This is a genomic window from Myceligenerans indicum (assembly GCF_016742955.1).
Taxonomy (GTDB): domain Bacteria; phylum Actinomycetota; class Actinomycetes; order Actinomycetales; family Cellulomonadaceae; genus Myceligenerans; species Myceligenerans indicum.
Genome location: NZ_JABBYC010000004.1, coordinates 113,936 through 171,606, shown reverse-complemented (window position 1 = coordinate 171,606; position 57,671 = coordinate 113,936). Strand labels below are relative to the sequence as shown.

The following is a 57,671-nucleotide window of genomic DNA, read 5'->3' as shown; positions in this document are numbered from 1 at the left end:
GCTCGGCGTAGAAGAGGGCCAGGGAACGCCGGGCGTCGGCGAGGTCCTTGGGCGCGAGCTTCTCGCGGCAGAACTGCCGCACCGGCTCCAGCACCACGTAGCGTCGCTGCGGGCCGGACACCGACACGGCCACGAGGGACCTGCTGACCAGCCGGGAGATCACGTTGACGACCTCGTCGCCGGCGGGGTCGACGACGCGGCAGCACGCCAGACCGGCGGCCGCCTCCCAGCTCCCGGCCTGCGTGGCGAGCCGGGCCAGGACCTCCTGCTCGCGCTCGGTGAGCATCCGCCAGCTCCACTCGATCGCGGCCCACATGCTCCGCTGCCGTTCCGGCAGGTGACTGAGCTCGACCCGGAGCAGCCACATCTCGTCGTCGAGCCAGCGGACCAGCTCCTCCGCGGCGACGGACCGCAGCCGCGGGGCCACGAGCTCGATCGCCAGGGGGATCCCGTCGAGCCGTCGGCAGATCTCCAGGAGCGCCTCCGGGGCCGTCGAACGGGGGTCGAAGGCGGGGTCGCTGTCCTGCGCACGGTCCACCAGGAGCCGGACGGCGGGCCATGCCAGCAGGTCGTCCTCCGCGGCGTCGGGCATGGCCAACGGGTCCACCGGACGGACCAGTTCACCGGACACGCCGAGCGGCTCCCGGCTGGTGGCGAGGATGCGGACCTGCGGGGTGTGCTCGACCAGCACCTGCGCGAGCTGGGCGCACGCGTCCCGGACCTGCTCGCAGTTGTCCAGCACCAGGAGCAGGTGGGAGTCGAACAGGGCGCCCGCGAGCCATTCGAGCGGCGGCGCACCGCGTTGCGGCTCGCCCAGTCCGAGAAGGCCTGCCAGGTGTCCGGTGATCCGCCGCACGGGGTCGCCGTCCGCGCCGTCGATGTGCGAGAGGTCCGCGAGCCACACCCCGTCCGGGTGGTCGCGCACCGCCCTCCCGGACGCCTCCACCGCCAGCCGCGTCTTTCCCACACCTCCCGGGCCGGTGAGCGTGACCAGGCGCCGGGCGCGCATCCCCGCGTGCACCCGGGACGCGTCCGCGTCCCGTCCCACCAGGGCGGTCATGTGTCGTGGCAGGTTGGTCCGGGCGGCCTGCCGCAGTGCCGGCCCGCGCTGCTGCCGGCCCGCGCCGACGCCGGCGTCCTGGCGCAGGATCGCCTCGTGCGTCCGGGTCATCTCGGCGCCCGGTTCGAGCCCGAGCTCGTCGCGGAGCCGCCCCGCCTGACGCCGGAACAGCTCCAGGGCCTCGGACTGCCTGCCGCACACGTGGAGCGCACCCATCAGCGAGACCGTGAGCCGCTCCCGCTCCGGATACCGGCTCACCAGCGCGGGGGCCTCGGCCACCACCCGCTGCGGCGTGCCGGCCGCCAGCCAGGCGTCCAGCAGCTCCTCGGTGCCCTGCAGGCGCTGTGACTCCAGGCGCAGGATCAGCGCGTCGTACCCGCTTCCGGCCCAGCGGTACCGGTGCTCGTAGGAGCCGTCCCACAGCGCGAGCACGTCCTCGAGCGCGCGTGCGCGCGCGGCGGCGTCGTTCAGTGCGTAGGCGCTCTCCAGGCCCTCGTCGAACCGGTCCAGATCGACGGTTCCCGGCTCGGGATCCAGCACGTAGCCGCCGTGGTCCCCGACGACGAGGTCACCCGCTCCGGGTTCCGCCTGGGACAACGCCTTGCGCAGCTGTGACACCTTGCTCTGCAGCACGCGCAGGGGTCGCTGCGGCTCGTCCGCCTGCCACAGCTCCTGCACCAGGTCGGGTGCCGAGACCCGACGGCGCCGCGCGGACAGCAGTGCGACGAGCAACGCCCTGACCTTGGTTCCCGGGACGGCGACCTCGACGCCGGCGGCCGTGGTCACGCGCAGGGCGCCAAGCAGGTGGAAGTTCACCAGCCACCTCCGGACCGGACCGATCGAAGGCTCCGTCGTCCGAAACCATTCCGTAACAGACCCTCCGCAGCCTAGTGCACGTACCACCCGTTCGTTCTTCGAAGGAGTCCCGCATGGGCCGCAATCCCCGTCCCCGGATGGAGATCCCCCCGGAACTCGCAGCCGGCCGGCGTGAATGGCTGGGGCTGCTGGTCCTGGGCCTCGCCAACCTGGTGCTCTCGCTCGACCTCAGCATCCTCTACCTGGCACTTCCCACGATCTCGGCCAGCCTCGGCGCGAGCCAGGTCGAGGCCTTGTGGATGATCGACATCTACGGGTTCGTGATCGCGGGGCTGCTCATCACGATGGGCTCGCTCGGTGACCGGATCGGGCGGCGCAAGCTGCTCATGATCGGCGCGGTGATCTTCGCCGTCGGATCCGTGGCCGCCGCCATGTCCACCTCCGTCGCCATGCTGATCGGCGCCCGCGCCGCCATGGGTGTCGGAGCGGCGACGGTGATGCCCTCCGGCATGGCCATCATCGCCACGATGTTCCGGCACCCGGCCCAGCGCGGGATGGCGATCTCCACCTGGATGAGCACGTTCATGCTCGGCATGATCATCGGCCCGCCGCTCGGTGGCCTGCTCCTGAGGCTCTTCCCCTGGGGCTCGGTGTTCCTGCTCGGGGTCCCGGTCGCGGTCCTGCTCCTGGTGGTCGGTCCGCGGCTGCTGCCCGAGCAGCGCACTCCCGGATCGCGGGCCATGGACGTGCCCAGCGTCCTCCTCGCCCTGACCTCGGTCCTGGCCATCGCCTTCTCGGTGAAGGAGCTCGCGGCGAACGGCACCGACGGCACCCGGATCGCCATCGGGGTGACCGGTGTCGCCCTCGCGGGGCTCTTCGTCCTGCGCCAGCGGCGGCTCGAGCAGCCGATCATCGACCTGAAGCTGTTCGCCATCCCCGCCTTCGTCCTCTCCCTCTTCCTGGGCCTCATGGGCGGTGCCGTGCAGGGCGGCAGCTCGTACCTGATCAACGTGTTCGTGCAGCTCGTGCACGACCGGACGCCCCTGCAGGCCAGCCTGGTGCTGCTGCCGGCACTGGCGGCGATGATCGTCGGGCTCATGCTCGGTCCCGGCATCGCCAGCCGCGTACCGCCCGGCCGGGTCATCGCTTTCGGGCTGCCCATCGCCGCCGTCGGCTACGTCGTCATCACCCAGATCGGGCCGGACACCGGCCTTCCCGTGCTCGTGGCCGGGTACGCGACCGTCCTGTTCGGCGTCGGGATCCCCATGGGGCTCGGCACCGCGATCGGTCTGGGGGCCGTGGGGCCGCAGCGGGCGGCCGCCGCCTCCTCCCTCACGCAGACGGCCAACGAGCTCGGCGTCGCCTTCGGCATCGCCGGCCTGGGGAGCATCGGCCACCTCGTCTACCGCACGCAGCTCGCCGCGCAGGCGCCCCCGGGTGTCCCGGACGACGCGCTGGCCGGCGCCCAGTCCGGCATCGAGGCGGGGATCGAGACGGCGGCCGGGCTGCCGGCACCGCTGGACGAGCAGTTCCGCGCCGTCGTCGACACCGCGTTCACCGACGGCCTCAACATCGTGGCCGTCACCGCAACCGTCATCATGATCTGCCTGGCCGTCGCCGCGGGGATCATGCTGCGCAACCTCGCCCCGCTGCCGCCTCCCGGGCAGCCGCCGGCGGGTGCCGAAGCCGGGGCCGGCGCCGTCGGGCGAGGGGCCGACGACGCCGGTGCCCCCCAGGGCGGCGACTCCGTCCCGGATGCGGCCGCACTGCCGGCCGATGCGGGCAAGTAGCCGGCCCTGGCACGGCGGAGGGGGACGAGCAGGTCGCTCGTCCCCCTCCGTCTCGTCCGTTCGGCCGGCCGGCCGAGCGTCGGTCCGGGCCCGCGTCAGACCGGGCCCGCGTCAGACCGGGCCCGCGTCAGACCGGGCCCGCGTCAGTCCGAGCCGGGCTCCAGCACGACGGGAAGTGCCCGGTGCCCGTTCATGATGAACGTCGGCAGGGGCTGCAACGGTTCGTCCGTGGAGGCCAGCCGCATGCGCGGGAAGCGGTCGAACAGCCGCGACAGTCCCTCCGTGGCGACGGCACGCGCGATCCCCGCCCCGAGGCAGTAGTGAGGACCGTGCCCGAAGGACAGGTGCTCCTTGCTCTCCCGGCGGACGTCGAACTCGCACGCCGTGGCTCCGTTGAGCGCCGGATCCCGCCCCACCGCGCTGTAGTTGACCAGCAGGGCGTCGCCCTTCGGGATGACCACGCCGTCCACCTCGATGTCCTCGACCGCGTACCGCAGCGGGAGATGAGCCAGGGGCGACTCCACCCGCAGCGTCTCGTCGATGACGTCGGCCCAGGTCGCCTCGCCCGCCCGCACCGCCTCGAGCTGGTCCGGGTGGCTGAGCAGCGCCGAGATCGCGTTGTCGAAGAAGTTGATGGTCGTCTCCGAGCCCGCTCCGAGGATCGCGAAGACCGTGTCCATCAGCTCCAGCTCGGTCAACCGCGACCCGTCCTCGTCACGCGAGGCGAGCAGGTCGCTGGTGATGTCCGCGGCCGGGTTGCGGCGCTTCTCGGAGATCAGCTCCGTCATGGCGCCCCGCCAGCCCTGCAGGACGCCGGCCGCCTGCTCCGGAGTCACGGTGGTGTCGACCATCATGTCGATCACCTTGGCCGTCTCCGCCCGGGCCTCCTCCGACATGCCGATCATGTCGGCCACCAGCCGGGCCGGCAGCGGATAGGCGAACGTCTCCCGGAGGTCCACGACGGCGCCCGGCGGCGTCGCCGCGAGTCCGTCGAGCAGCTCGGTGACCAGCTCGCTGATGCGCGGGCGCATGGACTCCGTGCGCCGGCTCGTGAACGCGTTGGCCACCAGCCGGCGCAGGCGGCGATGATCGCTACCGAACGAGGTCACCATGTTGTCCATCGCGATCCAGCTGATGAGCTCCCAGTCCGGCGGGATCTTCCCGTCGCGGAAGGCCGCCCAGTGGTTGCGGGCGCTCTTGGTGACGCGACGGTCGGTGAGCACCTGCTGGATGGCGTCGTGCGAGTTCAGCGACCAGACGACGACACCGCCGGGCAGCTCCACCTGGGTGGGTCCCTGCTCACGCAGCGTGGCGGCCTCGGCGTGGATGTCGGTGCCGACCGGGTCGAGGGTGTACGGACAGGCGGTTGCGGTCATGACATTCCCATCGGGTTCGGCGCGAGGACGCGCTCGGCGATCTCGTCGGAGGCCAGCGTTCCGGGAGGGTCGACCAGCCCGGTGACGCGCATGAACGCGCGCGTCACGACCGGGTCGTGGGCCGCCGCCTCCTGCACCTGGGCGATGAAGGCGTTGGCCTCCTGGACCTCGGCGGGCAGCTCCGTCCCGAGGAAGGCGAAGTCGCCTCCGGTCGATGCCGCCCACGGGCCGTCCAGCAGCTCCGCGGCCCGGGCGAAGTACTCCTCGCCGGAGATCTCGCCCTCGCTCGCAAGCCGGCCGATCAGCTCGGACTCCAGGGCCGCGACGGTCATGCCCTGCCCGTAGACGGGGTTGAAGCTGCACATGGCGTCCCCGACGATCAGCAGGTGGGCCGGGAAGTCGCTCATCCGGTCGAAGCGGCGCCGGATGCTCTTCGGGAACCGGAACTGCACGGGATCGTCGACCGGACGCCCCGCGGCCATCACCTCGTGCACGTCGGGCACCTCCATGGAGCGCGCCCACGCCATGAAGCCGGCCTCGTCCGTGGTCGGATGATCGCCCATCACGCCCGTCAGGGAGACCAGTGAGCCTCCGTCCTGGACCCGCGAGAAGAAGGCGCCGCGCGGGAACTGCGGGCACGAGACCGGGTTGATCGACATGTCGCCCCGCAGCACCGACTCGTCGTCGAACTCGTAGTGCCGGCTGGTGTAGGACAGGTCGATCTTGACCGTCTCCTCCTCGGGACGGTCGTAGCCGGCGTCGTGCAGCCACCGGGCGACGGGTGACCCGCGTCCCAGGGCGTCCACGACGACGTCGGCCTGCACCATCGTGCACCGGTCCGTGCCACGGGGAGCCACCATGGCGCCCAGCACCGTCCGCCCGGCGTCGTCGAAGGCGAGCGACGACACCTCCTCGCCCTCGCGGAGCGTCACGTTGGGCACTGCCCGGACCCTCTCGCGGATGAGGTGCTCCAGGACCGGCCGGTCCGCCGAGACGCAGGTGAGCCCGGTGGTGGCCGGGGCCAGGCGCTTCCCGTTGAAGAACCAGCGCAGCTCGCCGAGATCCGCGGTCGGGACTCCCGCCGCCCGCGCCTCCTCGGTGAACCCGGGGAAGTAGTCCTCGAGCGACTGCTGGCCGCGGGCCAGCAGCCCGTGCACGTGGCTGCCCTGGGGCACGCCCTTGCGGACACCACGCACGCCCACGACGTCGTCCCGCTCCACGATCACGACCTCCTCGACGTGGTCGGCGAGCGCGCGGGCGGCGAGCAGGCCGGCGATGCTGCCGCCCAGGACGAGTGCCCGGCGGCTCATGGCGTGTCCCTCGGCGTGTTCTGGTAGGCGGCGAGCTGCCAGTCGCCGTCGACCCGCACCACCGTCCAGATGGCGCGTACCGCCCTGGCGTCGCTGACCTCCGACTCGCCGTGGCCGAGCACCCCGCCCTGGGTGTGCAGCACCACGACGGTGTCGCTGAGCACGGCGACGTTGAACGGCGTGCCGGTGACCTGCGTGCCGCGATAGGGGCCCTGGAACGCGCCGCTCATGAACCGGGCGATCTCACCACGCCCCTTCACGCACTGTCCCGGGAGGACCATGATCCCGTCCTCGGTGAAGATCTCGGCGAACCGCTCTCCGTCCTGGGCGGCCCACGCCGCCATGATGCGCTGGGGAACCTCCGTGACGGCGGCGATGTCCTCGGGGCTGGGTGCCGCCGTACCCGGCAGCTGATCAACCTGCATCGTGACCTCTCCTCTCGGTGGACCGATTGGCTCCACCCTGGCGGCCGCCGCCCGCCGCATCGTCTTCCCCCGTGCGGTCCGCCGCCGCCGCCGGCCCATCACGCCGTGACCGCCCGAGGAGCGCACGATCGAAGGCTCACCGGCGCCGCCGGCATGCCAACGTCGGGGACGTCGTCGTCCCGTTCTCGAAGGAGATCCGCCATGACCGATGTCGCCACGCCCCAGAGCCCCGCCGTCAGCCAGGAGCTGCGGGAGGTCATCCGGGCCCACACCGCCTGGCAGGAGGAGAACCGCCGTACGCATCCCGAGGTCCTCGAGGCGCTCCACGCCGGCGGGCACTTCGGGATGCGGGTGCCCACCCGCCACGGCGGCAGCGAGCTGAGCTACGGCGACGCCCTGGAGCGGGTCACCGCCCTGTCCCGGGTCGACGGAGCCACCGGCTGGGTCGTGGCGGTCTCGGCCATCACCTCCTGGATGGTCTCCACGCTGCCGGACGACGTGCAGGACGAGGTGTTCGCCCAGGGCCCGGTCCAGACGTGCGGGACCCTCAGCCCCGGCGGACAGGTCACGGAGGACGGTGACGACTACCTGCTCGACGGCCGGTGGCAGTTCATCAGCGGGGCGCCGAGCAGTGCGTGGCAGATGGTCATCGCCGTGGCGGGAACCCCGCAGGGCCCCCTGCCCGTGCTGGGTGCGGTGCCGATCGGCGACCTCGAACTCGTGGACGACTGGGACACCTCCGGGCTGCGGGGCAGCGGCAGCTTCACCACCCTCGCCCGCGGTGTCCGCGTCCCCCGGCGGAACTTCGTCCCCCTGCCGGCCATGCTCGCCGAGCAGTACGCCTCCGAGGCCAACGCCGCCACCCCGGTCTTCACCACTCCCCTCGTCCCGACCGCCGCCGCCCTGTCGGTGGGGGTCGCCGTCGGGCTGGCCGAGGCAGGGCTGGCCGCGTTCCTGGACCGCCTGCCGGGCCGCAAGATCACCTACACCGCCTACGACGACCAGGCCGAGGCACCGGTCACGCACCTGGCTCTGGGCGAGAGCGCGATGCTCGTCGACGAGAGCCGCTACCAGGCCCGGCGCCTCGCCGGCATGCTCGACGACGGCGGCTCCTGGGACGCCGGCGCCCGCGTCGTCGCGCGGGCCTGCCTGGGACGGGCCTGCGAGCTGGCGCACCACGGCGCCGACCTGCTCAACGCCAACAGCGGCGGCTCGTCGATCTACGCGGGGGTCCCGATCCAGCGCATCGCCCGGGACCTGCACGCCATGCGTATGCACGCCCTGATCCATCCGGCGACGAACCGGGAGCTGCACGGCCGCGTCCTGGCAGGTCTCGCGCCGCACACGCAGTATCTCTGAGGCCACCTCCCGCCAGGCTGAAAATACCCGTACACCAGGCCGGACAGGCCTTCTGGTTGCTATCGTCCCCGGCAGACGACCACCGCGACCCGCCGGCCACCGAGCACCGATCGCACCAGGCCGGAGCTTGGAGGAGCAATGCCCGGTGACCAGCTGTTCGACACCATCCGCGTCGAGCGGAGCCGCGTCAACAACCTGCGCGACGTCAGCGTGGAGATCCGCAAGCGCGCCATCACCGTCATCACCGGCGTGTCCGGATCCGGAAAGTCCTCGCTGGCGTTCGGCACGATCACGGCCGAGTCGCAGCGGCTCATGAACGACACCTACCCGGCGCACGTGCAGTCCGCGCTACCGCGGTACGCGCAACCGGACGTCGACGGGATCCACGGGCTCACCGCGTCGATGGTCGTGGACCAGAACCCGGTGCCCGCCGACAGCAGGTCGACCGTCGCGAGCGCCACCGACGTCTACGGCCTGCTCCGTCTCCTGTTCGCACGTACCTGCACGCCTCCCCTGGACGACCCTCGCGCGCTCTCCTACTCCGACCCGCGCGGCCGCTGCGAGCACTGCGAGGGCCAGGGCGAGGCCGTCGACATCGACGAGACCAAGCTGCTCGACGAGACGCGGTCCCTCAACGGAGGCGCCATCACGTTCCCGGCCTTCTCCGTGGGGTCGGCCAACTGGAACTTCTTCGCCAGCTCCGGCTTCTTCGACAACGACCTGCCCGTGGAGCGGTACACCGCCTCGAAGCGGGAGCTCCTGCTGCGCGGCGAGCGGAAGCGGATCGCCGTGCAGAACGGCTCCCGCACCGGGACGTTCACCTACGAGGGGCTGGTCCCCAAGTTCCGGCGGCTCTTCGTCGACAAGAAGCGCCGCGGCGTCCCCGCGGAGACGCAGGCCGCCCTGGACGCGATCATGACGCGCACCACCTGCCGCGAGTGCGGCGGCAGCCGGCTCAGTGCCCAGGCGCGGTCCTACACCGTGGCGGGGCGCACCATCGTCGACTGCATGACGGGGACGGTCGACGAGCTCGCCGCCTTCCTCACGGACGTCGAGGCCACCGAGAAGGGCCGGCGTGTCCGCCCCCTGGTCTCCGCCCTGCGGGGGCGGCTGGAGAACATCTCCCTCCTGGGCCTGACCTACATCGGTCTGGACCGCCGGACCCAGACCCTCTCGGGCGGCGAGTCCCAGCGGCTGAAGCTGGTGCGGCACCTGAGCTCCTCGCTCAGCGACCTCACCTACGTCTTCGACGAACCCACCAGCGGCCTCCACGCCCACGACGTCACGCGGCTGCTGGAGCTCTTCCGGTCGCTGCGCGACCGGGGCAACACCGTGCTGGTCGTCGAGCACGACCGCGCCGTCATCGAGGCGGCCGACGACGTCATCGACCTCGGCCCGGGCGCCGGCGACGCCGGGGGCAGGGTCGTCTACCAGGGATCCCTGGACGGCCTCCGGGACGCGGGGACGGCGACCGCCGACTACCTGGCCACCGGGCTGACCGTGGCGGAGCCCACGGAGACCGACACCCGCACCGTTGCCTTCACCGGCGCGCACAACGTCCCCGAGGGGGACGTCGAGCTGCCCGTCACGGGCCTGACCGTGGTGACCGGCGTCGCCGGAAGCGGCAAGTCGACCCTGGTGATGGACTGCCTGGCGCCGCACCTGAGCAAGCCGGTGATCGTGGACCAGAGCGTCCCGCGCGGGCACCGCCGTTCCAGCGTCGCCACCTATCTGGGCGTCGCGGAGGACATCCGGAAGTACTTCGCGCAGGCCACCGGCTCCAGCCCGGCCCTGTTCAGCGCGAACTCCCGGGGTGCCTGCCCCGAGTGCGAGGGGCTCGGCGCGATCTTCCTCGACCTGGCCCACCTGGATCCGGTCAGCTACACCTGCCCGGCGTGCGAGGGGCACCGGTTCGCGCCCCAGGTGCTGGAGAAGCGGGTCGACGGGCGCAACATCAGCGACGTCCTGCAGTCCTCGGTCGCCGCGGCGCAGGACCTCTTCGGCCCGGGCCGGATCCGCAAGCGCCTGACCACGCTGGCGGAGGTCGGCCTGGACTACCTCACGCTGGGGCAGCCGGTCGTCAGCCTCTCCGGGGGCGAACGGCAGCGGCTCAAGGTCGCGATGCGGACGGCCACCGGCGCGAGGACCTACATCCTGGACGAGCCGACCACCGGCCTGCACGGCACGGACGTCCCGCGCGTGCTCGCCGCCCTGCGCCACCTCGTGGACCAGGGGAACAACGTGATCGTGATCGAGCACGACCTGAGCGTCGCGCTGCAGGCCGACTGGGTGATCGACGTCGGCCCGGACGCCGGGGTCGGCGGCGGGCAGATCCTCTTCGCCGGTCCGCCGTCACTCCTGCTGGACCGCGACACCCATACCGCACGCCACCTGCGTCTCGCGCTGAAGGAGAAGTCCTCGTGACCGTCGACCCCGTCATCTCCACCCGGCCGGCATCCCCGTACGTGGGCTGGCGCAGGACGATCGGTGTCGAGGAGTTCCCGCTCGTCGCCGACAAGATCCCCACCACGCTGGAATGGCTGGCCGGGCAGGGGATCGCGGTCACCGGCACGCCGTTCTTCCGCTATCACGTCGTCAGCGCCCCCGACCGGCTCGACGTCTCCTGCTGCGTCCCGGTCGCCGGCCCGCCCCCGGTGGAGCCCGGCATGGTCGCGGACGTGCTCCCGGCCGGCCGGTACGCGGCCATCCGCCACGTGGGGCATCCCGACGAGCTGGTTCGGCTCACGGAGGACCTGATCGCGTGGGGGACCCGGACCGGCAGGGCCTGGGACGTCTCGCCCGACGGCTCCCGTGATGTCTGGGCCGGCCGGGTCGAGACCTATCTGTCGCCTCCCCACCTGCCCTTCGACCAGTGGGAGGCGGAGGTCGCCATCCGGCTCGCCGACTGAGAGGAACCACCGTGAGGATCCTGTTCATCGCTCCACCGGCACTGCGCTCGCACCTGTATCTCCAGGTACCGCTCGTCTGGGCTCTCCGAGGGGAGGGCCACGAGGTCGCCGTGGCGGTCCATCCCGACCTGGCCGACGCCCGGGCCGACGTCGGGCTCGCCGGGCCCACGGTCGGCATCGACATGCTCGAGACGCTGGGCCGGATCGACGCGAACGAGCCCGCGCACACCCGGACCGACGGCCCGGCCCCGCACCAGCGCGACTACGCGGCCGCCGACCCCGGTGCCGAGCTCGAGTACCTGAACACCCACTTCCTCTCCCAGCTCTGCGAGCCGCGGCTGCTCGCGGACCTGGTCGACTTCGGCCGCGCCTGGCGCCCCGACCTCATCGTGTGGGACCAGCTCTGCTACGCCGGGGGCGCTCTGGCGTCGATCCTGGGTGTCCCGCACGTCCGGCTGCTGTTCGGCACCGACGGGATCGGCCAGCTCGTCCAGGCGGCCGGCACCGGCTACGACCCGGTCCACGCCTGGCTCGACCCGCTCATCGAACGGCACGGCGGCCGGCCCGCCGCGGACCGCGCCACCGGCATGCTGGGCATCGACACGATGCCGCCGTGGACGTGGCGGCCCGAGGGCGACTACCTGCGCATGCGGCACCTGGCCTACAACGGCCCGAGCACCTGGACGCCGGAGCTGTTCCGGCAGCGGGAGCGCCCCCTCGTCCTGATCACGCTCGGCCTGTCGCACGAGCAGGCGGGGGTGGCGCACGCGTCGTCGACGGCGCTGCTCGACGGCGTCGCGGACCTCGACGCCGACGTCGTCGCCACGGTGGCCGACGACGGCCGCACCGCCGTCCCGGCGAACGTGACCCTGACGCGGTTCGTCCCGCTGGGCGCGGCGCTGCCGCACTGTGCCGCGCTCGTGCACCAGGGCGGCAGCGGCACGTTCGCCGCCGCCTACGAGGCAGGCACCCCGCAGCTCGTCGTCCCGAGCACCTACTGGAGCGACCGCTGGTTCGGGCCTGTCACCCAGACCCGCGGCCTCGTCGACGAGGGCGCCGGGGAGTTCGTGGCCGACTCCGACCACCTCGACGCCGACCGGCTGCACCAGGCGCTGCAACGGGTGCTGAAGGACACCGGCTACGCGGACAACGCGGCACGGCTGCGCGCGGACTACCAGGCCGTCCCGTCCCCCAACGCCACCGCGGCACGGCTGACCGAGATCGTCCGCGGGTGACGCCGCCCGGACCCGAGTGATCCCGCCGCCCCGCCCCGAGGCCCCGCGGGGCGGGGCGGCGGGAGGGACGGCGGGACCGGGCGTCCGGGCCGGCGACGCGACGGGACGGGACGGGACGGCCCGCGAGGGCGGCCGTCCGGTCCCGCCGGCGGAATCAGACGAAGGGGCGGGAGCTCAGGGCGTCCTCGATCTCCGCGTACTCGCGGAACAAGGTGCTGACCAGCTTCCAGTCGCCCTTGTTCCCGGCCTGGAGCGACTCCCCCATCAGACGGCCCTGGGTGAACTTCTGCTCCGCGAGCTCGCGGGCCCCGCCCTCGCGGAAGAACTGGGCGTAGTCCAGGCACCGGCGTGCCTGGGACGGCAGCAGGAAGATCGTCATGAACGACTGGCTCCGCGGTGTCAGCCGGTCCGCCTCCAGGTCATCGGCGTAGTCCTGGATCACCTCGGCGCCGTTGGGCGTGGACGTGCGGATCTCCTCGAACCAGTTCATCGCCCCCTCGAAGACCTCGCCGCCGGTGACGGACCGGCCGGTCCGGGCCTGCGTCCACAGGTGGAACGGCGGACCGGGGCACGGCAGGTCCTCGCCGCGCCATCCGTCGAGGAAGTGCTCCACGGAGACGGTCGCGAACGGGTAGCCCATCGGGTCGTGGACCCGGACAACGTCGCCGTCTACCGCGTACGCGACCAGGTAGTGGTCGGCACCCGTCGCGTGCTGGTGATAGGGGAAGTAGCGCAGCGCCCCCATGTCCATGGGCCCCACCAGGACGGGTCCGTGCTCCAGGCCGCGCCGGAGCACGTCGAGCGGTTCGGCCGCGTTCTCCCTCTCCACCTGGTGGCCCAGCAGCGAGAAGGCCTTGTCCAGCCGACTCGGGTCCGGCACGAGCGACAGGTACAGCTTCTCGCACTCCGGCTCGCTGAGCCGGTGCGCGCCCAGCAGCGCGATCCCGCTGAGCACCTCCAGCCGGCCGGACGACGCCTCGATGCCGTGTGCCGACAGGAACATCGAGGCGGCGTCGGCGTAGCAGTAGTTGATGAAGCCGTTGTAGGCCATGATGCCCGGGTTGGACATGGTTCTCCTCCTTCGCGCCGAGATGCTTGGAGCGTAGGTGTGGCCGTACCGCCGGCGGGAGGGCCGGGCACCCATGCCGCACGTTTCGACAACGCGGCGACGCGGCAGGCACCGGCAGCGCACCGGGGAAGAAGAGATCTCGCCGCCGTCCTCCGAGACTGGCGGTTGTGACCACCCATGACGTGTCCGGGGCCGACCCCGCCGTGACGGACCCCATCGTGACCGACGGCATCGTGACCGACGGCATCATGACCGACGGCATCGTGACCGACGGCATCGAGGCGGCCGTCGGCGAGTCCTGGGCCGAGGTGCTCGACATCGCACCCGGGACCCCGGGAACGTTCCTCTCGCTCGGCGGGCACTCGATCGCCGCCAACCGGCTCCGGACGCGCCTGGCCCGCCTCGGCCTGACGGTCACCCTCACCGACCTGTTCGACGACCCCAGCCTCGACGACCTCCTGCACACGCTCAGAGCGCGCGCCGACGCCGCCACCGACGACCCGGACGAGGGCAGCCGATGACCACCTTTCCCTTCACCTTCGAGCAGAACTTCCTGCGCGGCCAGCACGAGACCGACGGGAGCACCGCCGGATTCGGACAGCGCCCGATCTCCAGCGGCGCGCTGCGCGTACGCGGCCCGCTCGACCCGTCCCGCCTCGACGCCGCGATCCAGGACGCCGTCGGCCTCCATCCCCAGGCACGCGCGGCGGTCCGTCCCGAGGGACAGGAGATCCGCGCGTCGGCCACGGTCCGGGTCGAGGAGCTCGGGCTCGTCGCGGACGCCGACACGGTGCACGACGACACGATGCCCGACGACACGATGCCCGACGACGCGGCGGACGGCCGCGACCGCGCGGCCGAGGAGTTCGTCGCCGCCTGCGAGTCGCACCCCTTCTCCGAGCGGGACTTCCCGCCCCTGCGCGCCTACCTGGGCCGGTTCGACGACGACGACGCCGTGCTGGTGCTGGTCGGCTTCCTGCCTCTGATCGACGTGTGGTCGATCGAGCTGCTGCTGCGCGACATCACCCGCCTGTACGCGGGCGAGACCGTCGCCCCGCCCCCCTCGTACGCCGACTACGCGGCGCAGCAGAGCACGGCCTCGACCGGTTCCACCTGGGCGGACCGGCTCGCCGGAGCCGAGGCCCACGTCCTGGAGTCCGACCATCCGGCGGCCGAGCACCCCAGCGGGACGACACGCGTGGACCGGTTCCCGGTCGACGCCACGATCTCCGGCGGGATCCAGCGGCTCGCCGAGGAGAGCAGGTCGTCCGCCTACATGGTCCTGCTGGCCGCCCACGCGGTGGAGCTCGCGCGCACGACCGGCCGCCGCCGGGGGCTGGTCTGGATGCTGACCGCCGGACCGGGGCGGCGCGACGACAAGTGGACCGACACGGTCGGCTACTTCGCGAACATGTGCCCGCTCCCGGTCGGCCTCGACGGCTGCGACACCTTCCGCGACGCGGTCTCGGCGGTCCGGGCGGCGGCGCTGGAGTCCCTGACCCACGAGATCCCCTTCGTGGAGCTGCTGACGATCGCCGGCCCGCAGCTCGCGAAGCTCGAGCGCCCGGGGATGGTGGTGCCGGGGTTCGCGATGTTCCAGAGCCCGGCCGGCGCCCAGCTGGCCGAGGCGGGAGAGGTCCGCTTCGACGCCGTCCACCGGGTCCGCTCCCAGGACGCCGGGCCGGGCATCCCGGACGACGCCATCCTGTGGACCATCGAGCGCGGCTCCGACGGCACCGTCTACTACGCCCTCAGCTCGAGCGCGGACCGCTGGGAGGCGCCCTCCGTCCGTGCCATGGCCGAGGGGTTCGCCCGTTCCCTCAGCGCCCTGGTCACGGCACCCGATCAGCCCATCGACCTGTGATCGTTCCGGGAGGACACCATGCGCACCACCGTGAGATCCGACTACACCATGGTCGAGGGCCTGACCGACGAGGAGTACGGCCAGTGGCTCGACGCCTGGCAGGGCGCGTTCGGGTCGCCGCCCAGCGGTGACCCGGGGCTGGTCAGCTACTTCCGGGGCACGCATCCCCCGGAGCGCTGCCTGCTGATCAGCGACGATCGCGGGCCCGTGGCCACGAACACCTCGATGAACCGCGACTTCGTGCTTCCCGGCGGGGCCACCGTCCCGCTCGCGGGCTGCACCGGCGGCTCGTGCCACCAGACGCTGCGGCGCACGGGCCTGATGCGGGCGACCCTGGACCGCCTGCACGACCGGGCGGTGGAGGAGGACGTGCCGCTGGCGGCGGGAGGCGTCTCCGAGTGGCCCATCTACCGGCGGTTCGGCTACGGCCCCGCGACCTGGTACGACAGCGTTGAGATCGACATCCACCGCACCGGGTTCCGCGACGACGCGCCGGGCGACGCGGGCAGCCTCACGCGGCTGTCCGGACCGGAGGCCCGGGCCACGGCGATGTCCGTCTACGCGCAGGCGGCGTCGAGCACACCCGGCGAGGTCATTCCTCCCGACGCGGCGTGGGACCGGCTCCTGCTCGACCCGGAGGACGCCGGGCCCGAGTCGATGATGGCGCTCGGCATGCCGGGCGGCCCCCTGCACTGCGTGGGGATCGAGGGCCGCGCCTTCCTGTCCTACCGGCTGCTCCAGGACTGGACGGACCAGCAGGCGCCGCGCTACACGGCGCTCGTGGTCGACCTCGCCGCCACCGACACCGAGGCGGAGGCCTCGGTGTGGCGCTACCTGTTCTCCCTCGACATGGTCGCCGAGGTCCACGCGTGGCGGCTGCCGCAGGACAGCCCGCTGCGCTGGTGGGTCAAGGACGCGCGGTGGATCCGGACCGTGCCGAAGGACGGGCTCTGGCTGCGGCCGCTGGACGTGCCGCGCCTGCTCGAGGCACGCCTCTGGCAGGGCTCGCACCCGGGGATGTCGATCAAGATCCACGACCCGCAGGGCTACACCACGGGCACCTACCGGATGGAGGTCGTCGACGGGAAGGCCCGGTGCGACCGGACGCCGGGGGCGGAACCCGACCTCGTGATGGAGGTGGGCACCCTCGGGTCGATCTACCTCGGCGGCACGAGCGCCACCGGATGGGCCCGCGCCGGAGCGATCCGCTGCGCGACCCCTGAACTGGCCGTCCAGTGGGACATGCTCGCGACCCCGCCGCGTGCCCCCTTCATCAGCTACTGGTTCTGAGATGGGGGCCCGCATGCTCCGGGCGGTCGGCCCGGCCGCCGACGACCCGGTCCAGGCCGCGGCCGCCCTGGCCCGGACCGCTACCGGCGACTACGTCCTCATCGAGGGGCCGGACGGGATCCGGTTCGCCGAGGAGCCGGTCGCCACCGTCACCGCCACCCGTGAGGGCATCACCCTCACCGCGGCGCCGTCCCTGCTGCCCCAGGGGCAGCGCCACTGGGAAGGGTTCGATCTGGCCCGGCTCCCCGAGGTGTTCGGGACGGTGCCCGTCGACGGGCCCAACTGGTACGGCTGGTGCGGGTTCGCGGCCGCCCTGCCCTCGTCCGCGCGGGACGGCGAGACGCTGGTGCACGCCGCGACCCATCGCCGCGAGATCCATCTGACCACGGACAGCACGACCTTCCTGGGGCTCGGCCCCGATGATCTGGTCGCCGCCACGGAGAGGTTCAAGCAGACCGAGCCGGAGGAGCCCACCGGGACTGCCGCACCGGTGGACGTGCTCGGCGGCCGGGGTGCCTACGAGGCGACGGTCAAGCAGGCGCTGACCCGCATCTCAGGCACCGCGCTGCGCAAGGTCATCGTGTCCCGCAGGGTCGACCTGCCGTTCCGCGCCGACGTCCCGCGGACCTATCTGGCCGGCCGGCGCGTCAACACCCCGGCCCGCTCCTTCTGCCTGCGGACCGGGGAGCTGGAGGCGGCGGGGTTCCCCCCGGAGACCGTGGTGGAGGTGGACAGCGACGGAACGGTGCGCATCATGCCCCTGGCCGGAACCCGTGCGCTGACCGGTGACGCGGAACGGGACGAGGCCCTGCGCCGGGAGCTGCTCACCGACCCGAAGGAGGTCTACGAGCACGCCGTCTCCGTGCAGTCGGCACTCGACGACCTGTCGGCCGTGTGCCCGCCCGGGGACGTGGAGGTGCGTGAGTTCATGGCGGTCAAGCGCCGCGGGTCCGTGCAGCACCTCGGGTCGGTGGTGCGCGGACGGCTCGCCGCCGGCAGGACGCCGTGGGACGCCTTCAAGAGCGCCTTCCCCGCGGTGACGGCGAGCGGGATCCCGCGAGATCTCTCGCTCCGGACGATCGTCGAGCTCGAGGCGTCCTCCCGTGACCTGTACTCCGGCGCCGTCTTCGCGCAGCGGGAGGACGGCGGCCTCGACGCCGCCCTGGTCCTGCGCTCGGTGTACTCGGCGGGTGGCGGCTCCTGGATCCGCGCGGGCGCCGGCATCGTCCCCCAGTCCGATCCGCGCCGCGAGTTCGTCGAGACCTGCGAGAAGCTCGCGTCCGTGTCCACGTCCGTCGTGCCTGCGTGAAGGGTCCGCCATGCTGAACCTGGACATCGTGAAGTGGCCCGACGACGTCGCGGGTGCGTACCGCGCGGCGGGGCTGTGGCGCGGCGGCAACCTCGCCGACGCCGTCGACGACCACGCGGCCACGCGACCCGACGCCGTCGCGGTACGCGGTCCTGACACCGACCTGACCCATGTCGACCTGACCTACGGCGACCTGGTCGACCACGCCCGCACGACCGGCGCGAACCTGGTTGCCGCAGGCCTCCGGGCGGGTGACCGGGTGCTGGTCCAGGTGGCGAACACCTGGAGGTTCGTCCCGCTGCTCCTGGCCTGCCTGCGCCGCGGCGTCGTCCCGGTCATGTGCCTGACCGGGCACCGAGAACGTGAGCTGACGCACCTGGCCGACCTGACGCGGGCGCGCGCGATCCTGGTCACCGCCGACGTCCGCGGCGTCGACCACCTGGCCCTGGCGCGACGTGTCGTGGCGGGGTCCTGCCTGGAACAGGCGCTCGACATCGACGACGTCGTGCCCCGGGCCGGGTCCTCCGCCAGAGCGGTGACGGAGGGCGGTGCCGGACACGGTCCCGGTGGGGAGGACCCCGCGGTCCTCCTGCTGTCGGGCGGCACCGGCGGCCTGCCCAAGGCCATCTGCCGCACCCACGACGACTACGGGTACAACGCCCGCACGGCGGCCGGCGTCTGCGGGGTGTCCCGGTCCACCGTCTACCTGGCGGTCCTGCCGCTGGGCCACAACTTCCCGCTGGCCTGCCCCGGGATCCTGGGGGTCCTGGGCGCCGGGGGCACCGTCGTCGTCTCCCCCTCCCCGCGGCCGGAGGTGTGCTTTGAGCTGGTCCGGCGGTACGGGGTGACGATGACGGCGCTCGTCCCGACGGTCGCTCAGCGCTGGCTGGACCACGTGGGGCAGGATCCCGCGTCCCGCGGCGACCTGGACTCGCTCCGGCTGCTGCAGGTGGGCGGGTCGCGGCTGGCCGACAGCGTCGCGCGCCGCATCGGGCCCGAGCTCGGCTGCGCCCTGCAGCAGGTGTTCGGCATGGCGGAGGGGCTGATCAACATGACGCGCCTCGACGACCCGGACGACGTCGTGACCCGTACCCAGGGCCGCCCGATGAGCGGCCACGACGAGCTCCGGATCCTCGACGAGGACGGCGCGGCCGTCGCCGACGGCGCCCCCGGCCTCCTGCTCACCCGGGGCCCCTACACGCCCCGGGGCTACGTGAACGCCGCCGCGTACAACCGCGAGGCGTTCACGCCCGACGGCTGGTTCCGCACCGGGGACGTCGTCCGGCGCCGGCGCGACGGGAACCTCGTGGTCGAGGGCCGGGACAAGGACATCATCAACCGGGGCGGCGAGAAGATCTCCGCGGAGGACGTGGAGGATCTCGCCTACCGGTGCCCCGCGGTGCTGCACGCCGCCGCCGTCGCCGTCCCGGACGCGTCGCTCGGGGAGCGCGTCTGCCTCGCCGTCGTGCCCCGCGAGGGCAGGACTGTGACACTGGAGGACATCCACACCGAGATGCGCGCGGCAGGCGCCGCACGCACCAAGTATCCGGACAAACTCCACGTGGTCGATGCCTTTCCCCTGACCGGGGTGGGCAAGATCGACAAGAAGGCGCTGCGCCTTCGGTTCGCTCCCACGCGTGAAGAAGAGAGGTCGACACCATGAGCCACCCCCTGCCCGGCAACCTGGCGGCACCCGCGGTACGCGCCCTCACGGGCGAGGGCATCGCCACTCTCGAGGACGTGGCCGAGCGCGGCCTGGACGCGATCGGGGACCTCCACGGGGTCGGCCCCAACGCGATCTCGACGCTGCGCACGGCGCTGAGCGACGCCGGCCTGTCGTCCTGAGCGGTCCCCCGGGCAGGGGCACCTCGTCACAGGACCACGCACCCGGTGGTGAGGACCGCCAGCATGGTGCGCATCTGGACCGAGACGGTGTAGCTCCCCATGGTGAGCATCTGCGCCTGCGCGGGGGTGACCCACATGTAGCCGGCCGGCAGCGGTCGTCCCATCACCTCGTCCGGTACCCGCGCGATCGTGTACCGGGAGGTCGCGCCCAGGAACCTGCCCCCCTCCTCGGAGTGCAGGGTGCTGTAGACGATCTCGGCCTGCGACGACAGGGCGAGCTCCTGCAGCTCCTGGGACAGCGGCGAGTCCCGGCCGACGTGGGTCACGGAGGGGTAGGCCTCGAAGCCCGCCCGCGACCCCGCCTCGTGCCGCGCCTGGATGAGCAGGTGCGGCTCACCCTGGTGCTCCGCGACGAGGAGGATCTCCTCCCGGGTCGAGGTGTACTCGACCAGAGGCTGCGACCAGCCCACCACCTCCCGGTTGCCGCCGGAGACCTGCACCCCGACCACCCGGAAGTCGGCCGACGTGCGGATGACGCCCCGGTCGCCGCGGTACGGCACCTGGTCCAGGCCCACGAGCCGGGCCTCGGCCAGGTCCGTGGCGCGCAGACTGGTCAGCCACGACTGCACCTCCGCGTCGGTGTGCCGGGACGGCCCCACCGGGAGGGTGGGCAGGTGGGCGAGCACGCACCGGCTGTCCATGTTCAGCACGTGGTCCTGCCACATGCAGTCACGCAGCTCGGTCCGGGTCAGCCACCGGTGGCTCTCGGACTCCGGGACGTCCTGGTCGACGGACACCAGCATGTTCCGGTTGTGCTTGTGGAAGAACACCGCGCTGTGCTCCCCCTGCAGGGAGTCGGCCAGCACCTGGCCGCTGGGAGCGGGAAGGAACCAGTCCAGGTAGGCGGTCGCCCCTCCCCCGTGGGCCCGGTCGTAGTTGCTGCGCGTCGCCTGCACCGTCGGCGAGACCTGGACCTGGCCGGGGTTGCCCGGTTCGATCTTGGCCTGCATCAGGTAGTGCATCACCCCGCCGATGCGCCGGGTGATGATGCCCAGCACGCCGACGTCGCGCTGCAGGAGGATCGGGCCGCCGTCGATCACCTGCCGGCTGTCCACGTCGATCGTCTCCAGGCCCCGTACCGAGAAGAAGCGGCCGGTCTGGTGCACGAGGTTGCCCAGGTCGTCGAAGTGCCAGCCCGGCATCCCGTCGAGCAGGGTGCGCCGGATCTGCAGGCCGTGATCGGCGCGGTACTGCGCCAGCCAGGTCAGGACGCTCGCCGGGGCCTGCCGGCCCCGAGCGGCGACCGGTGAGCCTGCGACACTCACGATGCCGCCAGCTGCGGCGCCTTCCGCAGGTCACGGGCGAAGCTCCGCAGGTCCGCCGCGAGGGCCTGCGGGCACTCGAGCGCCGGGAAGTGGCCCCCGTGCTCGTGGTCGCGCCACTGCACGATGTTGCCGAGGTACCGGGAGGCGAGCGCCGGGATGGGCAGCATGATGTCGTGCGGGAACACGGACACCGCGGCTCGCGCCGGGTGCGGGCCCGGGACGTTCCCGCTGGTCAGCTCACGCATCGCGGGGGCGCCCTCGTAGTAGAAGTTGGCGGACGTCGCGGCGGTGTTCGTGAACCAGTACACCGACGCCACCGTGAGGATGTCGTCCCACGAGAGCGCCCCGCTCTCGATCGATGCGGGATCGGTCCACTCCAGGTACCGCTCCAGCAGCCAGGCCAGCAGGCCCACGGGCGAGTCGGACAGGCCGTAGGACAGGGTCAGCGGCCGGGTGGCCATCACCTGCATGTAGGCGCTGCGCCGGGTGCTGAACTCCTCGAGCGCGGCCAGCCTCTCCCGGTCGAGACGGTCGAACCCGCCCAGGTCCTCGTCCGCGGTCGGGAACGTCATCAGCATCGTCAGGTGGATCCCCAGCACGCGCTCCGGCGCGATCATCGCGAGCACCTGCGTGATCGGCGACCCGGCGTCGCCGCCGTGCGCCACGTACTGCTCGTAGCCGAGCCGGCTCATGAGCTCCGACCATGCCGTGGCGATCTTCGGCACGTCCCAGCCGCCGCTGTCACCCGTCGTCGAGAAGCCGAAGCCGGGCAGGCTGGGAACGACGACGTGGAAGGCGTCGCCCGGGTCGCCGCCGTGGGCGGCCGGATCGGTCAGGTGGGGGACGAGCCGTTCGAACTCGGCCACCGACCCGGGCCAGCCGTGGGTGAGCAGCAGCGGCGTGGCATCCGGATGCGGTGACCGCACGTGCTGGAAGTGGATCTGAGCGCCCTGGATCTCCTCCACGTGGTTGGGCAGCGCGTTCAGCCGCCGCTCGGTGGCCCGCCAGTCGTAGTCCTCCGCCCAGTAGCGGGCCATGTCCCGCAGGAGCGTGAGGTCCACGCCCCTGCCCGGGGCCACGTGGGCCCCCTCCCGCGGCCAGCGGGTGGCGCGGATCCGGTCGCGCAGGCCGGTCAGGTCTTCCTCGGGCACGGTGATCTCGTACGGCTTCATGGGTGCCTCCGTGTGGTGTGGTCCGGACGGGTCAGGCGATGACAGCGAGCGCGTCACGCACCGCGGCGATCGTGCGGTCCTGGTCATCGCGGGTGAGCGTCGCGTACATGGGCAGGGAGAAGACCTCGTCGGCCAGCCGCTCGGTCACGGGCAGGTCGCCGGCGCGGTAGCCGAGCTTGCCGAAACCACGCATGGTGTGGATCGGCCACGGATAGCTCACGTTCAGGCGTATCCCCTGGTCGGCCAGAAGCTTCAGCAGGTGGTCCCGCCGCGGGTGCCGCGCCACGAACAGGTAGTAGACGTGCTCGTTGCCGGGCCCGACCGCGGGCAGGGTCAGGCCCGTGTCGCCGAGCCCCTCGTGGTACCGCTGGGCGATCCGGCGCCGCGCCGCGATGTCCTCGTCCAGCCGGCGCAGCTTCACCCTCAGGATCTCCGCCTGGACCTCGTCGAGCCGGGCGTTGTGCCCGGGCGTCTTCTCGACGTAGTACCGCTCCTCCATGCCGTAGTAGCGCAGCCGGCGCAGCGTCCGCTCCGTCCCGACGTCCTGCGTCGTCACGGCACCACCGTCGCCGTAGGCTCCCAGCACCTTGGTGGGATAGAAGGAGAAGGCCGCCGCCTCCCCCGTCGCACCGGCCCGGCCGGCCGGCCCCGTGGCCCCGTGCGCCTGGGCGCAGTCCTCCACCACCGGCAGCGTCCCGGTCACCTGGCGCAGCCGCGAGACGTCGACGCACTGCCCGTACAGATGAACCGGCAGCACGCACCTGGTGCGCGGCGTGATGAGGTCCTCCACCGTGTCGACGTCCATGAGGTAGGTGTCCTCACGGACGTCGGCGAAGACCGGGACCGCGCCGATCTCGTCGATGGCCACGGCCGTCGGGGCGGCCGTGTTGGACACGGTGATGACCTCGTCACCGGGCCGCACCCCCACCGCCTGCAGGGCGAGCTTGATGGCGTTCGTCCCGTTGTCCACCCCGACGCAGTGCCCGACGCCGTGGTACGCGGCGAACTCCTCCTCGAAGCCGCGGACCGCGTCCCCGAGGACCAGCCGCCCCGACGAGAACACGCGGTCCACCGCCGCCAGGATCTCGTCGCGGTCACGCTCGTACTCGGCGAGATACCCCCACACGCCGATGGTCCTGCTCGCGCTGTCGCCCGGTGTACTCATGCCCGTGCTCCCTTCTCGGCGTAGGGCAGGAACAGCCTCCGCGTGGCCTCGTCCCGGAAGCGCAGGCCCCGCGTGTCCCGTGCGGACATCGCCGTGGGCGGCGACGGCCACGGCAACCCCAGATCCGGGTCGAGCGGGTCGACGGCGACCTCGCGTTCCGGGACGTACGGGTTGGAGAGCAGATAACAGATCACGGTGTCGTCGGCGAGCGCCATGTACGCGTGCCCGACACCGGGCGGGAAGTAGATCCCGGTGGTGCCGTCACCGACCAGCTCGACCGTCTCGTACCTGCCGAAGGCGGGGGAGCCCGGCCGCAGGTCCACCAGGACGTCGAGCGCCTCACCGCCCATGCAGAACACGATCTTCTCCGAACCCGCCGCGCCGCTGGTGAAGTGCAGCCCGCGCAGCACGCCGGCCCGCGAGCGCCCGTGGAACAGCTGCTCGATCCGGAACATCGGCCGGCCCGCCGCCGCCTCGAAGGCCTGGGTGTCCAGCAGCTGCGTGCTGGACCCGCGCGAGTCGGGGTCGGGGGTCGCCCGCAGGATCAGCGCGCCCGGGATGGAGGTCTCCTGCGCGATCATGCGTGGCACCCGCACGCCCGCTCGTCGGCCGTGTCGCAGGCCCCGTCATAGGAGTCGTGCGGACGCAGCCAGCCCATCGGGTCCTCCGGGTCCGTCTCCTGACGGCCCAGCGGAGTGATGTCCAGGTAGTTGTACGTGCCGTTGAGGATGTCGCTCCCGCGACGGAACGTGGAGTAGGCGTACAGGACCCGGCCCTCGTCGCGCAGGAACGCGCTGATTCCGGGCGCCTCCGGCTCCCCGCCGTCGTCGAGCACCTGATGCAGGTCGTCGTAGAAGTCGGAGTCCGCGCACGAGTACCAGGGGAGGGACCACCCCATGGCGTCCCGGTAGGCCAGACCGTCGGCCAGGTCCTCCGGGCTGACGACGACGATCTCGGTGTCCCTCGCCCGGAAGTGGGCCAGGTGCCCGATGTTGTCCACCCAGAAGGAGCAGATCGGGCACCACTCGGTCGGCGAGAACTTCGCCATGAAGTGGTACACGATCAGCTGCCGCCGACCGGCGAAGAGGTCCTCCAGGCCGACCGGGCCCTCGGGGCCCCGCAGCGTGTACGTCTTGGAGACCTCCGTCATCGGCAGTTCCCTGCGCCGGGCGCTCAGCCGGTCACGCGCCCGGGTGAACTCCTTCTCCTCGTCGAGGAACGCCCGCCGCGCCGTCCACCAGGTCTCGCGGTCCACCGTCGGGATCACGGCGCCACCTCCTCCAGCTCGACGCCGGCCCCGGACACGGCCGTGGCCAGCTCACCGCCGCGCAGCAGGTCACGCACGGCCTCCACGTCACCGCTCATGACCCGGTCCCGGTCGATGAAGGGGCTGCGCTCGCGGATCGCCTCGTAGGCGGCGCGGCCGGCGGTGCCGAGGCGTTCGCGGGTTCCGCCGAGGTCCACCGCCTGGGCCGCGGAGATCGCCTCGACGGCGAGGATGTAGTCGGTGTTGTCCATGATCCGGCGGCAGTTGCGGGCCGCGATGAGCCCCATGCTGACCACGTCCTGGTTGTCGCCGTTGCTGGGCACGCTCTGGGTGCTCGCGGTGCCGATCGTGCGGTTCTCGGCCACCAGTGCGGTGGCCGCGTACTGGGTTCCGGCCAGGCCGCTGTTCAGTCCTGGGTCGCCCGCGACGAGGAATTCCGGCAGGCCGCTGAGGTTGCGGTTGAGGAGCCGGTTGGTCCGCCGCTCCGACAGCACGCCCAGCTGGGTCAGCGACAGCCCGGTGAAGTCCATGGCGAAGGCGACCGGCTGGCCGTGGAAGTTGGCGCCGTGGAAGATCTCCTCGTCGTCGAAGACCAGAGGGTTGTCGTTGGCCGAGTTCAGCTCGATGCCCAGCGTGCGGTAGGCGTTGGCCAGGGTGTCGCGGACCGCGCCCACGACCTGTGGGACCGCCCGCAGGCTGTAGGCCTTCTGGAGGTAGACGCCGGTGCGGCTGACGCTGCCGCCGGAGAAGTCGCGCGAGTCGGCCGCCTCTCGGCGCAGCGACTCGTGGGACACGGCGGCCCCGCTGCCGTGCAGCAGGTTCCGCATCGTCCTGGCGGACGCGATCTGGCCGGGGGGGGGGCGGGCGATCTCGTGCCCGGGGGCCTCGAACGCCCCGGTCGACCCCTCCAGGGCCTCGATCGCCAGGGCGGCGATGATCTCGGCGTGCCAGACCTGAGTCCGTGCCCGGTGGAGCAGGATCGAGCCGACGCCGGTCATCGCCGAGGTGCCGTTGATGAGGGCGAGGCCTTCCTTGTAGCGCAGGTCGAAGTCGGGGTCGATGCCGCGCTCGACGAGGACCTCGCGGGTGGGGCGGACCCGGCCGTCGTCCAGCACGTGCCCCTCGCCGATCAGCGCGCTGGCCACGTGCGACAAGGGTGCGAGATCGCCGCTCGCGCCGAGGGAACCGAACTCGGGGATCGCCGGGGTGACGTGCCGTTCGAGGTAGGTCACCAGGCGCTCCAGGACCGCGGGCCGGACCGCGGAATGCCCCTTGGCCAGGGCGTTCGCCCGGGCGAGCATGATCGCTCGCGCCTCCGGCTCGGAGAAGTGGGGGCCGCAGCCGGCGGTGTGGCTGCGCACCAGGTTGTGCTGGAGGTTGCGCTCCTGGGCCGGGTCCACGTGCATGTAGATCATCTCGCCGTAGCCGGTGGTGACGCCGTACACCGGCTCCCCCGACGCGATCCGGTCCTCGAACTCCCGGCGCCGGCGCTCGAGCACCTCGGTGACCTCTGCGGGGACACGGCATGCGACGTCCTCGTGCGCGACCCTGCTGACCTCCTCCGGTGTGAGGGAGTGACCGTCCAGGCGGACCTCGGGTGTCGCGGTGACTGCCGGGGAGGCGAGAGCGTCCCGGCCTTGCAGTAGTGACATCGTGTCAACCTTTCCTCCGCGGCTACGCGGCAACGTGTCCCGTCGGACGAACTGGATCGGAGGTAGCCCGGTGCCGAGGCGTGCACGGCACCGGGCGCGAAGGTCCGCCGCCGTGGGTGACCCGGCGTCGTGGACCACGAAGGCGAGCAGGCGGGTGACGAGACCGGAGTCGTCCCTGACGGGAAGGACGCAGGCCGCCCTGACCCCGGGGGCCTCCTCGATGACGGCCTCGATGCCGCCAAGCTCGGTGCGTCGGCCGGCCGCCTTGACCTGGTCGTCGGCCCGTCCGGCGAAGTACAGGTCGCCGCCGGCCCGGCGGACCAGGTCGCCGGTGTGGACCAGGCCGTCGTCGGAGGTCCACGGCGCGCCGGTCAGGTCGGTTCCCGCGAACGGCGTCGCGATCGCGAGCTGGACGGCGTCGGGCCGGCCGTCGGGCCGGTCGTCGGGCCGGTCGTCGGGCCCAGCGCCGGACACGGCGCCGGAACCGGCGCCGCTGTCAGGCGCGAGCCGGAGCCGGCGCCCGGGAATGGCGGTGCCGATGGGCACCTCGCCGTCGTGCCCGTCGGGAACCCGGTACCAGGTGGCCAGGATGGTCTCCGACGGGCCGTACAGGTTGTACAGCTCCGCGCCCGGGGCGGCGCGGCGGATGCGCGGGACGAGCGCCGGCGGGATCCTCTCGCCGGCCAGGACCACCGTGCCGAGTCCGGTGAGCTCGCCGTCGCCCGCGGCGCGCACGAGCTGGCGCAGGTAGGAGGGAACGGTCTGGAACCAGGTGATCGACCGGTCGGACAGCCAGCCCAGCAGCGCCTCGGGATCCCCCCGGGTACCGGGATCGGGGATGTGCGCCGTGGCACCCGACAGCAGCGCCACCAGCAGTTCGACGACCGCGGCGTCATAGCCCGGTGCTGCCCACTGCGCGACCCGGTCGCCCGGACCGACACGCATCTCGCCGATCATCCAGCGCGCGAGCTGCGCCAGCGCGTGATGGCTGTGCACGATCGTCTTGGGTGCGCCGCTCGTGCCAGAGGTGAAGCACAACGAGGCCGGGGCGGCAAGGTCCCCGGCGGCCGGGCGAGCGTCCCCGGCGCGGGGCGCCGCGGCGTCGTCGGCTCCCAGCACGAGAGCGGCCGGTACCGGAGGGACCGCACCGTCCCCGCGGTGCGGACCACGGGGGCTGCCGGCGACGACGGTGACGGCCGGACCCACCCGCGCCAGCTCCGCACGGAGCGCCGTGCCGGGCTCACCCGGGCCCAGCGCCGCGACCATCGCCCCCGCCCGCCAGCTCCCCAGGGTGAGGGCGACGTGGTCGGCCCCGTTGTCGAGCTGGCTCACCACGCACGGGTTCGCCCCCGCCTGCGCCACCGGGGACCGCAGCGCGGCGGCCCGGGCGAGCGCGGCCTCGTGCAGCTCACGGTAGGTGTGCGAGCCCTGGGCGTCGGTGACCGCGACGGCGCCGGGACGTTCCCTGGCCACGGCCGTGAACGCTGACCAGAGGTCGAGGTGGGAGCAGGCCGGCACGTCGGGGCCGCACCCCGCTCGTGCGGTGTGACCTGTCGCAAGGACCGAGTGCATGGCGTTCCTCCTCCCTGGGGATGCGTGGAGGCCGACACCGGTGGGTGCTGCCTCCGCTCGACATCCTTCAGGTACAGGTCCGCCGTCCTCTTCTCCTTGCTTGCCGACGCCCCGGGAAGCGCATGACGAGAACACCTCCGCCCAGCCTCCCCTGACCCCACCGCAAACGCGCAGGTCAGAGGCGCTCGACGGAGTCGCAGGGCGCGTCCGGCCCTTGGAGGGCATAGCCGAAAGTGCGCCCATGAGGACGTTCCGGCGACGCGCGCGGTCGCTCTAGCTTCGTGGCCTCAGGACGCCTCGACTCCAGCCGAGTCACACCGGACGACGGAGGACTTCAATGCTGACCGATCAGGCACTCGCACTCACTCCGAACACCCCGTTCCTGACCAGGATCGACGACCTGGACATCGGGGAGCGCCACCTCAGCCCGGCCCAGCCCAGCCATGTGGTCGAGGCGGTCGAACGAGCCAAGGCACTGATGCACGACCGGTTCGCGGACGCCCTCACCGTGGACGACATGGCGGAGGCCGCCCTGTTCAGCAAGTACCACTTCACCCGCCTGTTCCGGGACGTCACCGGTGTCTCGCCCGGACGCTACCTCGCCGCCGTGCGCATGGCACACGCCAAGCACCTGCTGCGCACGACGGACATGAAGGTCGTGGACATCACCGTCGGCATCGGCTACTCCAGCGTCGGGACGTTCAGCTCGCGGTTCCGCCTCCACGTGGGGATCTCCCCGACGCAGTACCGGACCCAGGCACGTGGCGAGCAGCCGGCTCCCCTGCTCGAGGCCGCATGAGACCGGACGGCCGGGCCGCGGGGTCCGGCGCGGCGTCCGGGACCCGTCCCGGGCCGGAGGAGGAGCACGCCGGCTTCGTCCGGCGGCTCTTCGCCCAGCAGGAGGGGCACTGGCCCACGGATCCACGAGCCCTGGAGGAGCTGGCGGCCTCCCGCATCGGCGCGACCGCGGCCGCCTACGTGGCCGGATCGGCCGGTGCCGGGGCCACGGAGGCCGCCAACCGGGCGGCGCTCGACCGGTGGCGCCTCGTGCCCCGGATCCTGACCGGTTCGACCGTCCGGTCCCTGGCCGTCGACCTCCTCGGCACCCGGATGCCGGCGCCCGTGCTGGCCGCCCCCGTCGGCGTGCAGGGCATCGTGCACCCCGACGGGGAGCGAGCGACGGCACGGGCCTGCGCCGAGCTCGGCGTACCCATGGTGACCTCCACCATGAGCTCGACGCCGATCGAGGAGGTGGCGGCCGCCTCCGGGGACGGCCCGCGGTGGTTCCAGCTCTACTGGCCCAACAGCGACGAGATCGCCCGCAGCTTCCTCTCGCGCGCACGGGCCACGGGGCACACGGTCCTGGTGGTGACCGTGGACACCATGTCGCTCGGCTGGCGCCCGCCGATCCTGGACCAGTCCTTCCTCCCGATGCTCGACGGCGTCGGCACCGCCATGTTCACCTCGGACCCGGTCTTCCGGGCCGGGCTCTCCGCCACCCCCGAGGAGGACCCGCGGCAGGCGGTGGAGGCGTGGGACCGGGAGCTCGGCACGGCGGGGAGGACCTGGGACGACCTGGCGCGGCTGCGCGAGTGGTGGTCCGGCCCCCTTCTGGTGAAGGGTGTGCTGCATCCCGAGGACGCGCGGCGCGTGGTGGACACCGGCCTCGACGGGATCATCGTGTCCAACCACGGCGGACGGCAGGTCGACGGCTCCGTGGCGGCGCTCGACGCCCTGGTGTCGGTCTCGCGCGAGATCGGCGACGACGTCCCGCTGCTGTTCGACTCCGGGATCCGCAACGGCGCGGACGTGATCAAGGCTCTGGCGCTCGGCGCCCGGGCCGTACTGGTCGGACGCCCGTACGTGCACGGGCTGGGAGTGGGCGGCGCGGCCGGCGTCCGCCACGTCCTCGAGGCACTCCTGGCGGACCTCGACGTCACCCTGGGGCTGCTGGGCCTCCACGACGTCGGCCAGGTGGGACCCGATCTGGTGGTCCCGGCGCCGTGAGGTCGCGCGGCCGGCTCACGCGCGCGGGGCGGGGCTGATCACGCAGCGCCCCGTGCAGCGTGAGACCGGGTCGTGAACGGTCAGGGTCACGTCCTCCGTGGCCGGGAGCCTGCCCGCGAGGCGCGACCAGGCCCCGGTCGCCGGAGGGTCCGGCGGCGCCTCCGCCCCGGCGCCGTCCTCCCGCGTGACCGAGGCCTCCAGCCGGCCCAGCGGCGGCCCCTCACCGCCCAGCACGAGGGTGACCGCACGGGTCGCCCAGGTGGTGGGGTCGTCCGGCCGGGTGATCGGCCGGTCCTGGTCGAGCAGGACGACGACGGCGCGGTCGCACCGCATCGCGGTGGCGTAGACGCCCGCCAGTTCGAGCGCTGCGAACCCGCTTGCCGCGCCCAGCTCGGTCACGGCGAAGACCCTGCGGGCTCCCGGCAGCACGGCGCTGAGCACGGGCCCCGGCCACGACGCCTCCGCGTCGGTGCCGGCGTGCGCCAGCACCACGAGCTCCGTGGTGCGCTCCGACCGCAGAGGATGGCCCGGAAGGGCACGCAGGGTCCGCACCATCTCGGCGAAGGTCGTGCGCAGGCCCGTCGCGCTCGGTGCAGGCAGGCCGAACCGCTCCCCCAGGGCGGAGTAGAACCGGTCGGTGTGTGCCCGGAACTGCCGGCGGGGGAACACCGCGTCGGCGCGGATCCCGGTCAGCGGCAACGGCAGCCTCACGACGCCTCCTCCGGCCGCCGGGATCCGGCGTGCTCGAAGAGTGCCGCCGTCAGGGTCGCGCCGAGGCCCGCGGCGACGAGCAGGTACCGGTCACCGGGCCGCAGCCGCTCACGGTTCTCGTGCCAGGCGATGAACGGGTCCGCGCCGAAACAGTGCCCCCGCGTGGCCTGCCCGCCCAGCCGGATCACGTCGCCCAGCCCCAGCCGGCGCCGGACCCGGAGCCAGGACATCCGGTTCACGTTGTGCCCGAACACGTGGTCCACCTCGCCGGCGGCCAGCCCGGCGTCCTCCAGCGCGTCACCGATGACGCCGGCCAGCGCCTCGACGTAGGCGACCGTGAACGCCCGCTCGGCCTCCACCGCCAGGAACGGCGCCTCATGGAAGCCGCCCAGCGTCCGGGTCGCCGTGGTCAGCATCCGGTCGCCGGCTCCCCGGCCGACCAGGACGGCTGCCGTCCCCTCACCCATCACCGCCGACCCCTCGATGATCTCGCCCTCACCACGGAACGTCTTCTCCCCGGCCAGCACCAGCGCCTGACCACCGGGGCCCGCATGCTCCAGCAGCAGCCCGGCGGCCTCGACCGCGAGCAGCGCGGAGGCGCACGCGTGCTGCGACAGGGCGAGCGGCACGGCCCCGTCCAGCCCCAGCATGGCGGCGACCCGGGCCGTGACCGCCTCGGGGTACGGCGCCGTGAACTGGACCGTCGGCGCATGGATGACGTAGCGGATGCTCCCCGGCGTCGTCCGGTCCAGGAGCGGCCTCGCCGCGTCCGCCAGCTGCTCCTCCAGCGGCCGGCCCGGTTCCCGGCGGACCTCGCCGAACCCGAAGAAGGTGCGGTAGTTCGCGCGCTCCCGCTCGGGAACGCCGTTCCTGAGCAGCACCTCCTCGACGGGCTCGGAGGCCGCTGGCAGGTACGCACCGACGTCCAGGATCGCCGTCGTCGATGCCGGCAGGGCGAGGGTGACCATACCGGGACGCTAGAGGGACCTGGCGGGCCCGAGCCTCTCCCCGCGTGCGGCAGGTGTTCGCGACGTCCCGAGCACTCTCTCACCTGTCAGGACACCGCCAGGGACGACCGACATCTGACGGCCGGCCGGTGCTACCAAGGGATCCCGAACAACCGAAGGAGCGCACTGATGAACGCTGCACATCGGTCGGTAGACGCGTTGTCCGTGGAGGTCCGCGCCTTCACGGACCTGATCGACGACGTCGCGGGCGCCGACTGGGACACTCCCACCCCGGCGCCCGGATGGTCGGTCCGCCACCAGGTCGCCCACCTGGTGAGCGTGTTCACGATCGCCGGGAAGGCGGCTCGGGACCCCGAGGGGTTCCGGGCGATGCTCGCGTCGCTGTCGTCGGACTTCGAGCAGAACGTGGCCCACGCGATGGCACCCCTGCTGGAGCTGTCGAACGACGAGCTGATCCGCAGGTGGAAGGCGACCTCCGCGGCGACGGTCGACGCCCTCGCCGCACTCCCCGACGACCAGATCGTGCCCTGGCTGGTCAACGACCTTCCGTCGGCGGTGCTGTGCATGGCAGGCACCACCGAGGCGTTCGCCCACGGGCAGGACGTCCGTGACGCCTTCGACCGCCGTCGAGAGCCCTCGCCCCACGTCCGCAGCATCTGCGAGTTCGCCTACCACACCCGCACCTTCGGGTACCCCGGGCAGGGCCGGGAGATCCCCGAGGACACCAGCCTGCGCTTCGAGCTGACCGGCCCGACCGGCGAGAGCTGGGAGATCGGCGACGCCGGCACCGCCAACGTGGTCCGCGGCTCCGCCTGGGACCTCGCGCTGCTCGTGACGCGCCGCCGGCATCCTGCCGACCTCGACCTCCAGGCAGGCAACGACCACGTGCGCGACTGGATGTCCGTCGCCCAGGCGTACCGGGGAAGCGGCGGTCCCGGACGGCAGCCGCTCGGCCAGAAGGTGCGCTCGTGACCACGACGGCCGTCCCCGCGGCCCCCGCACGGGCCGTCCCCCGGCGTCGGCGGTCGACACCGCTCCCCGTCCGGAGCATCGCGACCGTGCTCCCCGCCTGAGGCACGCGGACCCGACGAGCCCGGCCACCGGAATCCGGTGGCCGGGCTCGTCGCGGTCTCACACGTGGGACCGGATGTGCTCGCGCCAGTGCTCGTAGACCGGCGCCGCGACGTCACCCAGTCCGGCGAAGCCGTCCGCGAGATCCACGGCCTGGCGCAGATCGCCTCCCGTGAGCGCCTGCACGGCGCGCTCGCAGTGTTCGGGAACGCAGTCCGCGGCGGCCCGCGCCCGGGCCGCGAAGACCGCCCCGACCGCCAGCTCGTCCTCGTGCCCGCGGGCACGCCGCGGCAGGGAGGCGACGTCGTCCCCGCCCGCGAAGGTCGCCGCGAGCCCCACCCCGCTCCACAGGTCCCCCCGCCGGTCGGGTCCGAACGAGTTGACCAGGGTCTCCGCGCCGGCCGCCACGCCGCCCGCGATGAACCACAGCGCGCGGCCGATTCCCTGGTCCACCGCCCGCCCGAAGTAGCCGGTGGTGTCGTCCAGCCAGGGGTAGGGGACGGGCCGGTGCTGATCGACGACGTACCGGCGGGGCCGGAAGTAGGCGAGATCGAACCCGTAGCCGTCGACCACCAGCCAGGAGAGCGCCGGGTGGAAGGACGAGACCGGAAGGTCGGGAAGCGCGTCACGCCAGGCCCTGCGCGGCAGCTTGGTCAGCGCGAAGCCGATGCCGATGTAGTTGAGGAGCAGGTACTTGCTCCCCGGACCCGTCATCACCGTCGCGGCGCGGCGTTTCGGGCCCGGTGTCATCACGTCGAGGAGCGTCGCGGCCATGGTGGCGCCCTCGTAGGCGTACCCGCGGTGCTCCGGACTGACCAGCGCCAGGCGGGTGTGGATCTGCTCGGCCCGCCGGCTGCCCATCAGTTGCTCGAAGCCGAGCACCACGGCCTGCGGGACCTTGCCCAGGCGCTCGACCGTCGTTCCGCGGAACCGTCCGAACCGTGCCACCGGTGCCACGGTCTCGATATCGGGGGCGACGACACCACTCAGCGCCAGACGCCCCATTCGTCCCAACATCACATGCCTCCGTAGGTGGACTTCCTCGTCAGCGGTGCGGCGGCCGCAGGAGCGGGCGCGGAGAGGCCCCGGCCGGCACCCCGCGCTCACGCCTCAGATGAACCCGTGACGCGAGGCCACCGCGATGGCCTCGCCCCTCGTGCCGACGCCCATCTTCCGGTAGAGGTCGGCGAGCCGCCGGTACATCGCCCGCTCGGAGTACGCCTCCGCGGTGGCCAGGTCGACCACGGGCGTTCCCCGGGCCAGTCCCCTCAGCCACCTCACCTCCGCCTCGGACAGATCGCCCGAGCGGTGGTCCGGCCGCGCCCGATCGGCCAGCCGCCGCGCGACCGCCTGGCTGAGCACGACCCGCCCCGCCAGCGCGGCACGGATCGCCACGGCGATCTCCGACGACGGCCCCTGGCAGTCGATCACCCCGTGGTAGCCCGCGGAGAGTGCCGACACCTCGAACTCGGGTGTCGGGCCCGGCTGCGCCGCCAGCACCGCACAACCCGAGTCCGCGTAGCCGCTGATGTCCCGGACCGTCTCGGTCCCCCGGTGCACGAGTACGACGACTCCCCCCGGGCCGGGCCGGGCCGACCCGCCGGCGGCGATGCCGTGCTCCCGCAGCACCTGGCGGAGCCCCGACGTGATGACCGGGCACTCCCCCGCCACGCCCACCCCGGTCACGGGCTCCGGCCGGACGCCGGGGTCCCGGAGGGACGGGACCGTCCCGGCGGGAGGGCGAGCGGGAGCGTCCACCGGCGGCCGAAGGGTCAGCATCAGTCGGTGACCTCTGCGGTCACGAGGAACATGCGCGGCACGTTCGCCACCGCGGGCGCCGACGTCGCCGTCCACCTCCCGAAGTTCGCCTCCTGGTCACCGGGCTCGACGTAGCGCGCACCGGGCCATCCGCACTCCCGCATGAAGGCGACCGGGTCGTCGTTCCCCCAGAGCCACGGGCTGTTCGCCGCGGAGAGCCGGTCGAGGAACTCCCGCATGTAGGAGAGCCGGAAGATCCCCTCACCGATCATGTCGAAGACGATCATGCTGCCCGGAGCCGAGTGCTGCCGCACCGTGCGGAGCACCTGCCGGGCCACGTCCTCGGGAAGGTAGTACGAGACGCCCTCCGCGAACCAGATCGTGGGCCGCTCCGGGTCGAACCCGGCGTCGAGAAGCTTGCGTTCCCATCCCGCGGACAGCTCGGTCGGAACCGTGGTGCGAGAACAGCGCAGCCGGGGACCGCCGGCCCGGGCGCCGCCGCCGTCGCCGCCGTCGTCGCCGTCGCCGTCGCTGTCGGCCCGCGCGGTCACGATCGGGTCCTTGTACGCGAAGACGCTGGGCTGGTCCACCTCGAACACCCGGACGTCGTCGGGCCAGTCGAGCCGGAACGGCCGCACGTCCAGGCCGGCGCCGATCCCGACCACCTGCATTCCCGCCCTGACGTTGCCCAGCAGGACGTCGTCGAAGTACCTGGTCCGCACCGGCAGGTACGGGTTGCCCAGGTCCGAGGCGTAGCGGGGGTGGAAGTGGAAGAGGAGATCGGGCCCGTCGTCGCCCGCGAGGTGCTCGGCGAACGGGTCGGCGAACAGCCGGTCGTCGCGCGCCGTCTCCCGGGCACGTGCCGCCGCCGTCCAGCGCGCGGTGGCCGCCACGGCCTCGAGTCGTGTCTGTGTCGACATGCTGGTCCTCCCGCCTGCTCTCAGTGGTTCTCGAACTCGGTGAGCACGGCGGCGAGCGCGCCCGGCGTGCCGTCGACGAACACGCTCTCCACGAGCCGGCTCTGTGCCTCGCTCGACCGGGCGAGCGGCAGCGACGGATGGGATCCGAGGCGGCTGATCATCTCCAGGGCACGCAGCGAGTCGCCGCCCTGGGCGAAGAAGTCCTCGTCCGCCCCGAGAGTGGCCACGCCGAGGACCTCCCCCATGGTCTCGCCGATCGCCGCCGACATCGAGTCCGGTTCGACACGCTGTTCCTTCTCGGCCTTCATCGCCCCTCCAGTGATTGGACCGGTTGCCAACTGCGACGACGATCGCAAGTGGCGGAGCGGGGCGCTTCCTCCCGTGTGCGCTGACGCGTGTGCGTCAACCCAGCGACCGCACCGCGCGGGCCGCCGACAGCTCCACCTCGCGCACCGCCGGGAGCAGGCTCCCGAGCCCGAACATCCCGTGCGACACCCCCGGACCCTCCACGAGTGCGACGTCCACGCCCTGTTCCCGCAGCGCCGCGAGCAGCCGCCGCCCCTCGGCGAGCAGCGGGTCGTGGGACACGAGCACCAGGACCACAGGAGGGAGACCCGCCAGGTCGGCGTACAGCGGGGACGCCCGCGGGTCGCGCGGGTCGGTGCCGGCCAGGTACAGGTCACGGAACCATCGCATGTGGGCCGCCGTGAGCAGCGACGGCGTCGCGTCCACCCAGGCCGCGCTCAGATCGGCGACGGGGTAGACGAGCAGCACGCCCGCGACGTCCACCGGCGCCGGCGGAACGCCGGCCCCGCCCGGCCTCCCGGCGCCGCCCGGCCTCCCGGCGCCGCCCGGCCTCCCGGCGCCGGACGGACCGCCGTCGCCGTCGCCGTCGCGGACGCAGGCCAGCAGGGCCAGCGCGCCGCCGGCGCTGTCGCCCCCGGCGATCACGCCGCGTGCTCCCCACTCGTCGCCGTGGTCGGACGCCCAGGCCAGGGCCTCGGTGGCGTCGTCGACGGCCGCGGGGAAGGGATGCTCGGGGGCCAGGCGGTAGGCGACCGACAGCACCGGCCGGCCGGTGTCGGCGGCCAGGACGCGGCACGCCGTGTCGTGGGTCTCCAGGCCGCCCACCACGAACCCGCCGCCGTGGAAGTAGACGATCGTGGGGGCGCCGGGCGTCCGGCCGCCGGGCAGGTAGAGGCGCGCATGCACCCCGTCGCCGACGAGCAGCTCACGCACGTCGTCCATGCGCGGGCCGGGCGGGTAGCGGGCCGCCTCCACGAGCTGCCGCGCGGGCACCGGGGACCGCACGTCACCACCGAGGTCCGGATAGGCACGCCGCATCCGCGCCAGGACGGTGGCCGTGAGCGGGTCCATCGCGTCCGGAGAGGGGACGGGGCGCGGGCCGGATGCGGGCAGCACGATCGGGACGCTACCCGGGCACCGCGTTCCGGTCTTCTTTGTATAGATCGCAACCTCGGAGTTTCCCACTCCGCTCACGGCCGACGACGCTGATGATGCTGTCGCCCACGAAGGAGCACAAGTGAGCACCTCACGCATTCGCCTGCACAGTCGATGGACCCGCCAGCAGTGGGACGAGGACCCCGCGCTCACCCTTGCCGGACCGCTGCTCAGCCTGCATCGCACCTCGGATGTGAACGACATCGACCACGAACAGATCCGGGACGCCCGCGCGGTGCTCGCAGCGCGGGCCGGTCTCGGCACGGCTCGCCTCACACCTGGGGACGGCGACGCCTGGCGGGACATCCGCACGACACAACGCCGCATCGTCGAGCGGTTCCTCGCGGAGCGTGCCCGCTACTACGGCGACGACCAGGTGTTGCCGTTCCCCGAGGCGCAGGCCATGGCCGCGGAGGGACGGGACACGTTCGTCGTCGTGAAGTTCATGGACGAGGCGCCCCATCTGGAGGCCACCCTGGACAGTCTGCTGCACCAGGACTACGACCTCTCCCGCCTGGTGCTGATCGCGGCGGACAACAACTCCACGGACGGCTCCACCCGGATCGTGCGGGACGTCGCCCGCCGCGGCGGCAGCGCGGCCCGGATCATCGAGCTCTCCCAGCCGGTGCCGGGTGCCGGCCACACCGCCCGTCTGGGCGTCGACCGGGCCATCGCCACCGTGCTGGCGATGTGCGACGCCGACGGCCGGTGGGAACGGCTCCAGACCGCGACCGTCGCGGTCTCCGACGGGGACACCGTGTACCACCCCGGGGTGCTGGGCGAGATCCGGGGCAAGCTGGACGATCATCCCGACGTCGACGGTGTCATGCCGTTCCTCACCTACAAGCTCACCGCCGGCCTGCGGCTCCTGCACGCCGGACCGGAGCAGGTCACGCTCGGGCAGCTGCGGGCCGCAGACGACCAGCGGCCCCGCGGTACGGTCCCGCACTCCCTGGCCACCGTCGCCGCCCACGACGCCTTCCCGCGCCACGGGCGCCGGCTGCAGGGGGCTACCGCCGTGCTGACGGACCACGACGGCGTCGTCCACGAGGCACCCGTGCGGCACGACGAGACCGTCGGGCGCTTCGCCGTGTTCGAGGACCCGGACGGCAAGGTCGCATACCTGCTGCCGGACCGGACCCTGCTGCTCGCGTCGGCCCCGGTCTCCGGTACGGACGCCGCGCTCCTGGCGCTGGAGAACGGCCTCGTCGGTGCCGACGAGGCCTGGAAGTGGCACACCGCCATCGGCCACGACATCTTCCTGCGGTGGGCGTTCCTGGGCATGGGCCTGCCCGAGGAGATCGTGTTCCCCGACACCAGCGACGCGCTCAAGACGTTCCGGGTGTGGGCGTTCGCCATCGGCGGCCAGCACCAGCTCAGACGGCCGGGCCTGCGGATCGCCACCGGGAGCGACTACCAGAGCGGGCGCGTCCTGCAGGCGGCCGGCTGCACCGTGGTGCTGGGCTCGGCGCACGCGCCCGCGGAGACGGAGATCGACCGGCTGATCAAGATGGTCCGGAACTTCGTCGACGAGAAGGCCGTCTTCTACGGCAACACGCGCAGCGAGATGCTCGAGCGCGCCACCGGCCTGTACGTCCACATGACCCGGATCCAGCCGCAGCTCGAGGCCGAGCTGCGCGACTACGAGGACTGGGTGTTCCGGGACGTCGCGCTTCCCGAGCGGCTCATCTTCCCGCTGCGCTGGATGTTCCAGAACGCCGTGCGCTACTACTGCCACGGCCCGGCCGAGGAGGAACTGGTACGGCGGCGGTTCCTGGCGGCGATCCTCGCCCCGGAGGAGGTCGAGGCCGTGTGCCGCGACCTCCTCGACCCCGAGCGAGAGGCCCTGGCGGAGGCTCCGCTGCACGAGAAGCAGCGCCGCGCGGAGGCCGTGGCCGAGGCCGTCATCGTCGCCCACTACCCGCGGATCCTGGCGTTCTACGCGGACACGATCCGCTCGTTCATGCGCGCCCACGAGGTCGACGCCTCCGCCTACGAGTGGCTGCTGGCCGATGTCCCCGAGCTGCGCAACGCGCTCCGGGAGAGCCCGCCGCAGGTGGACCCCACCGCCGTCTGGTCATCGGCCGACTTCGACATCGACGTTGCCCGCGGCCAGGTCACCTCGGTGAAGGGGGCGTGATGAGCCAGGAGCGGACCGCAGCACGCGTCACCGTGTGCGGCCTCGGCTACGTGGGCCTGTCCGTCGCGGTCGCCGCCCACGACGCCGGGTACGCCGTCACCGCGTACGACGTCGACGAGGGCGTGCTGGCCCGCCTCAAGCGCGGGAACCCCGGTATCTCCAACGTCACCGCCGCGCAGGTCACCTCGCTGGCCGAGGATCCCACCACTGTCATGACCCACGACCTGGACCAGGCGCCCGTCGGCGACGTGGCCGTGGTCTGCGTGCCGACGCCCCTGACGCCGGGGGGTGCGCCGGACACGTCCGCGATCGTCGACGCCGCGAACGCCCTCGCCGGGCGGATCGCGCCGGGCACGCTGGTGACCCTGGAGTCGACCACGTGGCCGGGGACCACCGAGGAGCTGTTCGCGCCGCTGCTCGCCCGGGGCTCCGGCCTGGACCCCGGCACGGAGCTCAACGTCGCGTTCTCCCCGGAGCGGATCGACCCGGGAAACCGCACCCACACGTTCACGACGACGCCGAAGGTGGTGGGCGGCCTCACGGCCGGGTGCGCGCGGCGGGCCGCGGACTTCTACCGGTCGCTGGGGGTGCCCGTCGTGGTCGCGGCGGGCACCCGGGAGGCCGAGATGTCCAAGCTGCTGGAGAACACCTACCGGTTCGTCAACATCAGCTTCGTCAACGAGTTCGCCGCGGTCTGCGACGCGATGGACATCGACGCGATGGACGCCATCCGGTGCGCGTCGTCCAAGCCCTTCGGTTTCACGCCGTTCACTCCCGGTGCCGGCATCGGAGGACACTGCATCCCCGTCGATCCCTTCTACCTGACCCACAAGGCCGACGAGGTCGGGGCGAGGACCCCGATGATCTCGGCCGCCGACGCCGTGAACCGTTCCGTGCCCGACGCCGTCGCGGAGCAGGTGCGGACGTACCTGCTGGGCGAGGGGCTCCACCCGGGCGCGAAGGTCCTGCTCTGCGGCGTCAGCTACAAGCCCGACGTCGCGGACCTGCGCATGACGCCGGCGATCGGCGTGGTCCGGGCGTTGCGCGCCCGCGCCATCGAACCGAGCTTCGTCGACCCGTTCGTGCCGGAGTTCGTCGTCGACGACCGCCCGGTCGCGCCCTGGGCCGGCGACGTCGCCGACGTGGCCATCGTGCTGCAGAAGCACACGGGAGCGCCGCCGCCGGAAGAGCTGGCTCACGCCGTCTACGACCCGACGGGCGCACGCCGTCCCGTCCGTGCGCCGGGACTGCGCCGGGTTCCGTGACGTGGGCACCGGGATCCGCCCGGAGGATCCCGGTGCCCACGGTTCGAGGGCCGCTGGACGTCAGGACACGTGACCCGCCGCGTGCTTGGGCCCCGCCTGCCACGGGTAGCGGATGATCCCCATCTCGATCGCCCGCATCACGGCGCTCGTCCGGTTGCTCGCACCCAGTTTGAGCAGGGTGCTCGAGACGAGACGCTTGACGCCGTGCCGGGTGATCCCCAGCCGTGTGGCGATCTGGTCGTTGCTGAGCCCCGACGCCATCAGCTCCAGCGTGTCAGCTTCCCTGCTGGTCACGGCTGTCCGTACGACGGGCTTGTCCACGTGCGCCCTGGCCGCGAGCTCCCGAACGACCTCGCGAGGTGCCGGGAATCTCCCGCCCAGGCAGTCACCGATGGCCAGGTCGAGCTGGCCCACGGAGACCTCCTGCAGCAGGAAGTAGCCGTCGGGGACCCGGCGGCTCCTGAAGCACTCGCTCACATCGGGTGCGGACGACAGCGCCACCAGCACCCGCTCTGCGCCGTCCAGCGGTATCGACTCGAGGTCATGCACCGTTGTGACAACGATGTCGGCGCAGTCCGGACGCAGTACGTCACGCTCGTCGACGACGATCACCGACGAGACGCAGGTGGCCTCGTCCACCAGGGAGAACAAGCCCCGCCGCAGCACCAGACTCGAACTGAGAACCCCCACCGTGACCCGAGATCGCATCTCAATCCGCTCCTCCGTTTTGACGACATTTCATGCGATGCCCCCCGTCTATCTTTTGCCATTACCTCTCAATACCTACGGTTGCGCAGTGCTGTCAGCCGCCTGGTGCCCGCGCGACCTCCGCCGCCACGTCGAGAGCCTCCGCGATGACCTTTCCCAGGTGGTTGCGCGGCAGCTCGGGAAGCTCACGGAGTTCCGACGGGACCTCGTACGGCGCCAGTCCGCCGCCGCGCAGGGCGGTGAGCACGTCGCCCGGTGCGACGCCGTCGAGGACCACGTAGCCGACGAGCCGCTCGTCGCCGTCCGGCGCGGCGCGTGACCGCGCGGCCGCGTCCACCACGCCCGGACAGGCCCTCATGGCTTCCTCCACGAGGGCGAGGCCGACGCGCCGGCCCCCGATCTTGGCGAAGTGGCTCTTGCGGCCGGTGATTCGCAGCAGCCCGTCCTCGCCGAGCGATCCCAGGTCGCCGGTGGGCTGGAAGCCGTCCTCACGGCGGGGCGCCTCGTCCCCCAGATAGCCGCGCATCAGCGAGGGCGTCCGGACCAGCAGCTCACCGTCGCGCGCCACGCGGACGTCCACGCCCGGGGCCGGGGGACCGACCGCGTCCGGCGGGACGCCCGCCCGCCACACGGGGGTGCAGGCGATCAGGCCGGCCTCCGTGCTTCCGTAGATCTGGCGTATCACGACACCGGTCCTGTCCCGGAAGGTCTGGGCCACCTCGGCATCCAGCGGCGCCCCGGCGCTCACCGCGGCCCGCAGGGCGCCGGCCTCGCCCCGGCCCAGGAGCCCGACGGTCAGGTAGCGGTACATCAAGGGCGTGCCGAACAGCACGGTCGCGTCACGCAGTGCGGTCACGGCCCCGGCCGGGGTGAACGTCGGTACGGAGGTGACCGACCCACCCACGATCAGGGCGGACAGCATGCCTGCCATGCCGTAGGAGTGCGCCGCCGAGACGGGAAGCACGACGACGTCGTCGGCGGCGAGCTGGAACCGGTCGACGTAGGACAGCGCCGCCGCGACGGCGCCGGCGTGCGTCTGCCGGGCCAGCCGGGGGCGGCCCGAGGAGCCCGAGGTGAGCTGAAGCAGGTCCGCTTCTCCTGCCGGGTCCGTGACGCCGCCGGACGGCGTCGCCGCACCTGCCGCACCCCGCAGACCGGCCGGGTCCAGCACCGTGGCCCCCGGCCACGTCCCGGGCGCGTGCGCGGCAACCACGACGCCGACGTCGAGGTCGGCGAGCACGTCCCGAGCACCGGTCAGCGCCGGCGCACCGGCCTCCACGGCGACGACGTCGAGCCCGCACTCGAGAGCACCGACCAGGGAGGCGAGGGACGGCGGAGTGCCGTCGACGACGACCGCCACCGGGCCGTCGTGGGTGCCGGCGTCCCAGCAGCCCCGGATGGCCACGGCGGCGTGCCGGGCGGCGGCCGCGAACTCCGCCCGCGTCATCGGGCGAACGCCCTGCGACCGTACGGCAATCCTCTCGGGGGCCTCGCGTGAGAGGGCGTCCAACCGTTCCACCAGCATGGCTTCTCCCCGATCCGCTGAGATGATGCGGCACGGACCTGCTCGCGTCGCAGCCAGGTCCGCCGACCGCGTCCATCCAACCCCGGCGACGGCGCCGGCATTTACTCTCACTTGCCCTGTCGATCAACAGGGCATCACCGACAGGCGCGGAACGGGAGGGAAGTCTTGGTGCCCCCAACGGGATTCGAACCCGTACTGGGCCGGGTTTAAGCCGGCTGCCTCTACCAGTTGGGCTATGGGGGCGCAGATCAGAGCCTAGTCGGACGCGGGCTCCTCGGCGCCGCCAGGCGCCGCGGGCCCTCTCGGCGCCGCGTGGCGTCGCGGGCCTTCTCGGCGCCGCGTGGGCGTCACCATGACCGCCGTCGGCACCGCCACCGGCCGTCCACCACGGACACGACACAGCCCGCACGACGAGGTCGTGCGGGCTGTGCGTGAGAGCCTTCGGTGCGGGCCGCTCCCCCGCACCGGCCGGCTACTTGGCGGCGGCGCCGGACGCGGCGCGCGCCGCAGAGGACTCGGCCTTCTGCTCGACCTTCTCCGACGTGGGCTTCCCGGGAACGGCGGCGGCGCGGAACTCGTTGCGCGGGTCGTGCAGCGAGCCGAGGGAGACCAGCTCACGGCCCATGAGGAACTGACCCATCCAGCCGATCATGATGCGGATCTTCCGGTTGCCGGTCGGCATCGCCATGACGTGGTAGCCACGGTGCGCGATCCAGGCGAGCGGACCACGCAGCTTCAGCCAGCCGAACAGCTCCGCGACGCCCTTGTACAGGCCGAGCGATGCCACGACACCGACGTTCTTGTGCTCGTAGTCCTTCGCCGTGCCGCCCTTGTGCTGCGCGACGATGTTGTCGGCCAGGCGCTTCGCCTCACGGATCGCGTGCTGCGCGTTGGGCGGGCAGAAGGATCCGGGGTTGAGGACGTCGGGCACGGCGGCGCAGTCGCCCGCGGCCCAGGCACCCTCGACGACCTCGCCGTCCTCCGTCTCGACCTGCAGGGTCGGCTTGACGGTGACCCGGCCCATCCTGTCGGTGGGAAGGTCGGACGCGTCCTTGATCACGGGGTTCGCCTTGACGCCCGCGGTCCACACGATCGTGTCGGTGTCGAACTCGACACCCGTGGAGGTGACCACGTGACCGTCCTCGCAGGAGGAGAGGAACGTGTTGAGGTGGAACTCGATCCCGCGTTCCTTCATCGTGGCCAGGGCGTAGAGGCTCATCGGCTCCGTGACCTCGGGCAGGATGCGGCCCGAGCCCTCGATCATGACGAACCGCAGGTCCTCGGGCGAGATCGTGTCGTACTGGCGGGTCGCGTACCGCGCCATGTCCTCGATCTCGGCGAGCGCCTCGATGCCCGCGAAGCCTCCGCCGACGAACGTGAAGGTCAGCATCCGGGTGCGCAGCTCGGCGTCCCAGGTGGAGGACGCGACGTCGAGACGGTTGATCACGTGGTTACGGACCGCGATGGCCTCTTCCACGTTCTTGAAGCCGATGGCGGTCTCTGCCAGGCCCGGGATCGGCAGCGTCCGGGAGACGGAGCCGAGCCCGACGACGAGCTCGTCGTAGGAGACCTCGTAGGCCTCGCCCTCCTCGGGCGTGATCGTGACGTGCTTGCGTCCGTGCTCGATCGCCGTGACCTTGCCCTGCAGCACGTCGATGCCCTTGAGGGCACGACGGTGCGGCGCGACGACGTCGCGGGCGTCGATGGAGCCGGCGCCGGCCTCGGGCAGGAAGGGGGCGTACGTCATGTACGGCCGCGGGTCGACGACGACGATCGCCGCCTCCCGCTTCTTCAACTTCCTGCGCAGGCGGCGCGCCACATAGAGGCCGACGGACCCGCCGCCGAGCACCAGGATCCGCGGCACCTTGCGCGGACGGGGCGAGGCTGCCGCGGTCTGGGCATGGCTGACCGAGGTCAGGTCGTTCTGAGGCATGATTCTCAGACTACCGCGCCCCGGCAGGCCCACATGCCGGGTGTTCGGCGGCTCACGCCGTGACGCGCACCACTGTGCGGACAAGGAAACCTCAACCGAGGGCCAGCGCGATCCCGTCCAGGATGTCGTGCTCGCTCGTCACGACCTCGGTCAGCGCACCGCCGGCCGCCGAGACGTCGTGCGCGACCCGCTCGACCACCTCGGACCAGACCAGTGCCCCCGCAGCGATGACGTCCACGCGCCCGGGGTGGAGGAATCCCATCTCCAGCCGCTCCTGACGGGAAGAGGCCAGCAACGCCTGGCACGAGGCGAGCACCGCTTCGACAGGCAGTTCGGCGCCGCCCACCCGGTCGCGGTCGTACGCCGGCAGGCCCAGTGCGTGCGCCGTGATCGTGGTGACCGATCCGGCGAGCCCCACCAGCGTGCGGGCCTTGCCGAACGGGACCGCACGAGCGGCGTCGTCCAGGGCCGCCCGGACGTCGGCCCGGGCCTCTGCCACGGCCTCCGGCGACGGCGGTGCTTCCGGCGGCACGTCCCCGGGGTGATTCCCCGGGGACGTGTCCGCGCCGCCGTGCGACGCGCGGAAGTGTCGTTCCGTCATCCGGACCGAACCCACGTCGATCGAGCGCGCCGCCTCCACCGACTCGGTACCGAGCACGAGCTCGGTCGAGCCGCCGCCGAGGTCCACCACGAGGAACGGACCCGGATGGGTCTGCGCCACGGCGCTGGTGGCGCCACGGAAGGACAACGCCGCCTCCTCGTCGCCCGAGATCACCTCGACCCCCACCCCCAGGACGTCGTGCACCCGGGAGAAGAACTCGTCCCGGTTGCGGGCGTCCCGCGTGGCCGACGTCGCCACGAACCGCACCGTGGTGGCCCCCAGTGACTCGATGACCTGCGCGTACTGCCGCGTGGCCGCCAGCGTCCGGTCCAGCGCCTCCGGGTGCAGCTCACCGGTGCGATCGACGCCCTGCCCGAGCCGGACGATCTCCATCCTGCGGTCGAGCTCCGTCAGCCCTCCGGCGTCGTCGACGTCGGCGACGAGAAGACGGATGGAGTTGGTGCCGCAGTCGATGGCGGCCACGCGGGAGGTCATGGTGGGCTCCTCGGGAATCGCCCGACGAACAGCGCCGGGCGGCAGGTCGGGAAGGGACGGAAGGCCGGGACGGGAACGCCGGGCTGTCCCGCGCGGGACCGGTCGCGGACCGGGTGACACGCCCACGCGGCCCGCACGGCCGGGTCGGTTCAGCAGGTGCAGCGATCAGGGCGCCAGTCGTCCCGCACGAGCTCCAGCGCCTCGTCCCCCAGCGGGTTCACCCCCGGGCCGGCCGCGAGCGCGTGCGCCATGAGCGCGTGCAGGCACTTCACCCGCGTGGGCATGCCACCGGCGGAGATCCCGTCGATCTCGTCGACGTGGCCGAGCTCCTCACGCCGGGCGATGTAGTGCTCGTGCGCCGCGCGGTAGCGGGCGGCCAGCTCCTCGTCCTCACCCAGCCGGGCATTCATCTCCTTCATGACGCCGTTCGCCTCGAGGCGCGACGCCGCCGCGACCGCTCCCGGGTGCGACAGGTAGAAGGTGGTGGGGAACGGCGCCCCGTCCGGCAGACGCGGCGCGGTCCGCGCGACCAGCGGGCGCCCGCACACGCAGCGCGCGGCGATCCCGACGACGCCGCGTGGCACCCGCCCGAGCTGTTCCCGCAGCACCGCGAGGTCCTGCGGATCGACGGTCTCGGGGCTCACGGCGGCTGGTTCACTCACGCGCCCATTCTCCCTCAGGCCTTCGGCGCCACACCGCATCGGCAGGGTGGCGGGTCACACACCGACGCCACCGACGCGGGCGCGGGCGCGGGCGTGGATCGGGTGCGCAGGTCACTCGATGACGCCTCGAGGCGGCTACTCCGAGTCGGCGATGCGGAGCGAGTCCCACAGCTTCGCGAACCAGGGAGTGTCGCCGTCCGCGTCCTCGCGCGGGGTCTGGACCGGACCGGGCTCCGGCTCCTCCTTCTGCACCGAGTCGCTGTCGAGCGTTCGCCACGGGGTATCTCCGGGCATGACGAACCGCAGCCTGGTCCTGGCCTGCTCGATGACGTACGACCGGTCGTCCCAGCGCCCCAGCTCGTTCTCCAGGGCGGCCTTCTGCTCCTGCTGCTCGGACAGCTCCAGCCGCAGGTCCGACAGCTGCGCCTGCTGCGCCACCACCGCGCGGACCGTCGGCAGCAGCAGCACCAGGGCCAGCAGCACGACCACCGACAGCACCAGCGCCCGGACGGTCAGCACCTCCGGTACGGCGAACCCGTACGAGGACCTCTTCCGCTCCGAGCGGGACGGCCGGACCTTGCTGCCCTCGGTGCCTTTGCCGCCCCCCGCCGCCTTTCCGGTTCCGACCGCCGCCTGCCGCGGTCGTGGCTGCGGCGGCCGCTTGGCGTTCCCCGGTCCCCGCTGACCACTCTTCGGAGTGCCCGACGACGGCCGTCGCATCGCCCCGGACGCACCGGAGCCGGTAACCGCCGCGGACCTGGACGTGACCGACCTGGAACCGCTGGAGGCGGGACGGGACGTCGTCGAACGCGCGGCCTTGGCGCCCGCGGCACCGGTGTCGCCCGACGTCACGCCGCCCGAGCTCCCACCGGCCGACTTCGCACCGGCCGACTTCCCCGATGCGGGCTTCCCGCCGGCCTGGCTCGCACCGGCCGATTTCCCGGCATCAGGCTTCCCGCCGGCCGCGTTCCCGCGAGCAGACTTCCCCGGGGTCGCGTTCCCGCCGGCCGACTTCCCCGATGCGGGCTTCCCTTCCCCGCTGGACGCCCGCGGCTGCCCGCTCTGACGACGCCGCTCGGAGGCGGACGGCGACATGGGGCGGCGAGACGAGGACACGCCTTGATTGTGCCGACGGTGGCGTCGATGATCACGACATTTCGAACGGCGCGCCGCTCACAAGACCCGACCGGCTTGCCGCCCCTGCCGGAAACGGCGTGTGGTCGGTCGTTCGGCGTGTGGTCGGTCAATCACTTGACCGACCACACGCCGAACGACCGACCACACGCCGTACGACCGACCACGCACCGTCCGGCCAGGCCGAACCGCCCGGGAGTCAGGGAAGCCCGGGGAAGCGTGCCGGTGTCAGCCCTGGAAGCGGGGGAACGCCGTGCGGCCGGCGTACTGGCCGGCGTCGTCCAGGGCGTCCTCGATACGCAGGAGCTGGTTGTACTTGTTGATGCGCTCGCCGCGGGCGGTCGCACCGGTCTTGATCTGTCCGGCGTTCGTGGCCACGGACAGGTCCGCGATGGTGGTGTCCTCGGTCTCACCGGAGCGGTGGGAGGTCATCGTGGTGAAGCCGTTGCGCTGCGCGAGCGTGACGGCGTCGAGCGTCTCGGTCAGCGTGCCGATCTGGTTGAGCTTGACCAGCAGCGAGTTGGCCGACTTCTCGGCGATGCCGCGCGCGAGGCGCTCCGGGTTGGTGACGAACAGGTCGTCGCCCACGATCTGCACCTTGTCGCCCACCGACTCCATGAGGGCCGACCAGGCACCCCACTCGTCCTCGCTCAGCGGGTCCTCGATGGAGACGAGCGGGTAGTCCGCCACGAGCTGCTCGTAGTAGGACACCATCTCCTCGGTCGACTTCTTGCCGCCCTCGAAGGAGTACGAGCCCTCGGAGAAGAACTCCGTGGAGGCCACGTCGAGCGCGAGCGCCACGTCGGAGCCCGGCGTGTAGCCGGCCTTCTCGATCGCGACGAGGATCAGGTCCAGCGCCTCGCGGTTGCTCGCGAGGTTCGGCGCGAAGCCGCCCTCGTCGCCGAGGCCCGTGGCAAGGCTCTTCTCCTTCAGCACGGACTTGAGGGCGTGGTACACCTCGGCGCCGGTGCGCAGCGCCTCCTTGAACGTGGGGGCACCGATCGGCGCGATCATGAACTCCTGGATGTCCACGTTCGAGTCCGCGTGCGACCCGCCGTTCAGGATGTTCATCATCGGGACGGGCAGCACGTGCGCGTTCGGGCCGCCGATGTAGCGGAACAGGTCCAGGCCGGCGGACTTCGCGGCGGCCTTCGCGACGGCGAGCGACACGCCCAGCACCGCGTTGGCGCCCAGGTTGGCCTTGTTCGGGGTGCCGTCCAGCTCCAGCATCGTCGCGTCGACGATGCGCTGCTCCTCGGCGTCGTACCCGATGAGCTCGGGGGCGATCTGCTCGTTCACCGCGGCGACGGCCTGCTCCGTGCCCTTGCCCAGGTAGCGGCTCTTGTCGCCGTCGCGCTTCTCGACGGCCTCGAACGCGCCCGTCGACGCGCCGGACGGCACGCCGGCGCGGGCGTAGGTGCCGTCGTCCAGGACGATCTCGACCTCGACGGTCGGGTTGCCGCGCGAGTCCAAGATCTCGCGTGCTCCAACGGCTTCGATGCTAGCCACGGGTTCTCCTCGATCAGGTTGTTGCTCGGAGGTTACGGCCCCCAGCCTATGGCCAAGGCCCGCCCCTCGTGATCCCCGGGACCGACCAGCGGACACCCCACGCACCGCAGGTGCCGACCACCCGCACGGCCGGCACGGGATGAGTCCGCACGGGGCGGACTTCGGCGCCGGGTGAGCAACACCGGCAGCACAACACCCGCACGGCAGATCCGGCACAGCAGATCCGGCAGAGCAGATCCCAGCAGAACAGATCCCGGCAGAGCAGACCGGCAGAGCAGCACCCCGGGCAGCGCCAGCCGGGCAGCGCCGGCAGAGCAGCACGCCGGGCAGCACCGGCAGAGCAGCGCCGGCAGGGCAGCACCGACGGAACCGAACCTGCACGGGCCCATGCGGACCGGCGGCGCGCCTCAGGCGGTCGGCGCGGACTCCGCGGCGCGCACCTGCTCCTCCAGGGCGCGGCTCGCCGCACGCATCGCCTGCTCGGCGTCCACGCCGTCGGCCTGGGCCCGCCGGACGACGTCGAGCAGCTCGGCGCCGTAGCGCTCCGCGAGGGTGTACGACGCCGGCTCTTCGTTCTCCCGCGCGGGTCCCGGCTCACCGGCACCCGGGACCGCGGCACCGGGCGCCACCTCGTGAACCGTGCCGGCGATCCCGGCCTTGGCGGCGCGCGACACGACCTTCTGCGCACGGGCGAGCGCGCCCTGGGCCAGCGGGATGCCCTCCAGCACGGAGGTGCGCTGCTTCTCCGCCTGCTTGATGTCCTCCCATCCGGCGAGCACGTCGTCGGCGGACCGTTCCTGGCCGTCGGGCACGAACACGTGCGGGTGACGCCTCACGAGCTTGTCGGCGAGATCGCGGGCGACGTCGCCCACCGCGAACGGCTCGGGTTCCTCCGCCGCGATCCGCGCGTGGAACAGCACCTGGAGCAGCACGTCGCCGAGTTCCTCGCGCATGTGGTCGCGGTCGCCGGACTCGATGGCCTCGGCCAGCTCGTGCGCCTCCTCCAGGAGGTACGGCACGAGCGAGGTGTGGGTCTGCTTCCGGTCCCACGGGCATCCGCCGGGCGAGTAGAGACGGTCCATGACGTCGACGGCGCGGCGCAGCTCATCCATGCGCCGATGCTCCCACGTCCCGCCGGGTCCGCGGGCAGGCAGACTCATAGCGTCACCACAGCATCGCGCCAGGACCGCCCCAGCGGTTCGCGCGAGCCTCGGCGCCATGTTCCTCACGTACTTGCGCAGGGAGCTGCGCAACAGACGCAAGCAGACGGCCGTGGTCGCGATCGGGCTGGCCGTTGCGATCGCACTGGTCATGGTGGTCTCGTCCGTGTCCGCCGGCGTTCGCGACGCGCAGGCCGACGTCCTGGAGTCGGTCTACGGCGTCGGCACCGACATCACCGTGACGCAGAACGCCCAGCCCGGTGAGGGTGGCGGGTTCGGCCCGGGCCGCTTCGACTTCGACGCGGAGGACGGGGAGGCGACCGACGACGGCACGCGGGAGATCGCGCAGGAGCGCCTGCGCACGAGCCCCGGGACGACGGCGTTCGACGCGAGCGCACTCGACACCGTCGCCGGCCTCGACGACGTGACCGGCGTGGCCGCCACGCTGGAGCTGACCAGCACCAGCTTCTCGGGTGAGATGCCCGACTTCGACCAGCTGAGCGAGGCCGGGGAGCCCGGCGCGGCTCCCGGCCAGGCCGGCGACGGCGACGGACAAGGCCGCGGTCAGGGCGGCCCGTCCTCCTTCGAGATCGACCAGCAGACCATCACCGGGATCAACCCGGCCGCGGACGCCGTCGGGCCGCTCACCACCACCGAGGTGGCCGACGGACGGACCTTCGAGGCGTCCGACACCGGCGCGGACGTGGCCGTGCTCGACGCCGTCTACGCGGAGCAGGAGGAGATCGCGGTGGGCGACACGATCACCGTGGGCGGCACCGACCTCGAGGTGATCGGCACCGTGGCGTCGACCACCGGCGAGGGCGTGGAGACGGCGGCGAACGTCTACCTCCCGATCGACGTGGCCGCGACGCTCGCCGACATGGAGGGCCAGGTCACGACGTTGTACGTGCAGGTCGACTCGTCGTCGAACGTGGAGGCCGTCTCCACCGCGATCGGTGCGCAACTGCCGGACGCGACGGTCTCCACCCAGGCCGATCTCGCCGAGGGCGTGTCCGGCTCGCTGTCCACGGCGGCGTCCCTGGTCTCGACGCTGGGCAGGTGGTTGTCGGTGATCGTCCTGCTCGCGGCCTTCGGGCTGGCGATCCTGTTCACCGTCTCCGGGGTGAACCGCCGCACGCGCGAGCTCGGCACGCTCAAGGCGCTCGGGTGGCCGCAGCGCCGCGTGGTGGGGCAGATCGCGGGCGAGTCCGTCGCCCAGGGTCTGATCGGCGGCGTCGCGGGCGTGGCGCTGGGCGGGCTGGCCGTCCTGGCGGTGAACCTCTCCGGCATCACGCTGAGCGGGTCCGCCGGGGCCCAGATCGGGGGGTTCGGCGGCAGGGGCGGCGGGCCGCAGATGGGCCAGGCGATGCAGGACGCCGCGGGTGAGGCTGCGGGAGGCGGCCCGGCCGGGTTCGGCGGCGGCGGTGGCGGCGGGCTGACCGGGACCGTGTCCGACGTCGTGCTGCACGCGCCGGTCTCCCTGTGGATCGTCGTCGCCGCGGTGGGCCTGGCGGTGCTGGGCGGTCTCGTCGCGGGCGTCGTCGGCGGGCAGCGCGCGGCTCGCCTGCGCCCCGCCGAGGCGTTCCGCTCCCTCGCCTGAGCCACCAGGCGGCCGCCGCGTGGAGCACACCGCGCGTCACCGCTCCACGCGCCGTCGTCGTACACCGAGAGAAGGCATGTCATGTACCAGATCGAGAACGTGAGCAAGACCTACACCCAGGGCAAGCGGACCGTGCACGCGCTGCGCGACGTCTCCCTGCGCATCGCGGACGGCGAGCTGCTGTCCGTCCAGGGCCCGACCGGAGGCGGGAAGTCCACGCTGCTCCAGGCGCTGGGCGGGCTGGACCGGCCGACGTCGGGCAGCATCATGCTGGACGGGAAGGACCTGGCCACCATGAACGACGCCGGACTCACCCGGGTCCGCGCGGAGACCGTGGGCTTCGTGTTCCAGAACTTCAACCTCATCCCCACCCTGACCGCGCAGGAGAACGTGGAGACGGCGCTCGTGCCCATGGGTGTGACGAAGGCTGACCGGGCGCGGCGTGCCCTGGAGGCGCTGGAGTCCGTGGGGCTGGGCGAGCGGGCCGACCACCTGCCGGGCGAGCTGTCGGGCGGGCAGCAGCAGCGGGTCGCGATCGCGCGGGCGCTGGTGAAGAACCCGACCGTGCTGCTGGCCGACGAGCCCACGGGAAACCTCGACGAGGAGACCCGGGACGAGATCATCGACCTGCTGGAAGGCCTGTGGAAGGAACAGGGCCTGACGCTGGTCATGGTCACGCACGACTCGGCGGTGGCGGCCCGGACGCCGCGCCGCATTCGCATCGCGAAGGGCCGGCTCAAGGAACTGACCGGCAGCTGAGGCCCCCGCGACTCCTCGCCGAACAGCGACCACGCGATCCTCGGCGACCACGCCATTCCTGCGGGCCACCCGGCGACCACACCATTCCGGATGATGGGTGCGCCCCGGAGTGGCGTGGTCGCCGGGTGGGGCGCGGCGAGGCCGATCGCCCGGTTGCGGCTGGCCTTCGCTCCCGGGGTGTGGCTACCATCACGCCCAAAGCACCCGGACTGCGCAAGGGAGCGCCTCTGATGTTTGATCGAAATCGTTTCCCATCGAGAAATCGTTTTACACACGCCCGTCCGCCCACTCCCCCCGGCGGCCGCGCGACCGCCGCCGTCGTGACCGCCTCACTGGCCCTGACCGGCTCCGTCGCGACAACCGTCGCCCTGACGGCACCTGCAGCGGCCGACCCCGTCGTCGTCACCGCGGTCGACTTCGCCGACGGCACCACCGGTGCCTGGACCGCGTCAGGAGGCGCCACGCTGGACGTGGTCCCCGACCCGGACGACGCCGCCGACAACGTCCTGTCCATCACCCGCGCCGCCGACTACGAGGGCATCCAGTCCCCCACCGGCATCTTCGAGGCCGGCGCCACGTACGACTTCTCGATGCGTGCCCGCCTCGCCCCCGCCGCCGCGGGTGAGACCCAGCCCGCCTCCACCGGCGTCCGCTTCGTGATGAAGCCGGACTACGACTGGATCGGCAACACCACCATCACGTCCGAGTGGACCACCGTGACCGGCTCGTTCACCGCTCCGGCCGACGCCGACCCGAGCGCCCTGCAGGCCTACCTCGGCACCACCGACCAGGAGGGGCCGTACACCATCATGGTCGACGACATCCTCGTGACCAGCGAGAACAGCCCGGATCCGGGCACCGCGCCGGGCGGCGCGATCAACCCCGTCCCCACCCCGGCGTATCTCGCCGACGGGAGCGGCGACGTCTCCGCCCTCACGTTCGACGACGGGCCGAACCCCGGCACCACGCCCGCCCTGCTGGACTTCCTCGCGGAGAACCATCTGCACGCCGTGTTCTGCGTGATCGGACAGAACATCCAGGCCGACGGCGGCGCCCAGCTCCTGCGCCGGATCGTCGACGAGGGCCACGTGCTGTGCAACCACTCGACCGGCTACGCCGACATGGGCGGCTGGACGTCCGAGCAGGTGCGCGCGGACATGGTCGACAACCTGCGGATCATCCGCGAGGCGCTCGGCGACCCGAACCAGAAGGTCCCGTTCTGGCGTGCGCCGAACGGCTCGTGGGGCGTGACGTCCGACGTCGCCGTCGAACTGGGCATGCAGCCGCTGGACGTGCGCAACACCATCGCGGACTGGGAGACGCAGGACGAGGCAACCCTCACCGACAACCTGCGCGCCGCGATGGTGCCCGGCCAGCTCGTGCTCGCCCACGACGGCGGCGGCGACCGCTCCGGCACCCTCGCCGCGGTACGCACGGTGGTCACCGAGCGCCTCGCCGACGGCTGGGAGTTCGTGTTCCCGCAGGGCACTCCCCCGGCATCGGGCACCGTGCTGACCACGGACTTCGAGGACGGCACGCTCGGGGGCTGGGGCCCCCGCAACGGCGCGGACGGCAGCGGCTTCACGGTCGCCGCCACCGACGCCCAGGCCCACGAGTCCGTCTACTCCGCCGGGATCACGAACCGCGAGAACACCGGCGACGGCATCGGCCTCGACGTCACCGACACGCTGCGGGCCGGTGTCACGTACGAGGTGTCCGCCTGGGTCCGGTTCGCCGACGGCGCCACGCCGGGCAACGTCTGGCTCAGCCTCGCCCACACCAGCGGGGGCGAGACCAGCTACGACACCGTGGGCCAGTTCGACGGCATGTCGAGTTCCGCGTGGCGGCAGGTCACCGCGAGCTTCACGATGCCGCCGGCCGACGACGCGCTGCTCTACCTGGAGACCGCCTACAACGGCGAGAACCTCAGCGACTGGTACGTCGACGACATCGAGATCTCGGTCCCGAGGCCCCCGGTCGTCGAGGACCTCACGCCGATCCGCGCGACGACGGACTTCCCGGTCGGCGTGGCGATCGACTCCCGCGAGACCAGCAGCCCGGCGTCGGACCTCCTGACCCGGCACTTCGGCCAGATCACGCCCGAGAACCACATGAAGCCGGAGGCCTGGTACGACGACGAGGGCACGTTCCGCCGTCACCCCGAGGCCACGGCCCTCATGGACTTCGCCGCCGCGAACGACCTGCGCGTCTACGGCCACGTCCTGGCGTGGCACAGCCAGACGCCGGACTGGTTCTTCCAGGACGACGCCGGGGAGCCGCTGACCGCGGACGCCGCAGGGCAGGCGATCCTGCGCCAGCGCCTGCACGACCACATCTTCGCGATCGCGCAGAACCTGTCGGACGACTACGGGCTCTTCGGTTCCGACACCAACCCGCTGGTCGCGTGGGACGTGGTCAACGAGGTGGTCTCGGACGGCGGGGACCACGCCGACGGACTGCGCCGGTCGGAGTGGTACCGGATCCTCGGCGAGGACTTCATCGACCTGGCCTTCGAGTACGCCGACGAGGCGTTCAACGAGACCTACGCGGCGCCGCCGTCGGACACGGTCGCCGAGCGGCCGGTGACGCTGTTCATCAACGACTACAACACCGAGCAGTCCGGCAAGCAGGACCGCTACCACGCGCTGGTGGAGCGGCTGCTGGCTCGCGGGGTCCCGGTGGACGGCGTCGGGCACCAGTTCCACGTGAATCTGTCGATGCCGGTCAGTGCGCTGGAGGGCGCCCTGGACCGGTTCTCCGACCTGCCCGTCACGCAGGCGGTGACCGAGCTGGACGTCACCACGGGCACCCCGGTCACGCAGGCGAACCTCATCGAGCAGGGCTACTACTACCGGGACGCCTTCCGCGCGTTCCGGGACCGCTCGGACGAGTTGTTCAGCGTCACCGTGTGGGGCCTGACGGACGGCCGCTCCTGGCGGGTCGACAGCGGCGCCCCGCTCGTGTTCGACGACGCCTATCAGGCCAAGCCCGCCTACACCGGCGTGGTCGACGGCGACCTGCCCGCCACGCTGCGCGCCGCGGACGTCTTCGCCGGCGACGTACCGCTGGACGACGCCGCGACCGCGTCCCCGGAGTGGCGCAAGCTCCCGCTGCACACGTTCGCCGCGGCAGGCGGGCAGGCCGCGTTCCAGCTGCGCTGGGCACCGGACCATCTGACCGCCTACGTGTCCGTCGACGACCCAGCGGCCGACGGCGGCGACGCGCTCACGCTGGCGATGGACGACACGACCTACGCGGTCGGCCGGGACGGGACGGGCGACGTGCCCGCCGTGGTGTCCGAGCGTGAGGGCGGGTACGACGTCGTCGTCCACCTCCCGCTCGACGCGGCCGTCGAGGGCGCCACCGCCGGGTTCGACGTGCGGGTGACCGACGGCGGCGAGGCAGCCGGGGCGTGGAACTCGCCGGGAGCTCTCGGGACGCTGACGTTCGTCGAGGAGCTGTCCTTCCTGGAGATCCCCGAGGTGCGCAACGCCCGGAAGGTCCCGGTGATCGACGGCGTGGCGGACAAGGCGTACCGGAAGGCCACGCCCGTCACCACCGCCAGGAGGATCGACGGCGAGACGGGCGCCGAGGCCACGGTGCGGAGCGTGTGGTCCGGAAGCACGCTGTACGTGCTGGCCGAGGTGACCGACCCGGTGGTCGACGTGTCCGGCTCGGACCCGTGGATCCAGGACTCGGTGGAGATCTACGTCGACGCCGGCAACGCGAAGAACGGCGCGTACCGCGCGGACGACACGCAGATCCGGATCTCGGCCGAGAACGCGGTCTCCTTCGGGACGGGCGACGAGGCCGACCAGGCGGCACGGGTGACGTCGGCGGTGCGGCAGGTCGAGGGCGGCTACGTGGTCGAGGCTGCGATCGACCTGCTCTCGTACGGCGGCACGGGCACGTTCCACGGCGTCGACTTCCAGGTCAACGACGCCGCCGACGGCGCCCGCACCGCGATCCGCAACTGGGCGGACCCGACGGGCGCCGGCTATCAGTCCACGGCGCACTGGGGTGTGGCCCAGCTCGTCAAGAAGTGCGGGAAGGCCGCCAAGCGGCGGTAGAGCGCTCCGCCTCGGAGGATCCTGGTCGGCGGCCCCTCGGCATCCGCCGAGGAGCCGCCGCCGGGAACCTGCGCCGGTCACGACGTCGGCGGCAACGGAAACCTCCGTCGCCGACGTCGTCACCGGTAGGGAGGCGCGGCCCCTGGCGCCCGCCTCCGGCGATGCCGTTCCGACACAGACCGGATGCCGCATCTTTTACTACGCATTTACTTGCATTAATCCGGAGTCGTGCCAAAGTTGCGTCATGGCGCAGATCACCTCCAGGATCACCGCGACCGCCGGCGTGGCCGCCGTCGCACTCACCCTTGCCGCCTGCAGCCCGAGCGACGTCGAGGGCGCCACTGACGGGCCGGTCACCGTGGAGACCTGGATCAGCCAGGACATGGAGACCCTGTTCCCCGGCGACGCGGGGAGCTACGACAACATCAGCGTGCTCGACGTCGTCTACGACGGCCTGGTCCGGTACGACCCGGAGACCACCGAGCCCTACAACTACGTCGCCGAGTCCATCGAACCCGGCGCCGAGAACCTGGTCTGGACGATCACCATCAAGCCCGGCCTGACGTTCCAGAACGGCGAGCCGGTCGATGCCGAGGCGTTCGCCCGAGCGTGGAACTACACGGCCGACGGCGACAACGGGCTGTACTCCAACTACTTCTTCAGCATCATCGAGGGCTACGACGACATGCAGCCCGAGACCGGCGACGACGGCGAGATCGTCGCGCCGGGCGCGGTGGACGAGCTGGCGGGCCTGGAGGTCGTGGACGACCTGACCCTCCGGGTCACCCTGAACAAGCCGTTCGCGGGCTTCGCGACCGTGCTCGGCTACACGGGCTTCTTCCCCGTCGCGCAGGAATGCCTGGACGACGTCGAGGCCTGCGCGACAGAGCCCATCGGGAACGGCCCCTTCCAGGTCACCGAGTGGACCCAGAGCCAGGAGCTCACGGCCGAGAAGTGGGCGGACTACCCGCTGGACGAGACCCCGGACTACGACGCGATCCACTGGACCGAGTACGCCACGGGTGAGACGTCGAGCTGGGCCGACTTCCAGGCCGGGCAGCTCGACCTGTCGTTCCCGCCGACGGCGGAGGTGGAGGCGGCCCGGAACGACCCGGAGCTGTCCCAGCGGTACGTGGAACGGCCGGGTTCGGCGCTCACCTACCTCGGCTTTTCCCTGTACGACGACGGCCCCTGGCAGAACGTCGAGTTCCGCAAGGCGATCTCGATGGCGATCGACCGTGAGGGCATCATCTCCTCGCTCGGCAGCGGCAGCGCCACGCCGGCCGACTCCTGGGTGGTGCCGGGCGGCGTGCCCGGCGGCGAGGCCGGGACCTGCGAGTGGTGCACCTACGACCCGGACGCCGCCGAGGAGGCGCTGAGGAGGGCCGGCGGCTGGCCCGAGGG

At 72.4% G+C, this 57,671-nt stretch carries 47 protein-coding genes and 1 tRNA gene (2 of these 48 running past the window's edge); 21 read left to right on the top strand and 27 right to left on the bottom strand.

The annotated features are described in order from the left end of the window. Positions 1-1,876, bottom strand: partial view of an AfsR/SARP family transcriptional regulator gene (locus HGK34_RS04910; protein WP_201845458.1) — the 5' portion only. The gene continues 1,259 nt to the left of window position 1, outside the view; the window shows 1,876 of its 3,135 coding nt (coding positions 1-1,876); the start codon lies at positions 1,874-1,876; its stop codon lies beyond the left edge, outside the window. Positions 1,877-1,989: 113 nt separating this feature from the next. Here HGK34_RS04910 and HGK34_RS04905 point away from each other — a divergent pair, with 113 nt between their 5' ends. Continuing rightward, positions 1,990-3,666 carry an MFS transporter gene (locus HGK34_RS04905; RefSeq protein ID WP_201845457.1) on the top strand — a complete coding sequence of 559 codons (1,677 nt, stop codon included), beginning with the start codon at positions 1,990-1,992 and terminating at the stop codon, positions 3,664-3,666. A gap of 143 nt (positions 3,667-3,809) precedes the next feature. Here the strand turns inward: HGK34_RS04905 and HGK34_RS04900 are convergent, their stop codons facing one another. Genes HGK34_RS04900 through HGK34_RS04890 form a run of 3 tightly spaced genes read right to left on the bottom strand, consistent with a single transcriptional unit; the run spans position 3,810 to position 6,777 of the window. Further along, positions 3,810-5,042 carry a cytochrome P450 family protein gene (locus tag HGK34_RS04900; RefSeq protein WP_201845456.1) on the bottom strand — a complete coding sequence of 411 codons (1,233 nt, stop codon included), beginning with the start codon at positions 5,040-5,042 and terminating at the stop codon, positions 3,810-3,812. After that, on the bottom strand, positions 5,039-6,352 hold the full coding sequence (locus HGK34_RS04895; RefSeq protein WP_201845455.1) for an NAD(P)/FAD-dependent oxidoreductase: 1,314 nt from the start codon (positions 6,350-6,352) through the stop codon (positions 5,039-5,041). The genes HGK34_RS04900 and HGK34_RS04895 overlap by 4 nt, the downstream gene beginning before the upstream one ends. Then, positions 6,349-6,777, bottom strand: coding sequence for an SgcJ/EcaC family oxidoreductase (locus tag HGK34_RS04890; RefSeq protein ID WP_201845454.1), 429 nt, complete (start codon positions 6,775-6,777; stop codon positions 6,349-6,351). Before HGK34_RS04890 ends, HGK34_RS04895 begins: the two co-directional genes overlap by 4 nt. 201 nt (positions 6,778-6,978) lie before the next feature. On the opposite strand from HGK34_RS04890, the gene HGK34_RS04885 reads away from it, so the two are divergent. The 4 genes from HGK34_RS04885 to HGK34_RS04870 all read left to right on the top strand — a co-directional run bounded on the left by HGK34_RS04885 (position 6,979) and on the right by HGK34_RS04870 (position 12,280). Beyond that, entirely contained in the window at positions 6,979-8,136 is a 1,158-nt protein-coding gene (locus HGK34_RS04885; RefSeq protein WP_201845453.1) for an acyl-CoA dehydrogenase family protein, read from the top strand. 138 nt (positions 8,137-8,274) lie between these two features. Next, positions 8,275-10,560 carry an ATP-binding cassette domain-containing protein gene (locus HGK34_RS04880; RefSeq protein WP_201845452.1) on the top strand — a complete coding sequence of 762 codons (2,286 nt, stop codon included), beginning with the start codon at positions 8,275-8,277 and terminating at the stop codon, positions 10,558-10,560. Next, positions 10,557-11,045 carry a GyrI-like domain-containing protein gene (locus HGK34_RS04875; RefSeq protein WP_201845451.1) on the top strand — a complete coding sequence of 163 codons (489 nt, stop codon included), beginning with the start codon at positions 10,557-10,559 and terminating at the stop codon, positions 11,043-11,045. Before HGK34_RS04880 ends, HGK34_RS04875 begins: the two co-directional genes overlap by 4 nt. 11 nt (positions 11,046-11,056) lie before the next feature. Next, positions 11,057-12,280 (top strand): nucleotide disphospho-sugar-binding domain-containing protein, encoded by a 1,224-nt coding sequence (locus tag HGK34_RS04870; RefSeq protein WP_201845450.1) that lies wholly within the window; start codon positions 11,057-11,059, stop codon positions 12,278-12,280. Positions 12,281-12,434: 154 nt separating this feature from the next. On the opposite strand, the gene HGK34_RS04865 is transcribed toward HGK34_RS04870, so the two are convergent. Beyond that, entirely contained in the window at positions 12,435-13,349 is a 915-nt protein-coding gene (locus HGK34_RS04865) for a YobF C-terminal domain-containing protein (protein WP_201845449.1), read from the bottom strand. Between the two features lie 167 nt (positions 13,350-13,516). Here HGK34_RS04865 and HGK34_RS04860 point away from each other — a divergent pair, with 167 nt between their 5' ends. Genes HGK34_RS04860 through HGK34_RS04835 form a run of 6 tightly spaced genes read left to right on the top strand, consistent with a single transcriptional unit; the run spans position 13,517 to position 19,657 of the window. Further along, positions 13,517-13,870 carry a phosphopantetheine-binding protein gene (locus HGK34_RS04860; RefSeq protein WP_201845448.1) on the top strand — a complete coding sequence of 118 codons (354 nt, stop codon included), beginning with the start codon at positions 13,517-13,519 and terminating at the stop codon, positions 13,868-13,870. Beyond that, positions 13,867-15,213 (top strand): condensation domain-containing protein, encoded by a 1,347-nt coding sequence (locus tag HGK34_RS04855; RefSeq protein ID WP_201845447.1) that lies wholly within the window; start codon positions 13,867-13,869, stop codon positions 15,211-15,213. The genes HGK34_RS04860 and HGK34_RS04855 overlap by 4 nt, the downstream gene beginning before the upstream one ends. An 18-nt stretch (positions 15,214-15,231) precedes the next feature. After that, a complete protein-coding gene (locus HGK34_RS04850) occupies positions 15,232-16,503 on the top strand; it encodes a GNAT family N-acetyltransferase (protein WP_201845446.1) in 1,272 nt (423 codons plus the stop codon). 13 nt (positions 16,504-16,516) lie between these two features. After that, complete coding sequence (locus tag HGK34_RS04845; protein ID WP_201845445.1) at positions 16,517-17,812, top strand: salicylate synthase; 1,296 nt, start codon at positions 16,517-16,519, stop codon at positions 17,810-17,812. Between the two features lie 10 nt (positions 17,813-17,822). Then, a complete protein-coding gene (locus tag HGK34_RS04840) occupies positions 17,823-19,475 on the top strand; it encodes a (2,3-dihydroxybenzoyl)adenylate synthase (protein WP_201845444.1) in 1,653 nt (550 codons plus the stop codon). Beyond that, positions 19,472-19,657 carry a helix-hairpin-helix domain-containing protein gene (locus HGK34_RS04835; RefSeq protein WP_201845443.1) on the top strand — a complete coding sequence of 62 codons (186 nt, stop codon included), beginning with the start codon at positions 19,472-19,474 and terminating at the stop codon, positions 19,655-19,657. The genes HGK34_RS04840 and HGK34_RS04835 overlap by 4 nt, the downstream gene beginning before the upstream one ends. Positions 19,658-19,683: 26 nt before the next feature. Here HGK34_RS04835 and HGK34_RS04830 read toward each other — a convergent pair whose 3' ends face one another. From HGK34_RS04830 to cmdF, 6 genes are read right to left on the bottom strand one after another with little or no spacing between them, the layout of a single operon-like run. Further along, complete coding sequence (locus tag HGK34_RS04830; RefSeq protein WP_201845442.1) at positions 19,684-20,982, bottom strand: NDP-hexose 2,3-dehydratase family protein; 1,299 nt, start codon at positions 20,980-20,982, stop codon at positions 19,684-19,686. After that, entirely contained in the window at positions 20,979-22,154 is a 1,176-nt protein-coding gene (locus HGK34_RS04825; RefSeq protein WP_201845441.1) for an epoxide hydrolase family protein, read from the bottom strand. Before HGK34_RS04825 ends, HGK34_RS04830 begins: the two co-directional genes overlap by 4 nt. Before the next feature lie 31 nt (positions 22,155-22,185). Further along, positions 22,186-23,319, bottom strand: a complete 1,134-nt coding sequence (locus tag HGK34_RS04820) for a DegT/DnrJ/EryC1/StrS family aminotransferase (protein ID WP_201845440.1) — start codon at positions 23,317-23,319, stop codon at positions 22,186-22,188. Next, positions 23,316-23,900 carry a dTDP-4-dehydrorhamnose 3,5-epimerase family protein gene (locus HGK34_RS04815; RefSeq protein ID WP_201845439.1) on the bottom strand — a complete coding sequence of 195 codons (585 nt, stop codon included), beginning with the start codon at positions 23,898-23,900 and terminating at the stop codon, positions 23,316-23,318. The genes HGK34_RS04820 and HGK34_RS04815 overlap by 4 nt, the downstream gene beginning before the upstream one ends. Continuing rightward, the gene (locus HGK34_RS04810; protein WP_201845438.1) at positions 23,897-24,586 is read right to left on the bottom strand and encodes a DUF899 domain-containing protein; all 690 of its coding nucleotides are present in this window, start codon (positions 24,584-24,586) and stop codon (positions 23,897-23,899) included. The genes HGK34_RS04815 and HGK34_RS04810 overlap by 4 nt, the downstream gene beginning before the upstream one ends. Next, a complete protein-coding gene (gene cmdF, locus HGK34_RS04805; RefSeq protein ID WP_201845437.1) occupies positions 24,583-27,810 on the bottom strand; it encodes a tyrosine 2,3-aminomutase in 3,228 nt (1,075 codons plus the stop codon). Before cmdF ends, HGK34_RS04810 begins: the two co-directional genes overlap by 4 nt. 337 nt (positions 27,811-28,147) lie before the next feature. On the opposite strand from cmdF, the gene HGK34_RS04800 reads away from it, so the two are divergent. Continuing rightward, positions 28,148-28,609, top strand: coding sequence for a helix-turn-helix domain-containing protein (locus HGK34_RS04800; RefSeq protein ID WP_201845436.1), 462 nt, complete (start codon positions 28,148-28,150; stop codon positions 28,607-28,609). Continuing rightward, a complete protein-coding gene (locus HGK34_RS04795; protein WP_201845435.1) occupies positions 28,606-29,817 on the top strand; it encodes an alpha-hydroxy-acid oxidizing protein in 1,212 nt (403 codons plus the stop codon). Before HGK34_RS04800 ends, HGK34_RS04795 begins: the two co-directional genes overlap by 4 nt. 15 nt (positions 29,818-29,832) lie before the next feature. Here the strand turns inward: HGK34_RS04795 and HGK34_RS04790 are convergent, their stop codons facing one another. Together HGK34_RS04790 and HGK34_RS04785 are read right to left on the bottom strand one after the other, a co-directional pair. Then, positions 29,833-30,528, bottom strand: a complete 696-nt coding sequence (locus HGK34_RS04790) for a hypothetical protein (RefSeq protein ID WP_201845434.1) — start codon at positions 30,526-30,528, stop codon at positions 29,833-29,835. Continuing rightward, positions 30,525-31,496, bottom strand: coding sequence for a 3-oxoacyl-[acyl-carrier-protein] synthase III C-terminal domain-containing protein (locus HGK34_RS04785; RefSeq protein WP_201845433.1), 972 nt, complete (start codon positions 31,494-31,496; stop codon positions 30,525-30,527). Before HGK34_RS04785 ends, HGK34_RS04790 begins: the two co-directional genes overlap by 4 nt. A gap of 168 nt (positions 31,497-31,664) precedes the next feature. On the opposite strand from HGK34_RS04785, the gene HGK34_RS04780 reads away from it, so the two are divergent. Beyond that, positions 31,665-32,468 (top strand): maleylpyruvate isomerase family mycothiol-dependent enzyme, encoded by an 804-nt coding sequence (locus HGK34_RS04780; protein ID WP_201845432.1) that lies wholly within the window; start codon positions 31,665-31,667, stop codon positions 32,466-32,468. Positions 32,469-32,627: 159 nt separating this feature from the next. On the opposite strand, the gene HGK34_RS04775 is transcribed toward HGK34_RS04780, so the two are convergent. From HGK34_RS04775 to HGK34_RS04755, 5 genes are all read right to left on the bottom strand, one after another. Further along, on the bottom strand, positions 32,628-33,584 hold the full coding sequence (locus HGK34_RS04775; RefSeq protein ID WP_201845431.1) for a DUF1702 family protein: 957 nt from the start codon (positions 33,582-33,584) through the stop codon (positions 32,628-32,630). A gap of 93 nt (positions 33,585-33,677) precedes the next feature. Then, entirely contained in the window at positions 33,678-34,346 is a 669-nt protein-coding gene (locus HGK34_RS04770; protein ID WP_201845430.1) for a helix-turn-helix transcriptional regulator, read from the bottom strand. Beyond that, positions 34,346-35,245, bottom strand: coding sequence for a class I SAM-dependent methyltransferase (locus HGK34_RS04765; RefSeq protein WP_201845429.1), 900 nt, complete (start codon positions 35,243-35,245; stop codon positions 34,346-34,348). The genes HGK34_RS04770 and HGK34_RS04765 overlap by 1 nt, the downstream gene beginning before the upstream one ends. Before the next feature lie 20 nt (positions 35,246-35,265). Beyond that, positions 35,266-35,553, bottom strand: a complete 288-nt coding sequence (locus HGK34_RS04760) for a phosphopantetheine-binding protein (RefSeq protein WP_201845428.1) — start codon at positions 35,551-35,553, stop codon at positions 35,266-35,268. A 94-nt stretch (positions 35,554-35,647) separates the two neighbouring features. Further along, on the bottom strand, positions 35,648-36,667 hold the full coding sequence (locus tag HGK34_RS04755; protein ID WP_201845427.1) for an alpha/beta hydrolase: 1,020 nt from the start codon (positions 36,665-36,667) through the stop codon (positions 35,648-35,650). A 121-nt stretch (positions 36,668-36,788) separates the two neighbouring features. On the opposite strand from HGK34_RS04755, the gene HGK34_RS04750 reads away from it, so the two are divergent. Next, positions 36,789-38,846 (top strand): glycosyltransferase family A protein, encoded by a 2,058-nt coding sequence (locus HGK34_RS04750; RefSeq protein WP_201845426.1) that lies wholly within the window; start codon positions 36,789-36,791, stop codon positions 38,844-38,846. After that, on the top strand, positions 38,846-40,111 hold the full coding sequence (locus tag HGK34_RS04745) for a nucleotide sugar dehydrogenase (protein WP_201845425.1): 1,266 nt from the start codon (positions 38,846-38,848) through the stop codon (positions 40,109-40,111). The genes HGK34_RS04750 and HGK34_RS04745 overlap by 1 nt, the downstream gene beginning before the upstream one ends. A gap of 60 nt (positions 40,112-40,171) precedes the next feature. Here the strand turns inward: HGK34_RS04745 and HGK34_RS04740 are convergent, their stop codons facing one another. From HGK34_RS04740 to HGK34_RS04710, 7 genes are all read right to left on the bottom strand, one after another. Further along, the gene (locus HGK34_RS04740; RefSeq protein ID WP_201845424.1) at positions 40,172-40,819 is read right to left on the bottom strand and encodes a helix-turn-helix transcriptional regulator; all 648 of its coding nucleotides are present in this window, start codon (positions 40,817-40,819) and stop codon (positions 40,172-40,174) included. 94 nt (positions 40,820-40,913) lie between these two features. Continuing rightward, the gene (locus HGK34_RS04735) at positions 40,914-42,344 is read right to left on the bottom strand and encodes a class I adenylate-forming enzyme family protein (RefSeq protein ID WP_280517841.1); all 1,431 of its coding nucleotides are present in this window, start codon (positions 42,342-42,344) and stop codon (positions 40,914-40,916) included. A gap of 166 nt (positions 42,345-42,510) precedes the next feature. Continuing rightward, positions 42,511-42,587: transfer RNA gene (locus HGK34_RS04730), tRNA-Leu, on the bottom strand. A gap of 229 nt (positions 42,588-42,816) precedes the next feature. Beyond that, positions 42,817-44,277, bottom strand: a complete 1,461-nt coding sequence (locus tag HGK34_RS04725) for an NAD(P)/FAD-dependent oxidoreductase (protein WP_201845422.1) — start codon at positions 44,275-44,277, stop codon at positions 42,817-42,819. A 91-nt stretch (positions 44,278-44,368) separates the two neighbouring features. Continuing rightward, positions 44,369-45,373: a Ppx/GppA phosphatase family protein gene (locus HGK34_RS04720; protein WP_201845421.1), complete on the bottom strand. Its 1,005-nt coding sequence runs from the start codon at positions 45,371-45,373 to the stop codon at positions 44,369-44,371. A 149-nt stretch (positions 45,374-45,522) separates the two neighbouring features. Beyond that, positions 45,523-46,035 carry a DUF501 domain-containing protein gene (locus tag HGK34_RS04715; RefSeq protein ID WP_307815762.1) on the bottom strand — a complete coding sequence of 171 codons (513 nt, stop codon included), beginning with the start codon at positions 46,033-46,035 and terminating at the stop codon, positions 45,523-45,525. Positions 46,036-46,170: 135 nt separating this feature from the next. Next, the gene (locus HGK34_RS04710; protein ID WP_201845419.1) at positions 46,171-46,554 is read right to left on the bottom strand and encodes an FtsB family cell division protein; all 384 of its coding nucleotides are present in this window, start codon (positions 46,552-46,554) and stop codon (positions 46,171-46,173) included. A gap of 178 nt (positions 46,555-46,732) precedes the next feature. Between HGK34_RS04710 and HGK34_RS04705 the strand changes: the two genes are divergently transcribed. Further along, the gene (locus HGK34_RS04705) at positions 46,733-47,101 is read left to right on the top strand and encodes a hypothetical protein (RefSeq protein ID WP_201845418.1); all 369 of its coding nucleotides are present in this window, start codon (positions 46,733-46,735) and stop codon (positions 47,099-47,101) included. A gap of 296 nt (positions 47,102-47,397) precedes the next feature. Here HGK34_RS04705 and eno read toward each other — a convergent pair whose 3' ends face one another. Next, on the bottom strand, positions 47,398-48,678 hold the full coding sequence (eno, locus tag HGK34_RS04700) for a phosphopyruvate hydratase (protein ID WP_201845417.1): 1,281 nt from the start codon (positions 48,676-48,678) through the stop codon (positions 47,398-47,400). Positions 48,679-49,085: 407 nt separating this feature from the next. Then, positions 49,086-49,790: a nucleoside triphosphate pyrophosphohydrolase gene (locus HGK34_RS04695; protein ID WP_244666403.1), complete on the bottom strand. Its 705-nt coding sequence runs from the start codon at positions 49,788-49,790 to the stop codon at positions 49,086-49,088. Between the two features lie 106 nt (positions 49,791-49,896). On the opposite strand from HGK34_RS04695, the gene HGK34_RS04690 reads away from it, so the two are divergent. The 4 genes from HGK34_RS04690 to HGK34_RS04675 form a co-directional block, all read left to right on the top strand. Continuing rightward, positions 49,897-51,438 (top strand): ABC transporter permease, encoded by a 1,542-nt coding sequence (locus HGK34_RS04690; RefSeq protein WP_201845415.1) that lies wholly within the window; start codon positions 49,897-49,899, stop codon positions 51,436-51,438. Positions 51,439-51,519: 81 nt separating this feature from the next. Beyond that, positions 51,520-52,197, top strand: a complete 678-nt coding sequence (locus HGK34_RS04685; protein ID WP_201845414.1) for an ABC transporter ATP-binding protein — start codon at positions 51,520-51,522, stop codon at positions 52,195-52,197. A 320-nt stretch (positions 52,198-52,517) separates the two neighbouring features. After that, on the top strand, positions 52,518-56,267 hold the full coding sequence (locus HGK34_RS04680) for an endo-1,4-beta-xylanase (protein ID WP_201845413.1): 3,750 nt from the start codon (positions 52,518-52,520) through the stop codon (positions 56,265-56,267). Positions 56,268-56,511: 244 nt separating this feature from the next. Next, positions 56,512-57,671: the 5' portion of a peptide ABC transporter substrate-binding protein gene (locus HGK34_RS04675; protein WP_201845412.1), read on the top strand. Its footprint extends 481 nt past the window's final position; only the first 1,160 of its 1,641 coding nucleotides appear in the window; it begins with the start codon at positions 56,512-56,514; its stop codon lies beyond the right edge, outside the window.

Excerpts from the sequence above, each read along its gene's own strand:
- HGK34_RS04690 (WP_201845415.1), top strand. The coding sequence starts at position 49,897 with ATGTTCCTCACGTACTTGCGCAGGGAGCTGCGCAACAGACGCAAGCAG.
- HGK34_RS04885 (WP_201845453.1), top strand. The coding sequence starts at position 6,979 with ATGACCGATGTCGCCACGCCCCAGAGCCCCGCCGTCAGCCAGGAGCTG.
- HGK34_RS04855 (WP_201845447.1), top strand. The coding sequence starts at position 13,867 with ATGACCACCTTTCCCTTCACCTTCGAGCAGAACTTCCTGCGCGGCCAG.
- HGK34_RS04900 (WP_201845456.1), bottom strand. The coding sequence starts at position 5,042 with ATGACCGCAACCGCCTGTCCGTACACCCTCGACCCGGTCGGCACCGAC.
- HGK34_RS04780 (WP_201845432.1), top strand. The coding sequence starts at position 31,665 with ATGAACGCTGCACATCGGTCGGTAGACGCGTTGTCCGTGGAGGTCCGC.
- HGK34_RS04815 (WP_201845439.1), bottom strand. The coding sequence starts at position 23,900 with ATGATCGCGCAGGAGACCTCCATCCCGGGCGCGCTGATCCTGCGGGCG.
- HGK34_RS04890 (WP_201845454.1), bottom strand. The coding sequence starts at position 6,777 with ATGCAGGTTGATCAGCTGCCGGGTACGGCGGCACCCAGCCCCGAGGAC.
- HGK34_RS04785 (WP_201845433.1), bottom strand. The coding sequence starts at position 31,496 with ATGGTCACCCTCGCCCTGCCGGCATCGACGACGGCGATCCTGGACGTC.
- HGK34_RS04795 (WP_201845435.1), top strand. The coding sequence starts at position 28,606 with ATGAGACCGGACGGCCGGGCCGCGGGGTCCGGCGCGGCGTCCGGGACC.
- HGK34_RS04720 (WP_201845421.1), bottom strand. The coding sequence starts at position 45,373 with ATGACCTCCCGCGTGGCCGCCATCGACTGCGGCACCAACTCCATCCGT.
- HGK34_RS04740 (WP_201845424.1), bottom strand. The coding sequence starts at position 40,819 with ATGCGATCTCGGGTCACGGTGGGGGTTCTCAGTTCGAGTCTGGTGCTG.
- HGK34_RS04725 (WP_201845422.1), bottom strand. The coding sequence starts at position 44,277 with ATGCCTCAGAACGACCTGACCTCGGTCAGCCATGCCCAGACCGCGGCA.
- HGK34_RS04695 (WP_244666403.1), bottom strand. The coding sequence starts at position 49,790 with ATGGATGAGCTGCGCCGCGCCGTCGACGTCATGGACCGTCTCTACTCG.
- HGK34_RS04760 (WP_201845428.1), bottom strand. The coding sequence starts at position 35,553 with ATGAAGGCCGAGAAGGAACAGCGTGTCGAACCGGACTCGATGTCGGCG.
- HGK34_RS04770 (WP_201845430.1), bottom strand. The coding sequence starts at position 34,346 with ATGCTGACCCTTCGGCCGCCGGTGGACGCTCCCGCTCGCCCTCCCGCC.
- HGK34_RS04880 (WP_201845452.1), top strand. The coding sequence starts at position 8,275 with ATGCCCGGTGACCAGCTGTTCGACACCATCCGCGTCGAGCGGAGCCGC.
- HGK34_RS04840 (WP_201845444.1), top strand. The coding sequence starts at position 17,823 with ATGCTGAACCTGGACATCGTGAAGTGGCCCGACGACGTCGCGGGTGCG.
- cmdF (WP_201845437.1), bottom strand. The coding sequence starts at position 27,810 with ATGCACTCGGTCCTTGCGACAGGTCACACCGCACGAGCGGGGTGCGGC.
- HGK34_RS04895 (WP_201845455.1), bottom strand. The coding sequence starts at position 6,352 with ATGAGCCGCCGGGCACTCGTCCTGGGCGGCAGCATCGCCGGCCTGCTC.
- HGK34_RS04745 (WP_201845425.1), top strand. The coding sequence starts at position 38,846 with ATGAGCCAGGAGCGGACCGCAGCACGCGTCACCGTGTGCGGCCTCGGC.
- HGK34_RS04735 (WP_280517841.1), bottom strand. The coding sequence starts at position 42,344 with ATGCTGGTGGAACGGTTGGACGCCCTCTCACGCGAGGCCCCCGAGAGG.
- HGK34_RS04865 (WP_201845449.1), bottom strand. The coding sequence starts at position 13,349 with ATGTCCAACCCGGGCATCATGGCCTACAACGGCTTCATCAACTACTGC.
- HGK34_RS04765 (WP_201845429.1), bottom strand. The coding sequence starts at position 35,245 with ATGTCGACACAGACACGACTCGAGGCCGTGGCGGCCACCGCGCGCTGG.
- HGK34_RS04820 (WP_201845440.1), bottom strand. The coding sequence starts at position 23,319 with ATGAGTACACCGGGCGACAGCGCGAGCAGGACCATCGGCGTGTGGGGG.
- HGK34_RS04800 (WP_201845436.1), top strand. The coding sequence starts at position 28,148 with ATGCTGACCGATCAGGCACTCGCACTCACTCCGAACACCCCGTTCCTG.
- HGK34_RS04685 (WP_201845414.1), top strand. The coding sequence starts at position 51,520 with ATGTACCAGATCGAGAACGTGAGCAAGACCTACACCCAGGGCAAGCGG.
- HGK34_RS04825 (WP_201845441.1), bottom strand. The coding sequence starts at position 22,154 with ATGAAGCCGTACGAGATCACCGTGCCCGAGGAAGACCTGACCGGCCTG.
- HGK34_RS04850 (WP_201845446.1), top strand. The coding sequence starts at position 15,232 with ATGCGCACCACCGTGAGATCCGACTACACCATGGTCGAGGGCCTGACC.
- HGK34_RS04835 (WP_201845443.1), top strand. The coding sequence starts at position 19,472 with ATGAGCCACCCCCTGCCCGGCAACCTGGCGGCACCCGCGGTACGCGCC.
- HGK34_RS04775 (WP_201845431.1), bottom strand. The coding sequence starts at position 33,584 with ATGTTGGGACGAATGGGGCGTCTGGCGCTGAGTGGTGTCGTCGCCCCC.
- HGK34_RS04905 (WP_201845457.1), top strand. The coding sequence starts at position 1,990 with ATGGGCCGCAATCCCCGTCCCCGGATGGAGATCCCCCCGGAACTCGCA.
- HGK34_RS04845 (WP_201845445.1), top strand. The coding sequence starts at position 16,517 with ATGCTCCGGGCGGTCGGCCCGGCCGCCGACGACCCGGTCCAGGCCGCG.